Consider the following 56775-nt stretch of genomic DNA (forward strand, 5'->3'; position numbering starts at 1 on the left):
GCCGCGTAACGCGCTTCTTTCCCAGATACTCGGCACTAGCAAAACTGATTTGTTGCATCGGCGTAGCTCGCTGGTCGTCCTTAGTCTATCAACGCTTCACAGCTGCTCAACGTCGACACTCTCGTCGATTAAATCAGCCTTTCCCTAGACGGATCCCGATAACGTAGTGGGAGGACCGGAAATGGCCGCCACGAAACCCACCCGCAGGCCGGCAAAGGGGCGCGGCAAGACGCGGCGCTGGTCGCAGCAGGTGACCGGGCACAGCGATGCGCTGGACCTCGAAGCACATGTCTTCACCTCGGACAATCCCGAGGAGATTGCCGCGTCGCTCAAGCGTTCCGCCGTGAACAGCCGGCGCCGCAAGGGCACGGCGTTCCAGTCGGCGATGTCGATGCTCAACTTCTACATCAATCGCGCTGGCCGTCATCTGCCCAAGGCGCGTCGCGCCACGCTGGAAAAGGCCAAGGGCAAGCTGCGCGAAGCGTTCGGGCGGCCACCTTAAGCAGGCACTACGCGCCCTGCCTTGCTTGCGCGACGGCATTTTCGCGCCAATGCTTGTTCCTATGTCACCTGCACGGAGCCGGATCATGGACAGAAAAAGCGAACTGCAAGCCACCGTGGACGCCCTGGCACAAGCGGGCAAAGGGTTGCTGGCAGCTGACGAGAGCGGGCCCACCATCGCCAAGCGGTTCGAACGCATCGGGGTGGAGTCGAGCGAGGAAAACCGCCGCGCGTGGCGCAGCCTGCTCTTGTCGGCACCGGGTCTTGGCGAGTTCATCAGCGGCGTGATCCTGTACGAGGAAACGCTGGGCCAGCGCGCCGACGATGGCACGCCGCTGCCGGAACTGGCCGCGCGCCAGGGCATCGTGCCCGGCATCAAGGTGGACAAGGGCAAGATTGCGCTCGCCCTGGCATCCGGGGACGAGATCACCGAGGGTCTCGACGGGCTGGCCAAGCGGCTTGCCGGCTATCGCCAGCAGGGCGCGCGCTTTGCCAAGTGGCGTGCGGTCTACAACGTGTCGGACAAACTGCCGGGCTGGGCTGCCGTCCAGGCCAATGCGGAAGCGCTGGCGCGCTATGCCGCGATCTGCCAGGAAGCGGGCGTGGTACCCATCGTCGAGCCCGAGGTGCTGATGGATGGCGCGCACTCCATGGCGCGTTGCGCCGAGGTCACCGAGGCCGTGCTGCATGCAGTCTTTCATGCCTTGCACCGGCATGCGGTGGTGCTGGAACACATGCTGCTGAAGCCCAGCATGGTGCTGCCCGGCAAGGACGCCGGGCACGCGGCGCCGGCCGAGGTCGCCATGCAGACTGTGCAGGTGCTCAAGCGCACGGTGCCCGCGGCGGTGCCGGGCATCTTCTTCCTGTCCGGCGGCCAGACGCCCACCGAGGCCACGGTCAATCTGGACGCCATGAACCGGCTTGCCCCGCTGCCCTGGCGATTGTCCTTCTCCTACGGGCGCGCCTTGCAGGAGCCGCCCCTGCTGGCCTGGCGCGGCGAGTCCGCCAATGCGGCGCAAGCGCAACGGGCGCTGCTGCAGCGCTCACGGCTGAATGGCATGGCCTGCCTGGGGCAATATGACGCGGCGCAGGAGAACGCTGCGGGCTGATCCTGCCGATACGCCTACGCCCCTTCGGCGTAGGCGCGCAGCCCCGCAGCCAGCGCGGCAAACGTCACCGCGCAGCGCGCGCTCTCGCGCAGGTCCTCGTGCATCACGACCCAGGTATCCATGATCACCGAGAACTGGCTGGGCAGGACCCTGACCAGCCGCGGGTCCCGCGCCGCCAGCGCCGCCTGGCACACGCCGATGCCAAATCCCGCGCGTATCGCGCCCAGCTGGGCCAAGTCGCTATTGGCACGGAAAGCCAGGGCGTCGCGCGAGAAGGCCTTGAACCTGGCCTGCAAGCGGCGGATAAAGGCGTTCTCCTGATCGAAGCCGATCACCGCAAAACGGGACAGATCCACCAGCGACTTTGGCACGCCACGGGATGCCAGATAACTTACGTGGGCATGCAGGCCCAGTTCGATCCCGCCGACGCGCGTGGCCACCAGCGCTGCCTGCTCCGGCCGGAACATCCGGACCGCAATATCCGCCTCGCGGCGCAACAGGTCGTCTGCCTGGTTCGACAGCACCAGTTCGATTTCCAGTTCCGGATGCTCGTTGTGCAGCGCCGCCAGTATCGGCGGCAACACTTCAACGCCGATGACTTCGCTTGCCGACAAGCGCACCGTGCCACGCACACCCGCGCCGTGGCCGCTGGCGACCCGCCGCATCGCCGCAGCCGTCGCGGCAATGCCGGCGGCATAGGGCTTCAGCTCATGCGCCGCGTCGGTCGGCGCGAATCCGTCGAATGAGCGGGTGAACAGCTTCAGCCCAAGGGCAGCTTCGAGACTGTCGATGTGCCGGCCGACGGTCGGCTGCGTCAGGCCCATTGCCCGCCCGGCTGCCGACAGCGAGCCGGTCTCCAGCACATGGAGGAAGGCCCGGTACCACTCCCAGTCTGGTTCGCGCTTGGGCATGGCTATGCATTTATTTATAGGAACCAGCCGATTATAGGCAATTTCCTTTTAGCCACAGAGCTTGCAGACTGAAGCTGTTTTCAGCACTGGTGCCAACTCAAAAGGAGATTAGCCATGTCCAAAGTCGCTCTCTTCGGCGCGGCCGGCGCGATCGGGCAAAGCGTGGCCGCCGCGCTGCGCGGCAAGGGCCGGCCCTATCGCGTGGTCGGCCGCAGCGCGGGCAGCCTGCGCACAGCCTTCGGAACGGACCCGCTCGCCGAAGTCGTCACCTGGAATCCCGATTCACCCGAGTCGGTGCAAGCCGCCGCCAGCGGCATCGAGACGCTGATCTATATGGTCGGCGTCGACTACTGGCAGTTCCAGCTGCACCCCGAACTGATGCGCAAGACCCTGGATGGCGCCGTGGCCGCTGGCGTCAAGCACTTCATCCTGATCGGCACCGTCTATCCCTACGGCCGGGTACAGACCGGCAACCCGGTCCGCGAAAACCATCCGCGCGAGCCGCACACGTTCAAGGGCCGCATGCGCAAGGCCCAGGAGGATCTGCTGATGCAGGCCGATGCCAGCGGGCGGATCCGCGCCACGGTGCTGCGGCTGCCTGACTTCTATGGCCCGGGCGTGCAAGCCAGCCTGCTGCACCGCGCGGCGCAGGCGGCGGTGAATGGCGGCACGGCTGACATGATCGGGCCCCTCGACCCGCCGCACGAATTCGTCTACGTGCCCGACGTGGGGCCCGTGGTGGCACGGCTGATCGACACGCCGGCGGCCTTCGGCAAGATCTGGCACCTGGCTGGAGCCGGTGTCACGACGCAGCGTGCGCTGGTCGCGGAAATGGAACGGCAGACCGGGCGCACGCTGAAGCTGCGCGTCGCCGGCAAGACGATGCTGCGCCTGCTGGGCCTGTTCAACCCGTTCATGCGCGAGCTGGTCGAGATGCATTACCTGATGACAGACCCGCTGGTCATGGACGACTCGGCGCTGCAGCGGCTGATCGGGCCGATTCGCAAGACACCGTATGTCGAGGGTATCCGCCAGACGCTGGCCGCGGTACGGGAGACCCAGCCCACGGCTATCGCTACCGCCTGACAGGCCATCATGGCTGGCGAGAGCGCGGAGGCCGCCGCACCTGTCCGGTCGCCAATCGAAGCCCCGTCCACGATGCACACCTTGCTGTATGTGGAAGACAACCCTGCCAACCTTAAGCTCATGGAGCAACTCCTCGCCCGCCGGGCAGACGTGCATTTGTTGTCCGCGGCCACCGGGACTCTCGGAGTCGAGCTCGCGCGCACTCCCCTGCCCGATGCGATCGTGATGGATATCCATCTGCCGGACATCAATGGCATCGAAGCACTGGGACGCCTGCGCGAAGACCCGATGACAATGCATTAAGCCCATGCCGACTGTACCGTCGACTGGCTGCGTCCTTCCACCATCTGATCGTCGCTCGTGATGCCACCAATATAGGCGGATCGAACCCTTGGTGAAGCAAGCTCACGCCCGATGACGCTCGGCTTGATAAGCCTCAATCTTTGGGAGTATCGCCAGACGCCGCTCCAGACTCTCCGCTGACCAGTACCGCTCACGATCGTAGTACTCCGCAACAGATGGCACGGTATCTGGGATGATGACCCAAGGTTGCTTCGATGATGTGTAGATATGAATATCTGGGGGGAGCAAGTCTGGATTGTCTAGAGTACCAACACGCATAAAGCGCAGTATCGGCCCCGAACCTGCATAGCTGCTCCACACAGCCACATGGCACTTGGGACATCTGGCAATCTCTTGCCCCTGGCCACTTGCCGATGGGGTGTCGACAACCTCCGGCTCTCCAGACAAGAGCGAGACCCGGTCGGCTTCAATCATTGCATTGAGGGCAAATGATGCCCCGGTCTCTCTCTGGCACCAGCGGCAGTGGCAGCAGTGCACAAACAGAGGCGCTGTTTCAATGCGATATCGGACGGCTTGGCAAGCACAACCACCTTCTGCGGGGAAAATCTTGCTTTTTGTCACTTTCCTTATTCCTCTACTTGAGGTTTATATGGACATCGGGATTTGCATAATAATTGGTATTATTGACAGCCATTACCGTATCCCTGCATGTACCGTTGACCGCAAGCTGTGTAGCGGCTCGCCAGCGATTACGAGATAGCCATGTCCCGATACGTAGCCTTTCTTCGCGGCGTCAGCCCGATGAACGCCCGAATGCCCGAACTCAAGCGCTGCTTCGAGGCCGCGGGCTTCTCCGAAGTGAAAACCTTGCTCTCCAGCGGCAATGTCGTGTTCAACGCGCCATCGTCGTCACTGGCCAGCCTGGAGCGACGCGCCGAGAAGGCGATGCAGTCTGAACTGGGCCACAGCTTCGACACCTTCGTCCGGCCGGCCCGCTATCTCCAGAACCTCATCGACTCGGACCCCTTCGCCGAGTTCAGCCTTGCGCCTTCGGCCAAGCGGGTTGTCACCTTTCTCCGCCGCCCAGTGTCGCCAGACGTGAAGCTGCCCATAGAGCGCGACGGCGCAAGCATTGTCAAGGCCAATGCCACGGAAGTCTTCAGCGCCTACGTGCCCGCCCCGAAGAAAGGCCCGGTGTTCATGAGCCTGCTCGAACGCTCGTTCGGGAAGGACATCACCACTCGCACGCTCGATACGGTCATCAAGTGTGCCAGGGCATAGGCTTCATGCGTAAGGCGATCGCCCGGACACTTGCACCCAATGGCCGAAATGGGTCCGAAAGACCTCACCCATCCACGCTGCACGGGTGTTGTTTCGAGGCTACACCAGGGGCGGTTCATTCCGTACCACCAGTTCCATGAACCCTGAGCTCAGGTCGTACTCCCGGGTGAAACGATGTTCGGGAAGCAGCGCCAGCAATATCTCCGCGGTTGTACGGACCGTGCAACCGCGTGCCACATGACCACCGAACACTCGACCACGCGAGTCCGCAATCGACATGTGCAGGTGCGCTCCATCCGATGACAGGGATCCGGCCAGGGTCAGGATTTCCAGATTGTCACGCAGTTCGGTAGGGTCTTCGGCCCCGGCAAATCGCAATTGGGCAACGCTAAGGCTCCCGATGCCCTGGATGACGAAGGCCGCATGCAGCTTGAGCTGACTCAGCACGTCTTCGAGTGCGACACGCAGATCGTCGCCGGGAGAGAGGCGTAAGGGATGTGCTTGCATCGCGCGGTTCCAGGTTGGGGCTCCGTGACAGGTTAAGGCGAATTGAAACCGATCGCAATTGAGCACCAGCTTTCGCACATTGGCGTCTTGCTCTGCGCGGCACAAGGTTTCGGCAGTCTCCAGCCTCCGGCCTGGGTCGGTCGCGGAACACGTTACGTTACACGTAACACCTCCCCGCGGCTGCCAGCCGTCCGCACAGGCCGGCAGGTCTGCTTCAACCTCCCGGAAACCCGCAGCAGGCCTGCCTCCCGCGCTTGCGCGCGATGGCACGAGGCTGCCTTGCCAGAGCTGGCATTGCCCTTGCTGGTTCTGGTGCAAGGCGCAGGCCACGAAGCCAACGCCGGCAAACCGGAGGAGACAAGGATGAGCTGGACGAACCGTGGAGCGGCCGCCTGGGAGCCAGTCCTGGGGCGCAGCCGCGAGGCACATGCCGTGGTGATCGACGACATGCCGGTGTACCGGCACGGAGTCATGCACCTGCTCGGAGAAATGCCGGGCATTGGCCGGGTGGAACTCATGGAAACGGACGCCCTGGCGGCACGCAACGTGCGCCTGCCGGTTCCGGCATTGCTCGTGTTCGGCATGCCGCCGGATCTTGCCGACGGCTGGCACCTGCTGCGCCAGGCCAGCCTGGTGCTAAAGCCCAGGCGCCTGCTGCTGGTATCGGACAATATGTGGTCGCGTCTGCCGCCAGGCCTCGACAGCCGGTTTGCCCGCTCCCTGTCCCGGTCCGCTTCGCTCGCAACGATCGAACGGGACGTGCGCGCGCTGCTGGACCTTCCGCCCTGTGCGGAAGCCCCGCCAGGGCAAGACGCCGGGTCGGTAGCGTTCCAACGCCCGTTCCACGTGCTCGCGTAAGTCGTTCACGCGGCTCCGGATACCGGCAACCGCCGCACACTTATAGAGCCGTAGCTTCGAACGCGAGGCGCAAAGCGCATCAACAGCCAAGGGCCCGAGTCGCGTAAGGTGGCTTCGCCAGGATTCCGGGCGAAGCCATTCGCGCAGGCTCAGTTGTCCTCATCTGCACACCAGAGCGAGCGCATTCCCTGTCACGTCGGACGTTCATGCGATGTATCGACCAGCATTTCCAGCAAAGCGCGCTTCAGTACTTTCCCGCTTGATGTCATGGGCAAGGCATCCACTTTCATAATGCGTCCCGGACGCTTGTAGGGTGCGAGGTGGCTTCTCAAATGGAGTGCCAGAGATTGATTGTCGAGCGGCAGGTTCCCCATAGTTTCAACAAAGGCCAGAATTTCTTCATTGCCATCAGGCTGCCTGTGCCCGATAACGGCCGCATTGCGAACAGAAGGATGCCGCAGCATTACCGTCTCGATTTCCCCCGGATAGACATTGAATCCGGAACGGATAATCATTTCCTTTTGTCTGCCGACGACAAACAAGGCCCCATCCGGCGTCTGCATGCCGATGTCACCGCTGGCATACCAGCCACCTGGCCGCATGACCTCGGCCGTCGCCTGCGCATCGCGGAAGTAGCCGGGCATCAAGCCCACGCCCCGCAGCCAGATCTCACCTTGCTCCCCTTGCCCGGCATCATTTCCATCCGGACCAACCAGGCGTAATTCCGCGCCCTCAAGCAGATTGCCCGACGAACTATCGTCGCGAGGCTGTCCATACCGCACCATGGTCGCCCCGCCGGCATACTCCGACATGCCATACCCGTGATAGACGGGCTGGCCAAGCCGAGCCTCGATGACGCGCTTCAGCGTCAAGTCCAGCGGCGCGGCACCGGAGTACACGTACCGCAGGTCTGGGCAGGCGGGATGCCGGAGTCCCTGCTCGTCGAGCCACGACATCAACCGACTGAACATCGCCGGCGGCCCCTGCAGGATGGAAATGCCATGATGTGCCAGAGCATCGAACACATCCGCCGGATCGAACCGGCTGCGCATGACCAGACTGCTTCCTGCGTAGAGCGACGCCATCAGCATGGCCCCCAGCCCGAAGATATGCGTCATCGGAAGATAGGCATGGGAACGATCCGCCGGCGTCATGTGGCGACACTCCGTCGCCGCCTTCGCATAGTGAAGAAGGCCCTTGTGAGTGACCGGAACACCTTTTGGCGCGCCGGTCGTGCCGGATGTGAAGATGATTGCAGCGACCTGCTCCGCCAGTGGTGACGGCTCGGATTGCGCATCCAGGCGCACAGGGCTTCGCGACAGCCCTGGCAGAACCGACGGCTGACAGCCGTGTCTGCGCCCATGCGTTGCCGCATCGCTGGATATTCCAACGGTAAAGTATGCGACGCGTGCATCTGCCTTGCGGGCGAAAGTATCGACCTCCCCCGCAGCCATCCGCGCATTGATGCTGCAAGCCCATGCATTCACCCGGCTGCAAGCCAGGATCAGCGCCACATGCTCCGGACAATTCTCGGCCACCGCGAACACCCGGTCTCCGGGCCGGACCTCCAGCGTCCGCAGTTCGAGCTCCAGTTGATCGACCCAGGGGCCCAGGTCCGCAAACGTCAGGGCGCCGCCCAGCGTATGCAGAAAGACCCGGTCAGGCCCGGATTGCAGGCGCAGATCAAACAGCTCGTGAATGCTTGTGGCTTGCATGATTTCCACCCTATGCCTCGGCGAAACAGGAACTCGCCCGCTTCAAGTTGGCGCGGCACTCTTCGACCATGCCCTGAATCAGATCCGCGCAGCTCGGAATATCGTCAATCAGACCGACCACCAATCCCGCCGATACGGCGCCTGCGTCGACATCGCCGCTGGCCAGTGCCGCACGCCCGCGAGCGCCCGCCACCAGGTGCCGGATTTCGGAGAACTCACACCCGCCGGGTTGGCGCTCCATTGCAACCACTTCCTCCGATATGGCATTGCGCAGCACGCGTGAGGTGTTACGCATGGTCCGGAACATCAGCCGCGTGTCGCGCTCGGTAGCTTTCACCAGCGCCTGCTTGATATTTATATGCACTGGCGACTCGTGCGTCGCCAGGAAACGGGTCCCCATGTTCACCCCCTCCGCCCCGAGCGCCAGCGCGGCGGCCATGCCTCGCCCGTCGGCGATTCCCCCGGAAGCGATCACCGGAATGTCGAGCGCACGCACTGCCAGCGGAATCAGGACCAGGCCGGGTATATCGTCTTCTCCCGGGTGGCCGGCACATTCGAAGCCGTCAATACTGACAATGTCGACACCATTGCGCTGCGCCGACAGCGCATGGCGCACGGCGGTGCATTTGTGGACGATCGTGATGCCGTGCGCCTTCATCCGGTCGATGAACGCCGCGGGACTATTGCCTGCGGTCTCGACAACCTTGATCCCGGCATCGAGGATCGCCTGGAGGTAATCCGCGTAGGGCGGAGGCTCGATCGTTGGCAGGATGGTCAGGTTGACGCCAAATGGCCGGTCCGTCATGGTCCGGGTCCGCGCAATCTCCCGCGCGAGATCATCCGGGGTCGGTTGCGTCAGCGCGGTCAGGATCCCCAGGCCGCCGGCATTGGAAACGGCCGATGCCAGCTCCGCCCTGCCTACCCATTGCATGCCGCCCTGGAGAATGGGGTACTTGATGCCCAGCTTTTCCGTGACACGTGTTTTCATGGTCTCCATCCCGACTTCAGTTCGCGGCGCGCAGATTCAGGCGCCTGATCAGTTTCCGTTGACGTTCAAACTGCTCCTGGGCGTATGCCGCGTAGGCAGTGCTGTTCAGGTAGGCATTCTCCAGCTCGAGCCGCTCCAGCGCTGCCCGCCCTTCGGGCTCGTCCAGAGCCTTTTTGAAAGCATCATGCAGTCGCTGCACCGTGGCAGGATTCATGCCTTTGGGTCCGACCAGCCCGAATGGCGCCATGGAAACCATGTCGTATCCCACCTCGCGCAGCGTCGGAATGTCCGGATACCGCCTGGTGCGGTTCGCCGTCCACATCAGCAACACGCGCGCACGTCCCGATGTGGTATGCGGGGTCAGCGGGCCGCTGGCGATGCCGATGTCCACATGCCCCCCGAGAAGGGCATTCACCAGATCGGCCTCACCCTTGTAGGGAATGTGAGTCAGCTCAATGCCGGCCTTGTCCATGATTTCTTCCATGGTGAAATGCATGGTGCTGTTGAGGCCGGCCGAACCGAAGCTGATCTTCCCGGGATGCTTCCTGGCATCGGCAACCAGTTCATTCCACGTCTTCCATGGCGCATCCGCGCGCACCGCCATGCCGAACCCATAGCCAGCCAGGTGGATGATGTAAGTGAAGTCCCTGAGCGGGTCGAAGGCGGTCTTCTGCATCTGGGGGACGCGAAATGCAGCCTCCGGGATAATGCTCAGGACATAGCCATCCGGTGCCGCCTTCATCAACTGGTTAGCGCCGAGCAGGCCCGATGCACCCGGCTTGTTCTCAATGACGGCCTGTCCCAGGGTCTTGCCAAGCGAGGGCTGCATGGCGCGCAGCAGGGCGTCTGTCGCACCCCCAGCTGCATACGGCACGACAAGTGTCACCGGACGTGTCGGAAAGCCTGATGCATGCGCGCGGCTGCCGGCCGCCAGCACGGTCGCATACGCGGCAGCGGCGCCGAGAAGCTTCCTGCGTTGGATATCAATGCTCAAGGTTGTCTCCCTGATTTGAGCCGGGAAGGGCCGCAGAGGCGGCACCCAGCCCCGCGGATTGGACTATCTGTCCTTGAAATCGGCCTTGCGCTTCTCGATGAACGCTTGCATGCCCTCGTTGGCATCTGCACTCTGAAATGCCAGCGTGATCAGGTCTGCCTCGATGCGCAGCCCGTCTTCCAGGCTTGCCGACGTCCCGCGTGCAACGGACTCCAGAATCAGGCGGGACGCGGTCAGGCTGTACTGTGTAAGCGGGAGCAGGAACTCACGTCCGGCGCCAACGAGGTCGCCATGGTCGATCACGCGGCTCACGAGGCCCGCAGCCAGCGCTTCGCTGGCATCCAGGACGCCGCCCGACAGCATCAGCTCGAGCGCCCTTGCCTCGCCAATCAGGCGAGGTAGCCGCTGCGTACCGCCATAGCCGGGGATCAACCCGAGCTTTATCTCCGGCAACCCCATCTTCGCGGTCGCTGTGGCAATGCGGAAGGTACAGGCCAGCGCAATCTCCAGGCCGCCGCCGAAGGCATAGCCCTGGACAACGGCAACGGAAGGCATCTTCAGCCGCGCCAGTCGGGAGATCGTTGCCTGCCCGCGCAGCGTGTCCTGCTTCTGTGCGGCCAGCGTGCGCCCGTTCAGCTCCCTGATGTCGGCGCCGGCGCAGAACGCCTTGTTGCCGGCGCCCACCACGATAAGGCCGCGTGCGTCCGAATGCTCGATATCGTCCAGCACGCTGTCCAGTTGGGCCAGCACGGCAAAGCTGAGCGCGTTCAGCGCGTCCGGCCGGTTCAACGTCAACACTGCGAAGCCGTCTTGGTACTCTACGTTCACAAACATGGTGTTCCCGGATTGAGGTTAATCAGTGAATGCGATGCCGTGAGGCCGCTGGAAGCCAACGACCGTACGCCCTGTCGCCAGTCCTGCCAGCATCCGCCCGATGCGGTCTGGCAACTGGTCAAGCGCGACGATCTCCGCGCTCTCGCCCAGATGCGCAGGCTTCAGGTCCGTGGCAAGGCGCTGCCAGAGCGTGGCTTCCAGGTCGCCATAGAAGCTGACGTTGACGCCAATCAGCCGGATGCCGCGCAGGATGAATGGCAGCACCGACGTGACCAGCTCGTTTCCACCCGCGTTGCCTACGCTGGCAATCACCCCGCGTGGCTGTACCGTGCGCGTGAGCCAGGCGAGCTGCGTGCCGCCCACGCTATCGATCGCTCCGCTCCAGCGGGCGCGTTCCAGCGGCTTTGCGCAGTCTTCGATGCTGCCGCTGCGGATGACTTCCGCGGCTCCGAGGCGCCGCAGCATGTCGTCATGATCCACCTTGCCGGACATGGCCGACACGCGATAGCCGAGCCTGCTGAGCATATCCACGGCCATGCTCCCCACGCCGCCGGTGGCGCCATTCACAAGGACGCTGCCGGCTTCTGGTCTCATGCCGCTCTCCTGCAGCAGGTGCACCGCGAGCGCTGCGGTAAAGCCGGCCACCCCAAGCGTGGCGGCCTCCAGCAAATCCAGCCCGTCCGGAACTGGCATCACGCGTGCGGCGCGCAGCCGCACGTACTCGGAGAAGCCGCCATCTTCGTCAACGCCAAGCCCGCCGGCGTACGCCATGACGGCATCGCCTGGGCGAAAGCGGGGATCGGTGGAGTCGACCACCACGCCGGTGACATCGCTGCCGCCGACACGGGGAAAATGGCGGATCACGTTGCCATGGTCGGTGGTGGCCAGCGCATCCTTGTAGTTGAGGCCGGCGTAGGCGGAACGCAAGACGACTTCACCAGGCGTGAGCTCGTCCAGCGACACGTTGGCGATGCCGGCCCGGACGCGCTCGCCGCGACAGATCCGGAATGCCTTGAAGGACGGCGGTACCGCGGTGGCAGCGTGGTACGCGGAGTGCCCCGTTGCGCCCGCACTGGAGAACGTAATGGCTGCCATGGTCACGCTCCGATGACGTCGCGCCATTGCCCGGCCTCGGCACCGCCCAGCCAGGCCTGCAGCGCCGCCAGTGCGCCCGCCTCGCTTGGCGCCGCGGGGGGGCTCGGCAGATCAGCGCGGGTGCGCGAGAACTTCGGCGCGGGCGCCGGTTGGATGACCCCGTCGACCTCGACAAAAGTACCGCGCGCCTTGAGGTGTGGGTGCCGCGGCGCTTCGTCGAGCGTCAGCACCGGAGCGAAGCATGCATCGGTGCCCTCCAGCAGTTCGCACCACTGGTCTCTCGTCCTGGTGCGGAACCGTTCGGCGATCAGCGCCCTGGCACGCTCCCAGCCGTCGCGGTCGTCTTGCGGCGGGAACGTGTTGGGATCAAGATCAAGCCGCATCAGCAGCTCTTGGTGGAATTTGCCTTCGATGGGGGCCACAGACACCCATTTGCCATCGGCGCACGGATAGACGTCATAGAAGTAGGCGCCCGCGTCCAATACATTGGTGCCGCGTGCGCCCAGCAACCCTGCCATATGCATGCCAATGGTGGAGGCCGCCAGCGCGGCGGTGCCGTCCACGATCGCGGCGTCGACCACCTGCCCCTGCCCGGATTGCCGCGCTTCGAGAATGCCCGCCAGCATGCCGAGCGCAAGGTAGAGGCCGCCGCCGCCAAAGTCTCCCACCAGGTTCAATGGCGGCGTAGGCGGCTGGCCCTTCCGTCCAATCTTGTCGAGCACGCCGGTCAACGCGATATAGTTGAGATCATGGCCCGCAGCCTGGGCCAACGGCCCATCCTGCCCCCAGCCGGTCATGCGCCCGTACACCAGGCGTGGATTGCGCGCGAGGCACACCTCGGGCCCAAGCCCCATCCGCTCTGCCACGCCGGGACGGAAGCCTTCGATCAGGCCATCGGCTTCCTCGACCAGCCGCAGCACAAGCTCCCTGGCGTCGGCCTGTTTCAGGTCGAGCGCGATGACCTGCCGGTTGCGCAGCAGCAGGTCATACTGCAGCGGACGTTTCAAGCCGAGGCCGCTTGGCTCGCGCCGTTCGATGCGCAGCACCGTCGCGCCGAGATCCGCCAGCGCCATGGCCGCCATCGGGCCGGGGCCGATGCCGGCGAGTTCAACGATCTTGATTCCCTTCAATGGACCCATTGCGGTCTCCGGTTCGTTGGCATAACGCTCAGGCTGTGCCGTACGAGGGTTCAGTGTCAGCGGGGGCGTCCGGGCATGGCGGCTTCAGTTCGCAGGCTTCGCCCCGACGAAATACAATCCCCGGCCGCTGGCCACCATGCGTCCGGACATGTCGTACACGCGCGCCGCGGCCGTCGCCACGGTGCCGCCGATATGGACGATGCTGGCGTCTACGCGCAGATCCCCCGGCGCGGCCACGCGGTGATAGTCGACATGCAGGTCGAGCGTGGGCACCGCCCGCCCCAGGCTGGCCGCAACCGCGTAGTCGCCCGCGCCGTCAATCAGCGTTGCCAGGATGCCGCCGTGCGTGGACTGCCGCTCGGGACTCGAAACCAGTTCCTCACGCCACTTCACGGTCAGGCTGACCGAGTCGTCCCCGACCGCCTGCACTGTCATGCCGAGCCAGCGGTTCAGCGGCGACCGGTCGACGATCGCCTGCATTTCAGTCATGTTCATCGCAATCTCCGTTATGCATCGGGCCCATGCGCAAAAGTCATTCCTCCGTGTGCCGTCGTTCAGTCGACCGGTTGCTCACTCGAGCTTGACGTTGGCTTGCCTGATGAGCTTTGCCCAGCGCGCCTGTTCCGCCTTCAGGAAGCTGCCGTACTGTTCAGGCGTGGCGTACCTGACTTCCGCGCTCTGGGCGTTGAAGCCGGCTTGCAGATCTTTCTCGCCCAGTGCTTCGCGCAACGCGGCGCTCAGCTTCCGGACTATCTCGGGCGGGGTGCCCGCCGGGGCCATGATGCCGGACCAGGCACCGAGCTCGAGGCCTTTTGCCACGGTCTCGTCCAGCGTCGGCACGTCGGGCAGTGACGGCAGCCGCTTCAGGCTGCCTACCGCCAGCGGCCGCAGGCGCTTGTCGCGGACCATGGGCATGACGCCCGCCGAGGTGCCCATATAGATCTGCACCTGGCCGCCCACCAGGTCGGCCAGCGCGGGCGCTTCACCGCGATAGGGCACATGCGTGCCGTGGGCGCCGATGGCGTCCTCGAACATCAGCATCGACAGGTGCGTGATGTTGCCGTTACCGGCGGAGCCGTAATTTAGCTGACCGGGCCGGCTTTTCAGCGATGTCACCACATCGTTGACATTGCGCACCGGCGCGATCGGGTTCGAAACCAAGACAATGGGCTGGTTGGCGGCAAGCCCCACCGGCATCAGGTTCTTCTGGGGGTCATAGCCCAGCTTCGCGTATAGCGAAGGACTGAGAATGACGGAGGAGGTGTTGTAGAGCAGCGTGTAGCCGTCTGCCGGGGCCTTGGCGACCAGTTCGGCAGCGATGTTGCCGTTGGCGCCAGGCCTGTTGTCCACGATCACTGCCTTGCCCAGGTGGTCCCCCATCTTCTGGGCGATGACGCGAGCCAGCACATCCGTGCCGCCGCCCGCGGAGAAGCCCAGTACCAGGCGGATAGGCCGGTCCGGGTAGTCCGCGCGCGCCAGCGGCGAGGCAACCAGGCCCAGCGCGCTCGCGATCAGCACAAGAATTTTGCCGCCGAATGCTGTCGGCGTGCGCTTGTCGTTCGATTGCACAGCAGTCTCCTTGGTAGCGTGACCAATGGCCTCCGGTGCGGCGCAAGTCGTAAGCCGCAGCCGGTAGCCCGTAAGCCGCCCCTTTTTTGTGTAGTTGGGAGGGATTGACGGCGCTCCGTCAGCCCGCCATCGTCAGGCCGCCAGACACCGACAACACCTGCCCGGTGATGAACGCGGCATCGTCGGACGCCAGGAAGCACACCGCGCCGACGACATCATCCGGCTGCCCCAGGCGGCCGAACGGGATCGCCTTCTCCAGCGCGCCACGCAGCTTGTCGCCGCTCTCGCCGGCGCCTGCGAAGTCACGAAAGAGCGCCGTGTCCGTGGGCCCGGGGCAGACCACGTTGACATTGATCTTCTTGCGCGCCAACTCGCGCGCCAGGGTCTTGGAGAAGGCGATGACACCGCCCTTGCAGGCGGAATAGACCGACTCGCCGGACGACCCTACCCGGCCCGCATCCGAGGCAATATTGACGATCCGGCCACTGCCGCGCGCCGACATACCCTTGACCACGGCATGGTGCAAGTTCAAGGGGCCCACCAGGTTGATCGCAATGATCTTCTGCCACAGCTCCGGCGTGGTATCGACGAAGCGCGCAGCGAAGTCCCAGCCCGCGTTGTTGACCAGCACGTCGACCGGGCCGAGTTCCGCCTCCACGGCCGCCACGGCCGAGATAACGCGGGCGTTGTCGGTAATGTCGACGGCAAAGGCGCGCGCCTGCCCCCCTTGTTCGCGGATATCCCGCGCCACTTGCCCGGCAGCTTGCTCGTTCAGATCGAACACGGCGACGATGGCCTTCTCCGCGGCAAAGCGCTTGCACAGCGCCGCCCCGATGCCACCCGCACCACCCGTGACGATGACAACCTTTTCTTGTAGACCCTTCATGACTGGACTCCTTGATGCAGTGAAGTATTGAGAGGGGCCGAGGCCCACTCACACGGGAGACAAATCGCTTACCGGGCGGCGCGGCACTTGATCATGCGCAGCGGCGTATACACCAGCAACTCGGTGCCGTCCTGCTTGAGCACGCGGTTGCGCGTGCGCACCAGGCCGCGGCCCGGGCGGCTTTTTGACACGCGGGCCTCGATGACTTCGCATTCCACATGCAGCGTGTCGCCGGCGAACGCGGGATTCTTGATATCCAGCTCCATCCCCAGGAAGGCATAGCCGGTCTTCTGCATCGTGGCCTGGGCCAGCAAGCCTTCAGCGAAGCAATAGACCAGCGAGCCCGGCGCAAGGCGGCCCTTGATATCGGACTCGTGGCGCAGGAACTCCATATCGGTGAACAGCACTTCGGTCATGTGGATGACGTTGATGAAGTTGCAGATGTCGGCGTCCTGGATGGTGCGGCCGATGGTCCTGAACTTGCGGCCCACCGGAAGATCCTCGAAGCACATGCCGAGGCCGACGGTTTCAAGGGTTTCATTGCTCATGACGATTTCCTTCTTGGGTGAGAGTGACCGTGACTGGGCAGCCCGCTTACCTTGCCGGCCGGCCAAGCATGCTGTTGGAAATGATGTTGCGCTGGATCTGGTTGGTGCCCTCGATGATCTGGAGCACCTTGGCATCGCGGAAGTAGCGGTTGATGGAATACTCGGCCGACACGCCGGCGGCGCCGAACAACTGCACGGCGTCAGTTGCCACCTTCATGGCGGTGTCCGAGGCAAAGCATTTGGCCATGGCCGCCATGGGCGCCAGTTCCGCTGCACTGGCACCGGCGTCCACCATCGCCGCGGACCGGTACACCAGGTTGCGCGCGGCCTCGGTCTGCATCTGCATGTCGGCGAGCATCCAGCGGATGCCCTGGAAGTCGCTGACCTGTCGGCCAAACGCCGCGCGGTCCTTCACAAACTCGACCGCATGGTCAATGGCACCTTGAGCCAGTCCCACGCCGCGTGCGCCGATCAGCGGGCGGCTGGCGTTGAACGCTTCCATCACCGCCTTGAAGCCGCCGCCGAGCCGGTTGGCCTCCGGGATAAAGACGTCGTCGAAGAACAGCGGACACGACGGAACGCCCCGGGCGCCGATCTTGTCTTCCTTGCGGCCAACGGTGAAGCCCTTCATGCCCTTCTCGACGATGAACAGGCTGATGTTGCTCTTCGGGTCGTCGCCGTACTTGGCCGCGACCAGCACGAAGTCGGCGATGTCCGAGTTGGTGCACCAGATCTTGGCGCCGTTGAGGCGGTAGCCGCCGTCGACCTTGACCGCGTGGGTCTTGATCCCGCTGACGTCCGAGCCGCTCTGTGCCTCCGTGGTCGAGAATGCGCCGCGCAACTCGCCTGAGGCGAGGCCAGGCAGCAGCCACTGCTTCTGGGCATCGGTGCCGCCGGACAGGATGGCGCCGAACGGCACCCACTGCACCAGCAGCAGATAGGCGGTGTTGTAGCAGACGCGCGCAAACTCCTCGATGGCGATGCACGCGGACAGCAGGCTGCCTGCACCACCGTACTGTTCGGGAAACGGCAGCGTGAACAGGCCGAGTTCCTTGAGCAGCGCGAACATGTCGTGCGGGTACTCTGCGGTGCGGTCGATCTCGTCGGCGCGCTTCGCTACGCGCTCGCGCGCAACGCGGCGGATCAGATCCTGGATCTGACGATGGTCGTCATTCAGGGCGTAGGTCATCGCTATTCCTTGGCGTGGATGTGACGGAGACGGATTCGAGGTTGCAGCCGCGGGCGGAACTCAACATGGGCTGCGGGCAACGCCCTCACGGTCGGCGCTTTCGACCACGCCGGCACCACGCAACGCCGAGATCGCGGTGGCGTCCTTGCCGAGCACTGCCGACAGGATCTCGTCGGTATGCTGGCCTCGCAGCGGTGGCGCCAGGCGGTACTCGACCGGCGTGTCCGACAGCCGGATCGGATTCCTGACCATGCCGATGGTGCCGCCGCGCGCGTGCGGCATGTCTACCCGCAGCTCGCGGTGCACGACCTGAGGGTGCTCGAAAACCTGCTTGTAGTTGTTGATCGGCCCGTAAGGCACGCCCGATTCGGACAGATGCTCGAGCCAGTAGTGCGTGGTTTGTGCACGCATGGCCGGGTCGAGCTCGCGCTGCAGGGCGCGCCGGTTCACATTGCGTCCCTCCATGGTCAGGAAGCGCGGGTCCGCGGCCAGGTCATCGCGGCCGATCACGGCACAGAGGCGGCGGTACTGCCCGTCATTGCCGCAGCCGACGATGATGTGCCCGTCCGCGGTGGCAAAGGACTGGTAGGGCGTCAGGTTGGGATGCTCGTTGCCCCAGCGGCGCGGAATTTCACCCGTGGCGAAGAAGCTGGCGATCTGGTTGGCGCCGAAGTTCACCACCGTGTCGAGCAGCGAGATGTCGATGTGCTGGCCCTGGCCGGTGGCATGGCGGCTTTCGACGGCAGCCAGGATGGCGATGGCGGCGTTGAGGCCGGTCAGGACGTCGGTCACCGCGATCGACGTCTTCATCGGGCCACCGCCTGGCTTGTCGTCGGCGTCGCCGGTGATGCTCATCAGGCCACCCTCGCCCTGGAAGATGAAGTCGTAGCCGGGGCGGTCGGCATAGGGGCCGTCCTGGCCGTAACCCGTCACCGAGCAATAGATCAGGCGCGGGTTGAGCTCGCTTAGCTCGGCGTAGGAAAGCCCGTAGCGGGCGAGGTCGCCCACCTTGTAGTTCTCCACCAGGATGTCGGACTGCCCCACCAGCTCGCGCACCAGGGCCTGGCCTTGCGCGGCGGCAAGGTCGATGGCGATCGAGCGCTTGTTGCGGTTGGCGGAAGTGAAGTACGCCGAATCGCCGGTTTCCTCGCCGTCGGCATCGCGGATCCAGGGCGGGCCCCAATGGCGCGTGTCATCGCCGGCACGAGGACGCTCCACCTTGATCACGTCGGCGCCAAGATCGGCCAGCATTTGTGTGCACCACGGACCTGCCAGGACCCTGGTCAGGTCGAGTACACGAAGACGGGAAAGCGGCCCTGCCATGTCAATTCTCCGGATATGAAGCCACACCGCCCGCGCCCTGCACTGCGCAGGGCAGACTCGCCGCCTGCCGGGCTGTCCGTAACGTGCGTCCCGTTCAAATAATCGAACGGTGTTCGAATAGTACGAAACTGTGGCATCATGCGTCCAGCGTTTTTTTGCACGTTGTTCAATTATCCGAACGAGGAGGGAACCATGACTGACTACACCGATATCCGTTACGACGTGGCAAATGGCGTTGCCACGATCACCATCGATCGCCAGGACAAGTACAACGCCTTCCGTGGCAAGACCTGCGACGAACTGATCGATGCCCTGCACCGCGCCGGCTGGGACAAATCGATCGGCGTGATCGTGCTGACCGGCGCTGGCAGCAAGGCCTTCTGCACCGGCGGCGACCAGTCGGCGCACGATGGCGGCTACGATGGCCGGGGCCTGATCGGCCTGCCGGTGGAGGAGTTGCAGAGCCTGATCCGCGAGGTGCCCAAGCCGGTGATCGCGCGCGTCAATGGTTTCGCCATCGGCGGCGGCAATGTGCTGGTGACGTGCTGCGACCTCGCCATCGCCGCTGACAGCGCCATATTCGGACAGGTCGGCCCGAAGGTCGGCTCCGTCGACCCGGGCTTCGGCACGGCTTTCCTGGCCCGCGTGATCGGTGAGAAGCGCGCCCGGGAGATCTGGTTCCTGTGCCGGCGCTACAGCGCGCAGCAGGCGCTGGAGTGGGGCCTGGTCAATACAGTGGTGCCGGCCGAGCAGCTGGATGCGGAAGTGGAACGCTGGTGCCAGGAGATCCTCGCGCTGAGCCCCACCGCCATCGCCATCGCCAAGCGCTCGTTCAATGCCGATTCGGACTCGATCCGTGGCATTGGCGGGCTGGGGATGCAGGCGCTAAGCCTGTATTACGGCACCGAGGAATCGCACGAAGGGGTGCGCGCCTTCATGGAGAAGCGCAAACCCAACTTCCGTGGCCGGAAATCCGATTGACGCCCGGTGGCCCACGCCGCTCTTCGTCGGAGATGGCTGGGCCCTCTTGCCAGAAGGTCTCGTTTCGGCGTGGGTTAGAATTGTGGCGCTCGCGCACCGTGAGCGTGTAGCAATACGGAAAACAAAGCGCCACAGATGCCAAGAGTCTCCTCTAAACGCGCTGGCCTCGAAGAGGCCAGCAGCGAGCCATCCGGCCCGCGCTCCCTGACGCGTCTGCTGGGTCTGTTCGAGATCCTGTCAAAGGCGCGCAACGGCATGACGCTGGCGGAACTCAATGTCGCGCTGGAATCGCCGAAAAGCAGCCTGCTGAACCTGCTGCGTCCGCTGGTCGCCGAGGGTTACCTGGTGCACAACGAATCGAGCTATCGGCTCGGGCCCTCCATTTTCCGCCTGTCCGCAGGCGTCATGTCGGCGTGGGATTTCCCGCGCATGATCCGCCCGTTCATGGAGGAGCTGGCGGCACGCACCGAGGAGACCGTCATGCTCGGCGTGATGGTGCCGGAAGCGGAGGCCATTACGTATGTGGAGATCATCGAGAGTCCCCACCCGATCCGCTATCAGATCCCCGTTGGAACGTCGCGGCCACTCTACGCCAGTTCCGCGGGCAGACTGCTGGTTGCGTTTTCGACACCGGCATGGCGCAAGCAATATCTGGCAACTGTCGCCCTGAAAGCGAAGATGGAGATCCCCTTCACGCGTGCCTCGTTGTCCAAAGAGGTCGCCAAGATCCAGGCGGAAGGGCTTTCGTGTTCCTTCGGCAGCTACAGCAAGGGGCTTGCCTCGGTCGCCGCGCCGGTATTCGACGCAGCGGGCCGCTGCGTGGCCTCGCTGAATGTTGCCGGGCCGTCGGAGCGTTTCCAGAATGAACTCGATTTCCTGAAGGCGACCGTCAGGGAAGTGGCAACCAAGGCGTCCGGCATGATCAGCGTGATCGAGCGGCCTCTCGGCGACCAGGCCACCTGAGGCCGGCGATTGCCACGCCGTTCCGTCGGCACTCGCGACGTAGCGCTGCCCGCAGCCCCCTCAGGTCTCGAGACTGGACACGTCGCCCAGTTCAAATCCGTATCCGCAAGACTCTCCCAGCCGCAGCAGATCTGCCTGCAGCGCAGCGCGGTCTTGCTGCCGCGCCCAGAACACCGGGCCGCCTGCCCAGCGCGGGAAGCCGTAACCCTGCGCGAGTACCACATCGATATCGCTCGCGCGGCTCGCCACGCCTTCGCGCATCAATAGCGCGGCCTCATTGACCATCGCCAGCAGCGCGCGACGCTGGATCTCCTCTGCGCTCAGCGCGCGGCGCTTCAGCCCCCGCCGCGCAGACGCCCGCTCGATAATGCCCCGCACCTCCGCGTCACTGGTCTTCCCCGCCGGCTTGCCGGCCTCATGCAGGTAATAGCCCGCCCTGGTCTTGCGGCCCAGCCGTCCCCGTTCGCATAGCTGATCGAGGATGTCGACATACCTTTCGCGTGGGTCGCGCTGCGCGGCCTGCGCCTTGCGCATCCGCCAGGCGATGTCAAGGCCGGCCAGGTCCGCCACGGAGAACGGTCCCATGGCAAAGCCGAATGCCTCCAGCGCCTGATCGACCTCTTCGGGCCATGCGCCTTCCTCCAGCATGTATTCGCACTGCTTGCGGTAGGCATTGAAGACGCGGTTGCCGATGAAGCCGAAGGCGTTGCCGCACAGCACCGGCGTCTTGCGCAGCCGCCTGCCTAATGCCATGCCCGTTGCAAGGACGTCCGCCGCGGTGCGGTCCCCCCGCACCACCTCGAGAAGCTTCATCACATTGGCGGGACTGAAGAAATGCAGGCCCAGTACGTCGTGGGGCCGGCGTGTGGCGGCGCCGATGGCATCGATGTCCAGGTAGGACGTGTTCGTCGCCAGCACGGCGCCAGGCCTGGCGAACGCATCGATGGTGCGGAACACGTCCTGCTTGACAGCCAGATCTTCAAAGACGGCTTCAATAATGACATCGGCACGAGCGAGCACGTTCCAGTCCAGCGTCGCGGTCAGCCCCGCGAGCCGCGCGGCGGCATCTCGTTCCTGCACCTTGCCCTCCGCGACGCGGCCCTGGTAATGCGACCGGACGCGCTCCGCGCCACGGGCCAAAGCCTCGGCGTCCTGCTCCAGGAGCAAGACCTCCAGTCCGGCGTCAAGCGCGCTGATGGCGATGCCGCCGCCCATGGTCCCGCCACCGATGACGGCCATGGTCCGTACCGGCCTCGGCTCGACACTTACTGCGGGCGGCAGCTTGACAGCCTCCCGCTCCGCAAAGAACTGGTAGCGCAATGCGACTGCGTCGCCAGACTGCTGCAATTGATCAAAGAACGCGCGTTCGGCTGTCATGCCGGCCAGCTTGTCCGGCCCGGCGGCGTTCCGGATCGACGCGATCGCCGCCAGGACTGCGGGGCGCCGCTTTCCCGCCCGCAAGGCCGACTGCTCCGCCGCAGCTACCGCACCGTCGTCTTCCGCAGGGACCGGCTGGTCCAGCAGATCGCGCGTCTTCCCGCGCATCGCACGCGCCAGCTCGACGGCATGGTGCAGGAGATCCGCTTCCACCACCCGGTCAATCAGACCGGCCTCGCCCGCCTGTTCAGCGGTGATTCGCTCGCCTGTACAAATCATGCGCATGGCCCGTGCCAGCCCGACGCAGCGCGGCAAGCGCTGCGTCCCACCCGCGGCAGGCAGGATGCCGAGCGTCACTTCCGGCAAGCCGACCTGCGTGCCCGGCACCGCGATGCGCGCATCGCAGCCCAGCGCCAGTTCGAATCCGCCGCCGAGGGCGAAGCCATGCATGGCCGCGACCACCGGCTTGCTGCACGCACGGATGGCCTCGATCACCTGCGCCATCGATGGCCAGGTCAGCGGCTGGTTGAACTCCCGGATATCTGAGCCGGAGACGAAAGTCGATCCCGCGCCGACAATGACGCCAGCAAGCAGATCAGACCGCGCTTCCAGTATGGCGACCGCGTCCACCAGGCCCTTGCGAACCGCCCACGAGCCGGCGTTTACCGGCGGGTTGTCAATTTCTACCACCAGAACGTCGCCCCGGCACTCGGTGCGAATCGGGCTATTGATCGTTACATCCATTTGAAACCTCCTTAGAACTGGCCTGGCACATCTCGCCTCACATCGGACGATGATCAGGCTTCCATCAGCGAGCCGAAGCGTTCGAGCTGGCAGTCGCTGTCGCCGAGCAGCGGATCCAGCATGGTCAGGCGCTTGAAATAGTCACCGACTGCCAGTTCATCGGTCATGCCCATGCCGCCGTGCAGCTGCACCGCCTGCTGCCCGATAAAGCGCCCTGCCTTGGCGACCATGAACTTGGCCGCCGACAGCATGCGGCCGCGCTGTGCGGGATCGGGCTCGCTCAGGGCCTGGGCAGCCACGAAGGCCATTGATACGGCCAGTTCCTTCTGCACCAGCATGTCGGCCACGCGGTGTTGCAACGCCTGAAACGATCCCAGCGGCTTCCCGAACTGCTGGCGGGTGCGCAAGTAGTCGGCGGTAAGTTCGATCAGCCGCTCCATCGCGCCGCCCGCTTCAGCGCACAAGGCAGCGATACCATGCTCCAGCCCACTTTCCAGCGCGGCGCCACCCTCCCCCATCTGCCCGATGCAGGCCTGCGGCGGCACCATGACGTTGTTCAGCACCACGTCGCAGGCGCGCAGGCCGTCAATGGTGGGATAGCCCTCGCACCGCAGCCCCGTGGCCACGCCCGGAACCATGAACAGCGCCGGGCCCTCGCCGGCCACGCTCGCCATCACCAGCAGCGCGTCGGCCACCTCCCCGTGCCAGACCAGCGTCTTGCGGCCCGACAGGCTGTACCCTGTGCCGGTGCGGACCGCCTTGGCGCAGACTTCGCCGCGGGCATCGCGTGCGCCCTCGTCCTCCAGGTAGGCGAGCCCGACAATACGTTCACCCGCCGCCATCGCCGGCAGCCATTCCAGCCGCTGCGCCTCGCTGCCATGACGCTGCAGGACGGCGGCCGCCATCACCGCGCTGACCGTTACCGGCTCCAGGACCAGGGCCCGGCCCAGTTCGTGCTGCACCAGCAGCTGACTCGCCGCGCCCTGGCCAAAGCCGCCATACTCCGGCGCAATGGTCAGGCCCAGTACGCCCAGGTCCGCCAGTGCGCGCCATGCCTGCCGACTGAAGCTGCCGCCCCTGCGGGCGATCGAGCGGCGTTGCTCGAAGGTGTATTCGCTGTCGAGATAGCGTCGCAGGCTATCGCAGAGCATGCGCTGCTCGGCATTCGGCTTGAGATCCATGATCTATCGCCCTTAAAAGCCAAGAATCATCTTGGCGATGATGTTCTTCTGCACTTCGGTGGCCCCACCGTAGATGGAGGTCTTGCGCAGGTCGAAATAGGTAGCGGTCGCTGGCGCGGCCCAGCCGGGGGCACTGATTGCCGGTTCGTTGCCGGCCACCAGCCATTCCGGGTCGTATGGCCAGGCATTCAGCCCGGCAATCTCCATTTGCAGCATGGCCAGGTCCTGCTGGATCTCGGAGCCGCGGATCTTGAGGATGGAGGCTTGCGGACCCGGGCCACTGCCGTCATCCTGGGCGGCGACGCGCAGCAGCAGCATCTCCAACGCCATCACTTCCATCTCGATGCGCGCGATCTTGTCACGCATCCGCGGCTCCTCCAGCATGCTCCGGCCCCGGCAAGGCGTGCTGGCGGCGATTTCCTTGAGCAGCTTGAGTTCACGATGACAATGGCCGATGCCGGCGATACCGGTGCGCTCATGCCCGAGCAGGTATTTGGCGTAGGTCCAGCCCCGATTCTCTTCACCCACCAGGTTCTCAGCCGGCACCTCCACGTCTTCCAGCCAGACTTCATTGATCTCGCGTCCGCCATCCAATGTGACGATAGGGCGAACGGAGATGCCGGGAGACTTCATGTCGATCAGCAGCAGCGAGATGCCTTTCTGCGGCTTGGCCTGCGGATCGGTCCGCACCAGGCAGAACATCCAGTCCGCATGATGTCCCAGCGTGTTCCAGGTCTTTTGCCCGTTCACGACATAGCGCTCTCCATGGCGCACGGCACGCGTGCGGAGCGAGGCAAGGTCGGAGCCGGCACCGGGCTCTGAATATCCCTGACACCAGAAATCCAGCACGGGTGGAATCCGGGGCAGAAAGCGTTCCTGCATCGCGCGGCTGGAAAACTTGATCAGCACCGGCCCGATCATCGACAGGCCGAACGGCAGCAGGCGGGGAGCGCCGCCGCGAAAGCACTCGATCTCGAAGAGCATGCGCTGCAGCGGGCTCCAGCCGGTTCCACCATGCTCCACTGGCCACGCGGGCGCGCCCCAGCCCCGCTCGAACAGGATGCGGTGCCAGCGCACGTAGTCGTCACGCTCCAGCCGCTGGTGCCGCAACACCTTGTTCTTGATGTCGGCGGGCAAGGCCTCGCGGACAAAGGCGCCGACCTCCAGGCGGAACGCAAGTTCCTCCCGGCTAAAGGACAAATCCATGGGGTGCCTCCTGGTTGAAGTTACAGGGTCTCCCGGGTGCCCAGCACCACGGTCGCCTGACTGGACAATTCACCGCCATTGCCATGCGCAAGCGCCAGCCTTGCCGAGTCCACCTGACGCGCGCCGGCCCTGCCCATCAGTTGCTCGGTGGCCTCAACCATGGCGAAGAGGCCATACATGCCGGGGTGCACGCATGACAGGCCGCCGCCGTTGGTGTTCACCGGCAGCGCACCGCCGGGCGCAATACGGCCGCCCTCCACGAAGCTGGCGCCTTCCCCCTTTGCGCAAAAGCCAAGATCCTCGAGGAACAGCAAGGTGTTGATGGTGAAGGCGTCATAAAGCTGCACAACGTCGATGTCCTGCGGCCGCACGCCCGCCTGCTCGAATGCACGCCGGCCGGACAGACGCGCTGCCGTATGGGTCAGATCGGGCATGGCGGTAATGTCGCGGTGCTCGGTGGCCGCGGCGGCGCCAAGCAGGTACACCGGTGTGCGCGTGAGATCGCTGGCGCGGTCCGCACGCACCATCACCACTGCCGCCGCGCCGTCCGTCACCAGGCAACAGTCGCGCACGCCCAGCGGATCGGCAACCATGCGCGCGCCAAGGTAGTCGTCCATCGTCATCGGGTCGCGCGCGAAGGCGTCGGGGTTGAGCTGCGCCCATTGCCGCGCAGCCAGCGCGACCTCGCCGAGTTGCTCGCGCTTCAAGCCGTACGCGTGCTTGTAACGCGCCGCCGCCATCGCATACGCGCCGACGGGCCGGGGCAGCTTGTAGGGGGCCTCGAAGGCGTTCTGCCGCATCGACATGACCAGGCCGCCGGCTGCGCTGCGCTGGTTGCTGCCGTAGGCGATCAGCGCCACGTTGCACTGGCCGGTGGCCAGTGCCAGCGCCGCCCACATGGCATGGGTCATGAACGCCGAGCCGCCCGTCCGGTTGTTCTCAGTCAGCCGCGGTGAAATGCCGAGATATTCCGCCAGGCCGAGGCCGGACATGAAGTCGTCCGGCAGGGCCACGAAGAGTCCGTCGACATCGGCCGGCGTCAGCCCGACCTGATCCAGTGCCTTGAGGCTGGCGCCCACCGCCAGCTCCATGGAGCTCTGTCCTGGCGCCACCCCCATGCCATGGGTTGCCGCGGCCACGATGGCGGCTTCGCCGCGCGGGAAGCGGTCGTTCATGGCGCCACCTCCGCGACAGCATCGAACACCACCAGCGGCTTGCCTTCGGCCTGCGCGACACGCGCGCGTACCGGCATGCCGATGCGCACGGCATCCGGCTCGATGCCTTCCACCCGGCTCATCATGCGCGGCCCCTCCGCGAGCGTGATCAGGGCGACGTTGTAGCTCGGCTGCGGCGGTTTTGCGCGCACCGTGGTCGTTGCATAGACCGTGCCCTCGCCGGAAGCCGCCACCCATTCCAGGTCGCGGCTGCCGGTGCGCGGCTCGGCCACCCGGGGAAAGAATACATAGTGCCCGCTGCTGCGCGAGCGCTGCAGCATGAAACGTCCCTGCGCCAGGAAGGCGAGGTATTCCTCTACCAATCGGTTTCCACTCATGTCGATCTCACAATGGCCATTGACCCGCTGCGATTTCATGACATGTCCGGAGATCCACCAATGAAAATGATCCCGAATGCCTATAATGTGGGCAAAATTCATCGGGAGATGGAAACACGTGGCACCGTCATCATCGACGCCCGCTGGCGTCCAAAGCCTTGAGCGCGTTTTTTCCATCCTGGCGCTGCTGGCCGACCACCATGTCAACGGCATGTCGCTGCGCCAGCTCGTGGAGCTCACCGGGCTGAGCCGCGCGACAGCGCAGCGCATGATCAGCTTCCTGGTCCAACGCGATTACGCCGAACAGGATCCCAGGACGCGCAACTTCCGCCTGGGCACCGCTGCCATGTTCCTGGGGCTGCGCACCATGTCGCGCCCGCCCCTGGTTCAGGCCTACCTCCCTACCATGCTGCGCCTGGCACGGCGTAGCGGCGAGGGTGTGTTCCTGGTCATCGGCATCGGCGACTACAGCTACAACCTGCACCTGGAACAGGTCCCGCCGCAAAACCCCGATCTGACGAGCCTGGTGGGCCAGACTCGTCTCCTGGGGCTGGGCATCGGCAGCCTGTCATTGCTGTCCACCATGACCAACGCCGAGATTCGCCAGCACCATGAACGCCATGCGGCCGAATACCATAGCCATGGCCTGACCATCGCCCGCGTCCTTACCGGTGTTGAACGCAGCCGGCAACTGGGTTACACGCTTGCCGCGGGTTTCGGCGTGGCGGGCGTCGGCCACGCCTTTGCCGTCCCGTCCGGATTCGCGGCGATCAGTATGGTCTTTCCTACCCGCATGCCGCTGTCCCGCCGGCATGAGCTTGGTTCCCTGATCGTCGAAGAGGTGAATTCCCAAGCCACAAGCTGAAGCACCAAGACAATCGGCTTGCCCCGGATGGTGCCCATATTATGGGCAAAAGACGATATAGCCGTTGAAGTCGCCATCGCTTTCGCATGAAATCTCCTGGACATCAGAAGAATTCCACAGGAGACAGGCATGCCGGAACCACAGCATCGGCTTGAGGCCGTACTGAACCCGTCCTCAATCGCCATCCTCGGCGCATCAGGCAACCCTGACCGCATCGGCGGCATCGCACTCGACCATCTCGGCCGGCTCGGTTTCGCCGGTGAGGTCTTCCCGGTCAATCCCAAGTACGCAGAGCTTGGCGGGCGCCAATGCTATCCCGACGTCGAATCGTTGCCGACGGCGCCGGATGTGGCCGTGCTCGCGCTCCCGGTCGACGACGTGCTGCCCATGCTCGAACGCTGCCACGCCAGGGGCATTCCCGCCGCGGTCATCTATGCCGCCGGCTACGCGGAGGTCGGCAGCGAAGGTGCCGTGCGGCAACAGCAGCTGGTGGATTTCTCCCGGCGCACGGGCATGCGGATTGTCGGCCCCAACTGCATGGGGCTGGCCAATCTGGCAACCAGCGCGATCACGTCGTTCGTGCCCACCTTCCGGACCTTTCCGCCAGACGACCGGCCAGGCCATGTCAGCCTGGTCACGCAAAGCGGCAGCATGTGCTCCGACATCTATGTGACCGGCTGGATGATGGACATGCGCTTCCGGCACTTCATCAATACCGGCAACGAAGCCTGCCTCGATTTTTCCGATTACCTCGACTACCTGGCCGACGACGATGGCACGCAAGCCATCGCCGGCTACGTGGAGGGCCTGCGCGACGGCGAGAATTTTGTCTCGGCCGCAACGCGGCTGCGTGAGGCAGACAAGCCCCTGATCCTGCTCAAGGCCGGTGAAAGCGAACGCGGCTCGGAGGTAACCCAGTCACATACCGCCGCCCTGGCGGGAAACCGGGCCGTCTATCGCGCGGCATTCGCCCAGTTGGGCGTGATGCAAGCCCGGCATACGGTGCATCTTGCGGACCTGGCCTACCTGTCCCGTTTCCAGCGCGGCAAGCGCGTAGGATCGCGCGTCGTGGTGGCGTCGATCTCGGGCGCCATGGGCGCCGTGACCGCCGACTTGCTGAGCGCGCAGGACCTGCAGCTCCCGATGCTGTCGCAGGCATGCCAGCAAAAGCTGCTGGACAGCGTGCCCGGTATCGCGATGGTCTGCAACCCCGTCGACATGACTGGCCAGCTGTTCAGCCGCAGCCGCCTGGCCACCGAAGTGCTGCAGACGATCATGGCCGACGATGCCGCCGACATCCTGCTTGTGTTCGCCACGGGCTCCCTCTACGAACGGATCGCCCCCGAGCTGATCGAGGTGGCGGCACGTACTGACTGCCTGGTCGCCGTCATCGCCACCTCCGGGAGCGCCGATACCAGACGGCAACTCGAGGCAGCGGGCATTCCCGTATTTCCGGATGCCGCGCGCGCGACCGAGGCGCTCGGCACCGCTGTGCGCTGGGCAGAAGGTTCGGCGCGGACCACGCACTGGAGCGCGCTGCGCAAGGCGGCCGCGGCCGCCAACACCCCTGTCTCCCCGCCACCGGCGCGCGCCGACGAATATCAGGTCAAGCAGTGGCTTGCGCAGTTCGGGGTACCTGCCGGCCACGCCGAGGTGGTGCGCGACGCGGCCCAGGCCAACGCCGCCGCCCTGCGCCTGGGCGGACCGCTGGCCATGAAGATCCTGAGCCCGGACATCGCGCACAAGACCGAGGCAGGTGGCGTGCGCCTGAACCTCGGTTGCGATGAGGTGGCGCAGGCAGCCCGGCAGATGCTCGACACCGTATCAGCCGCCGCGCCGGACGCAGAGTTGCGGGGCCTCTTGCTGCAGCCGATGGAGCAAGGCGTGTGCGAGCTCATCATCGGCGTAACCCGGGATCCCGTGTTCGGCCTCACCATGACAGTCGGCCTCGGCGGCATCATGACGGAGCTGTTCCAGGATGTCTCGCACCGGCTGCTTCCCGTGGACGCGGGCATGGCGCACGAGATGCTGCAGGAGCTGCGCGCCTATCGCCTGATGCAGGGCTTCCGGGGCAAGCCGCCGGCCGACATCGACGCCGCGGCGCAGGCCATCGTTGCGGTCTCGACGGCGGCCATGGCTGCCGGCAGCGCGCTTGCCGAACTGGAAATCAACCCTCTGCTGGTCAGGCCACAGGGCCAGGGCGCCGTTGCCCTCGATGCCCTCCTGACCTTCAACGAAGCCGCCGCATCATGACTCCAATCGAATCACGTATTGACACAAGCCACCCGACGTTCGCAGAGCAGCGGCGGAGCATGCTGGCGCTGTCCGAGCGCCTGCGCGAGCTTGAGCAACGCTCGCGCGACACCTCGTACAAGGCCAAGGCCGTCTTCGACAAGCGCGGCGCCCTGCTGCCCCGCGAGCGGGTAGCCCGCCTGCTCGATCCCGGCGCACCGTTCCTGGAAATCGGCAATATGGCCGGCTACTGCACCGAAGATGCCGACCCTGATACCTCGGTACCCGGTGGCGGCCAGATCGTCGGCATCGGCTTCGTATCCGGGGTACGCTGCATGGTGGTGGCGTCGGATTCGGCCATCAATGCCGGCGCTTTCGTGGACGCTGGCAGCAGGAAGGTGCTGCGCGCCCAGGAGATCGCGCTGCAGAACCGGCTGCCGTTCATCCATCTGGTCGAGTCCGCCGGGGCCAACCTGCGCGCTTATCGCGTGGAGCGCTTCATCCGCGGTGGCGGGCTGTTCTACAACCTGGCCCGGCTGTCGGCGGCCGGGCTGCCGGTGATCACGGTAGTCCATGGTTCGTCGACGGCCGGCGGCGCTTACATGCCCGGCTTGTCGGACTACGTGGTCATGGTGCGCCAGCGCGCGCGCGCCTTCCTTGCCGGCCCGCCGCTGCTGAAGGCCGCAACGGGCGAGATCGCCACCGACGAGGAGCTGGGCGGCGCGAATATGCACGCCCAGGTCAGCGGCCTCGCCGAGTATGTCGGCGAGGATGACGCGCATGCGATCGCCATTGCCCGCGATATCGTGGCGGCACTGGACTGGCCGGACCTTGCCTCGCCGTTGCCTGGCAAGCCGCCTGCGCTGGACCCGGACGAGCTCGCGGGCGTCATGCCGCTGGACGTCAAGAAGCCGGTCGACATGCGCGAAATCATCGCCCGCATCGTCGACGAATCGGCCTGGCTCGCCTTCAAGCCCGACTACGGCGTTTCCACGCTGTGCGGCCATGCCCGGATCCAGGGCCAGGCGGTGGGCATCATTTCCAACAACGGGCCGATCGATCCGGCGGGCGCAACCAAGGCGGCCCAGTTTATCCAGCTCTGCAACCAGTCGGCGACGCCGATCGTATTCATGCAGAACACCACCGGCTTCATTGTCGGACGGATGTCCGAAGAGGCCGGAATGATCAAGCATGGATCGAAGATGATCCAGGCGCTATCCAACTCTCGTGTCCCGCATATCACGCTGTATTGCGGCGCTTCATTCGGAGCAGGCAATTACGGCATGTGCGGACAGTCGTTCCGGCCGCACTTCAGCTTCTCCTGGCCCAACGCCAAGACCGCCGTCATGGGCGGCGAGCAGGCTGCCATGACGATGGAAATCGTCGCGCGCCAGCAGGCTGAACGCAAAGGCCGCCCGGTCGACGAGGAAGCGCTGGCCAGGCAGAAGCACGAAATCATTGCCACCTTCGAGCGGCAGGCCAGCGCATTCATTACCAGCGGACTGATGCTGGACGATGGAATGATCGACCCGCGCGACACCCGCGCCGTACTGGCATTCGTGCTGGCCACCGCGCGCGAAGGCATGCGCCGCGACACCCACCCCGTGCAGTTCGGTGTTGCCCGCTTCTGATTCCCTGATTCCCCGATCAATTCCGGACAAGTCAAATGTACAAAGAAGACCACCACAGCATCATGCAGAGCATCCGCCGCTTCCTGGCCAGCGAAGTGGATCCCTTTGTCGACGAATGGGAAGCCGCCGAGATCTTCCCGGCCCATGCGCTGTTCAAGAAGATGGGTGACCTTGGCTTCCTCGGCATCAACAAGCCGACTGAGTACGGCGGCATGGGCCTCGATTTCTCCTACGCCGTCGCCGCTGGAGAAGCCATGGGCTATGTGCGCGCCCAGGGGGTCAGCATGGGTGTCGGCGTGCAAACCGACATGGCAACGCCTGCCCTGGCCGCCTTTGGTTCCGAAGAACTCAAGCGCGAATTCCTGGTTCCCGCGATTGCGGGGGACGTGGTGGTCTCCATCGGCGTCTCGGAACAGGGTGCCGGTTCCGACGTAGCGTCCCTCAAGACCCGTGCAAGGCGTGATGGCGACGACTACGTGATCTCGGGCTCCAAGATGTGGATCACCAACGGTACCCAGGCAGACTGGATCTGCCTGCTGTGCAACACCTCGGACGGCCCTTCCCACAAGAACAAGTCCCTGATCATCGTGCCGCTCAAGGAAGGCGGCAAGCGGGCCAGGGGCATCGAAGTCCAGAAGATCAAGAAGTTCGGCATGTGGTGCTCCGACACCGCGCAGATCTTCTTCGACGAGGTGCGGGTCCCGGTACGCCACCGCATCGGCGAAGAGGGCATGGGCTTCATCTACCAGATGAAGCAGTTCCAGGAAGAACGCCTCGGCGCCGCCGCGCGCCGCCTGGCCGCGATCCAGCTCATCGACGAGACCGCGAACTACCTGCGCCAGCGCACGGCGTTCGGCAAGCCGCTGCTGGATAACCAGTTCATCCAGTTCAAGCTGGCCGAGCTCAAGACCGAACTGGAAGCGCTGCGCGGCCTGGTCTATATGGCCACGCAGACCTACATCAATGGTGGCGATGTGGTCGAGCTTGCTTCCATGGCCAAGCTCAAGGCGGGCCGCCTGTCCCGCGAGATCGCCGAATGGTGCATGCAGTTCCAGGGCGGCATGGGGTACACCTGGGACAACCCGGTCTCGCGCGCCTACCGCGACTTCCGGCTCGGCTCGATCGGCGGCGGGGCCGACGAAGTCATGATGCAGGTGATCGCCAAGCAAATGGGCCTCATGGGTTCGCGCTGAGAACGGATGCTGACGACCATGGAAACCCTGAGCCAGTTCCGTTACCTCGTCGTGCGCCGTCTGCACGGCGTGCTTTTTATCACCCTCAACCAACCGGAAAGCCGCAATGCGCTGAGCCCTGAACTGCTGGCCGAGATCACGCAGGTCCTGGATATGGCTGAACAAGACAGCCATGCGCGCGCGCTGGTGCTGCGCGGAGCGGGCGCGATGTTCTGCGCGGGCGGCAATATCGGTGGCTTCCGCGAGAGCCTGGCGGCGGCGGCAGGCTCCGAGGATCCCATTGCCACCCGCAACCGTCAGTTCGGCCACCTCATGAAGCGTCTCGCCTCGCTGCCGGTGCCGGTGCTTGCGGTGGTGGAAGGCGCTGCCATGGGCGGCGGTGTCGGGCTGGTCTGCGCAGCGGACTTGGTACTCGCCACGCACGCCGCGCGGTTCGCGTTGTCGGAAACGACCCTTGGCGTCATTGCCGCGCAGATCGCCCCCTTCGTCGTGGCGCGGATCGGTGCGGCCGCGACGCGGCGCCTGGGCCTGAGCGGCGAACGCATCAGCGGCACCGCGGCGGTGGCCATTGGCCTGGCCGACGCGCTGGCGGGGGACAGTGAAGGACTCGACGCGCTCGAAGCAGAATGGCTGACCCGTATCGGACGCTGTGCCCCAGGCGCCAACCGCGCCTTCAAGTCGCTCGTCGCGCGCTGCACGAGCGAGCCCGCGGCGCCCCTGTTGGACGATGCCGCGAGGCTGTTTGCCCAATGCCTGCGCCACGAAGGCGCGGAAGGCACGTCGGCGTTCCGGGAACGCCGCGACGCACACTGGTGCGTCCGGTTCGATGCCGACATGGTCCGCGGCGCCCACGCTGTCCCCGCGGCATCGTCACCAGCCGCTGACCCTGCCAAAGACAGCGCATCGCAAGCCGCGCCACGCAGCGACGCATCCGATCGAGTGCGCACCCTGGAGGTAGACCGATGAGTGCCCAAGCCAGACCTTTCCATACCTTGCTGGTCGCGAACCGCGGTGAAATCGCGATTCGTGTCATGCGCACGGCGCGCCGCCTCGGCCTGCGCACCGTGGCCATCTATTCGGACGCCGATCGCGCCAGCCCCCATGTCTTCGAAGCCGACACGGCTGTCTGTGTTGGTCCCGCCGCCCCCAGGGAGTCCTATCTCAACATCGAGGCCATCCTTCAGGCCGCGCAGTCCGCCGGGGCAGACGCGGTGCACCCGGGCTACGGCTTCCTTGCCGAGAATGAGCACTTCGCGGATGCGGTCACCCGTGCGGGACTGGTGTTTGTCGGTCCCTCCGCAGAAGCCATTCGCGCGATGGGGAACAAGGCGGAAGCCAAGCGCCTGATGCTGGCCGCGGGCATGCCCTGCGTCCCTGGCTATCAGGGCGAGGACCAGAGCGATGCCACCCTCCTGGCGGCCGCCGGCGAGATCGGGTTTCCCATCATGGTCAAGGCCACGGCCGGCGGCGGCGGGCGCGGCATGCGGCTGGTGCACGCCGCCGCGGACCTGCCTGCCGCCCTGGCCAGCGCACGCTCCGAGGCCCTCACCGCGTTTGGCTCCGGTGAGCTGATCCTGGAGCGCGCGGTACTGGAACCCCGCCACATCGAGATCCAGGTTCTCGCCGACCATCGCGGTCACGCCATCCACCTGGGCGAACGCGATTGTTCCGTGCAGCGCCGGCACCAGAAGCTGATCGAAGAGGCGCCTTCCCCCGCGGTCAGCCCGGAGCTGCGCGAAAGCATGGGCGCCGCGGCAGTCAGGGCCGCCCGCAAGATCGGCTACGTGGGCGCCGGCACCATGGAGTTCCTGCTGGACCGTTCGGGCAATTTCTATTTCATGGAGATGAACACCCGGCTCCAGGTCGAGCATGCGGTGACCGAAGCCATCACCGGCCTGGACCTGGTGGAATGGCAGCTGCGTGTCGCCAGCGGCGAGCCGCTGCCCTTCAGCCAATCCTCCATCGCGCTTGACGGCCATGCGATCGAAGTGCGCCTGACTGCCGAGGACGTGGCCGCAGGCTTCCTGCCACAGGGCGGAGCGGTGCTGCGCTGGCGGCCCCCAGGCGACAGGCATGACGTGCGCGTCGATCACGGACTCCGCGAAGGCGGTATGGTACCGCCTCACTATGACTCGATGGTGGCCAAGCTTGTGGCGCACGGCCGCACGCGCGAGGAAGCGCGCCGAAAGCTGCTCAGCGCCGTACAAGACTGCGTGCTGCTGGGTGTCGAAAGCAACCAGCGCTTCCTGGCCGATTGCCTGGCTCATCCCGTGTTTGCCCGTGGCGAGGTTCACACCGGCTTCATTGCCCAGCATATGGGCGAGGCACTGGCGCCGCGGTGCCCCGATGTCGAGACGATTGCCATCGCGGCACTATGCGCGGCCGGACTGCCCGAACGCGAGCCGCTTCGCCTGAGCCGCACGGTGTCGACAGTAGACCTGGAGCTTGGCAAGCATCGCTGGCGCGTCGAACTGGAACCCGCCGGCGACGGTACCGGAGCCACGGTATGGCACGAGGCGCAGCCCCATGCCATGCGCCTCGCCATCGTGCGGCCGCCGGCCGACGGCGTGTTCTGGATCGAGTGCGGCACACAGGTGCACAAGGTGGTCCTGGCCCGGGACGCCGACGGCATCCACCTCTTCGTGCGGGGACGCGCCTGGCGCTTCCGTCCGGCCGACCCGCGCCGGGCACGCGTCAAGGAGGCGGGCAGCGGCGCCGTGACCGCGCCCCTGACAGGCCGCATTGCGGCCATCCACGTCGGTGTCGGCGATGTGGTAGCAGCCGGGCAAGCGCTGGTGGTCATGGAGGCCATGAAGATGGAGCACACGCTGACCGCGCCGTTCGCGGGCCAGGTCACGGAACTGGCGGGACAGGTGGGCGCCCTGGCGCGGGCCGGCGGGAAGCTGGTCCATGTACAGGCTGTCACCGAGGAGGAGCCGGCATGAAGGCCTCACGCAGCGTACGGATAGGCGGAGCGTCCGGTTTCTGGGGCGATTCGGCTACGGCAACCCCGCAGTTGCTCGCGGTGCCGGGTCTGCAATACCTGGTCTACGACTATCTGGCCGAAACCACGATGTCCATCATGTCGCGCGCCCGGGCCAGGGATCCGGCGCTCGGGTATGCCACCGACTTCGTGCACGCGGCCATGGCGCCGCACCTGTCAGAGATCCTCCGGCGCGGCATCAAGGTAGTGGCGAACGCAGGCGGACTCAATCCCCAGGCGTGCCGTGACGCCCTGCTCGGCGTGGCGGAGCGCCAGGGCCTGCGCCCGAAGATCGCCGTGGTGGCAGGCGATGACATCATGGCCGCGATGCCCGCGTGGCAGGCGCAAGGCCTCAAGGACATGTATTCGGGGGAAGCGCCGCCGCAGCAGTTGATGTCCGCCAATGCCTATGTGGGCGCCCAGGGCATCGCCCGGGCCCTTTCCTGGGGAGCGGACATAGTCATTACCGGCCGTTGTGTCGACAGCGCCGTTGTCGTCGGGCCTCTGGTCCACGAGTTCGGGTGGTCCTGGAGCGACTGGGACCGGCTGGCAAGCGCCACCCTCGCGGGTCATGTGATCGAATGCGGCGCGCAGGCGACCGGCGGGCTGTTCACTGACTGGGAACTGGTGCACGACTGGGACCGCATGGGTTACCCGGTGATCGACTGCGCCGATGACGGCAGCTTCATCCTGTCCAAGCCAGAAGGTACCGGAGGCTTGATCCACCCGGCCGCCGTCGCCGAACAGATCCTGTATGAGATCGGCGATCCCGGCGCATACCTGATGCCGGATGTCACCTGTGACTTCCGGCAGGTCCGCACCGAGGCGCTGGACGCTGGCCAGGTGCGGGTAAGCGGCGCACGCGGGCGCGCCCCCGGCACGCATTACAAGGCCAATGGCACCTGGCTCGATGGCCACCAGATTGCCCTCGCGCTGGCGATTCGCGGCATCGACGCCCCGGCGAAGGCGCAACGGACGGCTGCGGCCTTGCTCGCGCGCACCCGCCGCATGATGGCTGAAAAGGGCTACCAGGACTATAGCGAGACCAGCGTGGAGCTGATCGGCTGCGAGGCGCTCTATGGCGCAATCGCTCGCCCGCTGCCAACGCGCGAGGTCCTGCTGCGCCTGGCGGCACGCCATCCGGAGCCAAAGGCGTTGTTGTACCTTCAACGCGAATGCGCATCATGCGGGACCTCGATGGCGGCTGGCACGCGCGCCACATTGTTCGGCCGGGCCGACGTCCAGCAGGTGGTAAAGGTCTTTTCCTTCCTCGTCCCGAAAGAGGAAGTACCCCTGACGGTCTGCATGGATGGACGTGAAGAGTGCATTGCCGTGGCAGCGCTGTCCGGCGAACACGCTTTCGCCCCCGTCTTGCCTTGCGCCGAGCCCTGGCGAAGTCCGTCGGGGCCGCAAGCCAGGGTGCCATTGATCGCATTGGCGTGGGCGCGCAGTGGTGACAAGGGCGATGACGAGAACATCGGCGTCATTGCGCGCGAACCCCGCTTCTTGCCGTTGCTCCGGGACCAGCTGACTCCTCAGGCTGTCAGGCAGTGGTTTTCGCACCTCGTCCAGGGGGATGTGAAGCGCTATGACGTACCTGGCCTCCATGCCTTGAATTTCGTACTCCATCAGGCTCTGGGCGGCGGCGGCTCTTCCAGCCTGCGATCGGACCCGCTCGGCAAGAGCTTTGCCCAGATGCTGCTTGATTTCCCGCTTACGGTGCCTTCGGATTGGGCGACCTAACGGTCGCGGTAGCCAGAACCTCGAACAACAACTACGGAGACAGCAATGCCACATCATTCAAGACGACGCGTTGTAATAGGTGCCATGATAGCCAGCGCCTTCGGGCTGGCCACGGGCGCTGCGCTTGCCGAGACCACACCGTTTCCACAGAAGCCCGTCAGGATCGTCCTGCCCTTTGCGCCCGGGGGGTCCTCAGATGTCATGGCTCGCCTGATCGCGGAACAGCTGAGCAAGATCTGGCAGCAGCCGGTGATTGTTGAGAACAAGACTGGGGCCTCCGGGATCGTAGCCGCCGAAGCCGTAGCCAAATCGGCCCCCGATGGTTATATCGCCTTGCTTACTGTCACTGCATTGGTGCAGGCACCCGCACTCTACAAGAAGGTCTCATTCGATCCGCTGAAGGACTTCGCCCCGGTCTCGCAGGTGGCGACCATGCCCCTGGCCTTTGCACTGAACCCGTCGATCCCTGCCAGGAGCCTGGCCGAGTTCATCGCCCTCGCGCGGGCCCGGCCCGGCCATTACAGCTATGGCTCCTTTGGCACCGGCTCCGCCGGACACTTGTACATGGAGCTCCTTAAGGACGCCGCAAAGATCGACATCCTTCACGTACCGTATAAGGGCGAGCGACCGGCCCTGACCGACCTGTTGGGCGGTCAGCTCTCGGCGATCATCCTTTCCGTGCCGGGCGCCAAACCGTATGCGGCCGATGGCAAGTTGAACCCGGTCGCGGTAACCGGCGCGACGAGAGCGCAGCAATTGCCCAACACGCCGACTTTCGTCGAAGCCGGCTATCGCGACATCGGCCTGGAAAGCATCGGCTGGTACGGCCTGCTCTTGCCGGCAAGGACGCCAAAAGAGATTACGCAGAAATTCTCTCGCGATCTCAATGCCGTGTTGGGTATGCCGGAAATCAAGCGGCGTATGACGGAATATGGCATCACCCTTACCGGCACCACTCCGGAGGCGTTTGACAAGATCATGAGGGAGGATTCTGCCCGGTGGACCAAGGTCATCCGGGAGAAGAACATCCAACCGGATTGATTCCGATGCGTTGGCGAGGGTGAAGCGGGATGTGAACGGAAGTACCGGATCGGGAACAGTTGCCCGGTGATGCAGTCAACCTCCGGAAGTACAGATGTCACATGCCGATTGCCTCACATAAGGGGCGATGCCAATGGATAACGCTCGAGCGCAGCCCTGCCTGTTTGGCCACTATTACAACGGCAGGCAAGAAATCCATTCTCAGGATGACGTTCCGGCATCACTGCGATCGGCAGCGCTACGCATCTGTCGAGTCCGGGGACGCCTCATCTCGCTCTCCAACGTACTATCCATTCCTTGGATCACGTTCGAGAGCCGTCGGTTCTCTCTGGAACGGGAATTGCTGAATGTCCCTGATGCCTCCCACCACGGCACACAGCCATGCAGTCGTTTCACCCGCTCTCGCCTCGTGCCGCCTTTGCCTTGGTGCGCGCCAGCGTTAGTTCGTGGCTGGATGACTATGCCCCAAGCATGGGGGCTGCGCTGGCTTACTACACAGTGTTTTCCATTGCGCCGCTCTTGCTGATCGTCATCACCGTGGCGGGCGTGGTGTTTGGGGCCGACGCCGCGCGCGGCGAGGTAGTAAGCCAACTGCAGGGACTGCTTGGCGACGAAGGGGCCAAGGCAGTTGAAGATATGCTGCTGGCGGTCAGTGAACCGGCCGCCAGTACGCTGACTGCCGTGCTTGGTGTGCTGACATTGCTGGTGGGCGCGACTACCGTCTTCGCGGAATTGCAGTCCGACCTGGACCGGATCTGGCGCGTCCCGGAGCGCCAAAAGATTTCGGGTCTGATCTCGCTTATCCGCGTTCGAATCCTCTCGTTCGGCATGATTCTTGGGATCGGCTTTCTGGTGGTCGTGTCCCTTCTGCTTAGTGCCGGCATTTCGGCAATGGGCCGCGTGTGGGGACCGCCTCTTGGCATAGGCGAGGTTATCGGACACGTACTTGACACCGTTGTGAGCCTGGTATTGATGACGGTGGTGTTCGCCATGATTTACAAAATCATGCCTCGGGCAAAGGTCCACTGGCTCGACGTCTGGCTGGGCGCCGCGGTTACCGCGCTGCTCTTCACTCTCGGGAAGTTCCTGATTGGCTTGTATATTGGTAAGAGCGGCATTGCCAACGGATATGGCGCCGCAGGTTCTCTCGTGGTCCTCCTGTTATGGGTGTACTACGCCGCCCAGATCTTCTTGCTAGGGGCCGAGCTTACGTGGCATTACGCGCAGGCGTTCGGGTCGCGGCGGGATGGCGCAGGGAGTCCCGCTCATGCACCTTCCACACGCAGCGACGAGAAAAGGAGTAGCGCGCATTCCAGCCCCGGCTTGATGGACGGCGCAAACGCGCCTTCGTCCCGAGAAGGAAAGGAGGGGATGGTGACCCCTATCGTTCATATTTATGTTGAAGAAATTATTAGTTTGGCTGCCGCCGCTGGAATTGATGGTCACACAACCGCGGCCGACATTGCAGATGTCGCGGAAAAAGCCTTCGTACATTTCAGGACCACTGCGGGGCAGGACAAACAGGTGCTTCGGGCCTTGTTGAACGAGTTCTCGCTTGCGTTAACCATGGCCGGCCAGTCCGACCAACATCTGACGGCAATGCGGGAGCTCATCCGATACGGAGTGCATTACGTGGACACCTACCGGAAAGCCCTGAATTAGGGGCCCAGCAGTTCCCCACATCTGCCGAGCTGCGCCAGAGCGTGGATTTTTTTGCGCTGGACCCGCAGTGACCTTGCTCCGGGGGGACGCCGGTATGCTGACGCGACGCATACCCAGGTTTCTGCTGCAGGAATCAGCCTTCGGCGTCGCTCCCCAACATCCCCTATGCGGCCACACATTTTCGTGCACGGCAACTGATGTGGCAGGCCGGCGTGTCCAGAGGCCCTACGGCCCAATGAGGTTCGGCGGCAGCTTGCCCCCGTTCGCAGCCAGCTCCGCCATGACCTTCTTGTGCAACCAGATGTTCAGCGCGGCGGAGTCGTTCATGTCCCCCGTATAGTTCAGCTCCTTTGCAAGTTCCTTGCGATGTTCCAGGCTGCTGTCGATGCCGAGTGCCTTCATGGTGTCGACGATCGAAGTGCGCCAGTTCAGTTGTTGGCCCGATTCGCTAACGGCCTTATCCATGACGGCCTCGACGTCGACCGTGGACAGCGGCTTCGCAGTGGTGGCTGGAGTGGCTGGGGTGGCGCCGGCGGGCGTAGTTGCACCTTGGTCAGGCGGTGTGGGGCTCGCCTCCTGGGTAGGCGGGGAACGATGTAAGAGCTTGTTCAGTATGTCTTTGAGGATGCTCATGACGGCCCTCCTGTGCAAAGGTCATTGTGACACCCGTGGCAAGCTGCGGAACGAGCAACATCCCGCAAGTTCTGTTCCCATCTGAACAGCCGGCTCCGAAGGCACCTCGCGGCACGGAGCCGGGGGACGGCGGAGCCCAAGTATCAGACGCTCGTGCGCGGGAAAGGCCCAGTGAATCGTGCGAGGTGTGTCTCACCCGCAAAATTGCGGCCGGCAGCCTGCTCACCTGTCCACCGCCTCTCCAAGGTGCAGACTTGCTGCAGGCAGGTTACGGGAAGTCTTTCCGCGCTGGCGGCATGTCGCCTGGGCTGCGTCGCCCCCTGCGCTTTAGTCGCGCCGCCTGCGCGCATCAAAGCGGCGGCGAAATCCAGTACGGATCGCGGCCGTAGTACTCGTGCAGCGACTTGCCCCACCCCGGATCGGCCATACTCGGCCAGCTGTCCTTGTTAAAGCCGGGGGCGGATTTGATACGGTCAGCTGTCACTGCGATCCGGAAGCACTTCTCGTCGGTGTCCATGACCAGGGCATTCCATGGAATGGCGTGTAGCGTATCGCCGATGCCGAGGAAGCCGCCGGTGGTCAGCACCGCATAGGCGATGCGTCCGTGCGGCACGTCCAGCATGATTTCTGAAATCTTGCCAACGTGTTCGCCATCGGATGAGTATGCTTTGGTGCCGTCCAGGCTGGATGCCGCCATGACTTCGGGGCCCGGGCCTTCGCCCACGCCTGATCCAACAATGGCCGCACCTTCACTGGTAGGAGGTTGGTTTTGCATGCTGTGCTCCTTGCTTCAAGAGGATGGGATGGGATAGCGCAATGACCATGCCTGCGCCAGTTTGCGGCGCCATACGCTGGCTCCGATGTTGCCAGGCGCCGCCGTGGTAATTTTTTCTTGCAAGCTTGCAAGAAGAAACGCGTCAGCGCAGCAGCATGGCCAGCTTGCGGATGGCGACTCGACGCGAATCGGCCCGGATCATGCTGCGGCCGAAATCCGGGCCGGTACGCACTTTTCCTGCGCGCATTGGCGACGGCGGCTATCTCCGCGCCGGACAGTATGGTGTGATGCAGGCGGCCCAGCGATGCGCTTCACGAGGACCGGTGTGCCAATACGCGTATACGAGAACGTTCAATAAATGCCAATACAAATCCGGATGGCGAAGCCAAGCCAGGCTCAGATCTGGAGCCCGCGCGGGCGAGAGGTTCAGCGCGGGCCTGCATCCAGATCCCGGCATGGCCTTTGCGTCCAGTTCGCCGGACGGGCGAGCAATACCAGGCGGTAACCGCGCAGGTATTCTCAGGACGGGAGATCTTGAAAATGAAAATCGCGCAAATCGCGCCGCTTCAGGAGTGCTGCCCACCCAGGCAGTACGGGGGGACCGAGCGCGTCGTCGCCTATCTCACCGATGAACTTGTCCGGCAGGGTCATGAGGTGACGCTATTTGCCAGCGGTGATTCATCGACGGCCGCCCGGCTCGTCAGCTGTGTCGACCGGGCCCTGCGGACCGATCCAGCCATTAGAGACCCGCTGCCCTACCATGTGATGATGCTGGATCAGGTGCGCCGGCGGGCGGACGATTTCGACGTGCTGCACTTTCATATGGACCTGCTGCATTTTCCGCTCATCCGAAGCTTCGCCCACCGCACCTTGACCACGCTGCACGGCCGGCTGGACCTGCCTGACCTGAAGCCGTTCTATACAACGTTCGCTGACGTGCCGGTCGTGTCGATCTCGCTCGAGCAACGCCGCCCCATGCCGCCGGTCCACTGGCTTGGCAATGTCTACCATGGGTTGCCGGAAGGCCTGCTTCCGTTCAGTCCGGTGCCAAAAGGCGGTTATCTGGCTTTCCTCGGCCGCATCTCGCCTGAGAAGCGCCCCGACCGCGCCATCGAGATTGCCGTGCGCGCGGGCATGGCACTGAAGATTGCCGCCAAGGTGGACCGCGTCGACCAGGCATACTGGGACACAACCATCGCACCCATGATCGAACGCCATCCTAACGTCGACTACATCGGCGAGATTGGCGAGCGCGAGAAGATGCGCTTCCTTGGCAACGCGCGCGCCCTGCTGTTCCCGATCGACTGGCCGGAGCCATTCGGACTTGCCATGATCGAATCCATGGCATGCGGCACGCCTGTCATTGCCTTCCGGTGCGGTTCGGTGCCAGAAGTCGTGGATGACGGCGTCACCGGCTTCATCGTCGATACGGTGGAGGAAGCGGTGGCCGCGGTCCGGCGCATCGGCGCGATCGACCGCGCCGGCGTGCGCCGTACCTTCAGCCAGCGTTTCAGCGCCGAGCGCATGGCCTACGATTACCTTGCGCTCTACCGGCGCAGATGCGAGCCGGAGCCTGCCACTCACCTGGCGCTCCCGGATCAGTCGGCAAATACGGGGCCGGACTTGCACGTCGCGGCCTGATGCTGAAAGGAGGGACGATGCTGGATACTCCGGAAAACGGGGGTGGCCAGACGCCGGATGCAGCGCCGGGCGCACCCATCATCGTTGCCGCCTCGCGCTCGCTGCGCGAAAGCCGTCCCCGTACGCTCAAGCACGGCGATATCTTTGCGGTGTTCGACCAGCGCGGCGACGCGATCTCTGGCCCAGGTGGTTCGGATGGCCTGTACTACTGCGATACCCGCCACCTGTCGCAATTCCACCTGACCTTCGGAGGCTGGTGTCCGATCCTGCTCAGTTCCGTGATGCGTGACGACAACGCCGCGCTCACCTGTGACCTGACCAACCCCGACATCTTCGATGCCGAGGGGCGGCTGGTGATGGCACATGATCTGGTTCACCTGCGGCGCTCACGCTTCCTGTGGGACGGTACCTGCTACGAACGCCTGGCCGTCAGGAACTATGATGACAGCCCCCGCCGCGTCAGCCTGGAACTGGCGTTTGCCGCCGATTTTGCCGACTTGTTCGAGGTGCGTGGCGCCCGCCGCCTGAACCGCGGCATACATCACCCGGCGGCGTTGTGCATGAGCGGGGTCACGCTGTCGTACGCCGGCCTGGATGGCTGCGAGCGCACCACGCAGCTTTGCTTCGATCCGCCGCCCACGCGGCTGACCGCCGACCAGGCGGTGTTCGAACTGGAGTTAGTCCCGCAGAAGACGCTGCTGCTGTATGTCGAAGTCTGCTGCACCGGCCCGCGGCCGGATGGGCGCTCGCCACGTCGGGCGTTTCCCACGGCACTGCGCGCTGCGCGCCGCTCCCTGCAGGCCCTGGCCGCGGGTGCGGCATCGGTGGCCACGTCCAACGAGATCTTTAATGAAGCCGCGGGCCGCAGCATGTCGGACCTCTACATGCTGAGCACCCAGACGCCATACGGCCCCTATCCCTATGCCGGCATTCCGTGGTTCAGCACATTCTTTGGCCGCGATGCGCTGATCACCGCGCTCGAAACGCTGTGGCTGGACCCGGGCATCGCACGGGGCGTCCTGTGCTATCTCGCCGCCAACCAGGCCACGGCGCTGGATGGCACCGCGGACGCCGAGCCGGGGAAGATCCTGCATGAAACCCGCAAGGGCGAAATGGCCAACCTGGGCGAAGTCCCGTTCCGGTGCTACTACGGCAGCGTAGATTCCACGCCGTTATTCATCATGCTGGCTGGCGCCTATCTGGACCGCACCCATGACATCGCCACGATGCGCTGGTTGTGGCCCCATCTCGAGGCGGCACTGCGGTGGATCGACCAGTACGGGGACCGGGACGGCGATGGCTTCGTCGAGTACGGACGGCATACTGCGGAAGGGCTGCTCAATCAAGGCTGGAAGGACAGTCGCGATTCCATCTTCCACGCAGACGGCACGCTTGCGCACGGCCCCATCGCGCTGGTGGAAGTGCAGGCCTATGTGTACGGAGCATGGACGGCGGGCGCCCGCATTGCGCGGCGTCTGGGTCACGTCGCGCAGGCCGCCGCACTGGAACACAAGGCGCAGGATCTGCGCGCGCGCTTCGACGAGGTCTTCTTTGATCCCGGGCTCGGCACTTATGTCCTGGCCGTCGACGGCGACAAGCGGCCCTGCCGCGTGCGCGCGTCCAATGCCGGCCATGCGCTCTACACCGGCATCGCATTGCCAGAACGCGCGGGGCCCGTGGCGGCCACCCTCATGGCAAGCGCGTCCTTTTCCGGTTGGGGGGTGCGCACGCTAGCCTCGACGGAGGCGCGCTACAACCCCATGAGCTACCACAATGGCTCGGTGTGGCCGCACGATAATGCCATCATTGCAGCGGGGCTGGCGCGCTATGGACTGCGTGAGGCGGCGCTGTGCATCTTCGATGGCCTCTTTGCCGCCGCCACCCATATCGACTTGCGCCGGCTGCCGGAACTGTTTTGCGGCTTCGGGCGCCGGCGCAACCGCGGGCCGACTCTCTATCCCGTGGCCTGCAGCCCGCAAGCCTGGGCGGCGGCTACGCCGCTATCGCTGCTGCAGTCCTGTGTGAGCCTGGACTTCGACTTTGACGCGTCCCAAGTCATCTTCCGTCACCCGTGCCTGCCAGCGTTCATGGATGAGGTGGCGCTGCATGGGCTGACGCTCGGCGAGGCCTCGGTCGATGTTCTGCTGCGGCGCGCCGGCGGCAGCGTAGTGGTAAGTGTGCTGGAACGGCGCGGGAACGTGTTAGTCACCACCACGAATTAGGGGGAGCGCGAACTCCTGATAGCGAGTTGCCAGCCTCCTTGGTTACGTGTGCGTGCGGCCCTGATAGCAGCGGCCGAACGCTTTCGGCGGGGCTCGCCTTAGGTAAGGTGGATACTCGCGGTCGTTTGTTCGTCCCTCATATTGTTTCCCCACACACCTGACATCGCCGCCGCACCCACCTTACAGATACTTAAACAAATTCATCCCCTGAATCTGCATAAACGACTGCTGCGCCCCCTGCAGCGCCGTCTGCCGCTGGTAGTACTCAGTAATCGCCTTCGCATAATCCAGATCCTGCAGCCCCGACAGCGTCTGCGCATAGGTCAGGTCGCGATTGGACCCCACATCATCCAGCGCATCCAGCTCGTTTATGCGCGAGCCCACCGATGCGCGCACGGTCAGCACGTTGTCGAGCGAGTTGGAGAACTGGCGCGTGGCGGTGGAGAGGACGTTGCCGAGATGGGCCCGATCGCTGCTGCCGGGGGTGGGCTGGCGCAGCGTGTCGATCACGGTCTGCAGGTTGGCGAACATGTCGGTGCCGGCCTCGCTGGCGGGATCCATGGTCATGGTGTCGCCGTCCTTGGGGTCGCCGGTCACGTTGAAGCTGACGCCGCCGACGTCGATATGGGCCGGCGACGTGTAGGCAACGGGGCCCTTCACGACTGGTGCGGGGGTCGTGCCTGCCGACAGGTTGGTGATGGTGTACTCCATCTGGCCGCTGGCATTGGTCGCAAACTTGACCTCCATCGAAAGCCCATAGCCGGGATCGCTCGGGTTCGTGGTCGACACCGTGCCGAAGGTGGCGCTGCCGGTGTTGTTGGCATTGCCCTTGACCACATAGCCGGCGCCGCCGGTCACGCTCATGAACACTTCCCGCCCGGTGTTGCCGGCGGGCATCTGGCGCGCCACATCGACCTGCAGCAATTGCTGGCCGTTGTCGCCGATGTAAGTGCCGGGGCCCGTGCTCTGCGTGAATGGCGCGCTGCCGGAGCGGGTGCCGCCGAACAGGTACTGGCCGTTGCCGTCGTCGGAGTTGGCCAGGCCCGCCAACTGGTTGTACAGGCCTTCCAGTGCCGTGGCCAGCGAGCCGCGGTCGGCATCGCTCATGGTGCCGTTGCCGGCCTGCACCAGCAGCGTCTGGATGTTCTGCGTGACGGTGGTCACCGACTGCAGCGCGTTCTCTTCCGCGGCCAGCGCGATATTGGCCTGCTTGCGCGAGGTGGCGTACTGGCCGTTGACGGCCTGCGCCTGGCTCACGCCCAGCGCGCGGGTGGCGCCGACGGGATCGTCGGATGGCGTCAGGATGCTGCGGCCGGTGCCGAGCTGCTGCTGGATATGCAGCAGCGAGCCCTGCTGGTAGTTCATCGAAGCCAGGCCTTGCTGGTACAGGGTGGAGCTTGCAACGCGCATATTGGTTACCTCTTCTGACTCTGCTGACGCTGGTGGGTGCCGCCGCTTACCTGCCGATGCCGATGATGGTGTCGAACAGCGTTCCGGCCGTCTGGATCACCCGGGCATTGGCCTGGTACAGCTGCTGGAAGCGCAGCATCGACACGGTTTCCTCGTCCATGTTGACGCCGGACACCGATTGCTGCGCGGTCTTGATCTGCGTCGTGATGCTGTCCTGCGAGGCCGAGGCGATCTTGACCGACTTGGCACGCGTGCCGACGTCGTTGACCAGCTGGGCGTAGGCCTCGCTGAAGCTGGACACGCCGCCGATGGTCTTGGCGTTCTGCAGCTTGGCCAGCGCCAGCATGTTGCCGTTGTCCTTGACCGCGCCGGCGTTGCTGACCAGCGCAAAGATGTCGCCAGCCTTGGGCGTGCCGCCGAAGCTGAAGGTCAGGCCGTTGAGGGTGAAGTCGGTATTGCTGCCGTTGGCCACGCCCACCGGCTGGGGCGCCATCGCGGTGCCGCCAACCTTGAAGACGTAGTTGGTGCCGTCGAACTCGGCAGTGATATTGCCGGCCGGCAGCGTAAAGCCGGGCGCGACCTTGCTCAGGCTGGCCGTGCCGCTGCCCTTGTTCAGGGTCCCCGCCTCAACGTGCGCCGGCGATGCCGCGGCGATCCTGGCCGGGTCGCTGATCGCCATGTCGAAGCCGGTGGCGGCATTGCGCGTGGGCTGGATCGTGAACGAATCGTTGGTGCCCATCGCCGCGTTGATCTCGACGGTAAAGCCGTCGGCGCTGAACTGCAGCGGGTAGCTGGCGCCGCCGGCGGGCACCGGCGTGACTACCTGCTGGTTATCGGAAAGGCGCGTCAGCGTGTAGTTGGTGCCGTCGAACTGCAGCTTGTAGTCGCTGGTGGTCAGGGCCGAGGCATTGTCGATCCTGGGCGTTGCAACCGTGGTCTTCACGGTGTTGTTGGCGTTGGGGATTGCGGTGGCCCCACCCAGTTCAAACATGTCGGTGCCAATGGCGCCGTTCAGGTCGATGCCCAGCTTGTGCTGCGCATTGAAGCTCTGGCCGATCGCCAGCGACAGCCGGCCGATGGCACCCTGCGCCGCGTCCAGGGACTCGGTGCGGAACTGCAGCAGGCCGCCCAGCGAACCGCCGGTGATCGCGCCCGGCTCGCTCTCGAACACGTTGCCGTTGGGCAGGGTGTAGGCCACCACGGTGCGGTTGGGATCGGCCGCCGAGGCAACCGCCTTCAGCTCGTACGCGTCATTGCCCATCACCAGCGGCTGGCCGTTGCCGACGAAGACGTTGTAGGTGCCGCTGTCCTGCACCACCACCTTGGCGCCGACCAGCTTGGTCAGCTCGGCCACGGCCTGGTCGCGCTGGTCCAGCAGATCGTTGGGCGGCTGGCCGCCGGAGGCAGCCTTCAGGCGGGTGATTTCCTGGTTCAGGCTGGCAATCTGCCTGGTGTACGCGTTGACCTGCGTGACAGCGGTGCCGACCTGCTCATTGACGCCCGATTGCAGCTGCTTGAAGTAGTTGCTGGCCGAGCGCACCTGCCCCACCAGTGCCTGGCCCGCCGACAGCATGCCCTGGCGCGCCGCCGGATCGGCGGGGGTGTCGGCCACGGCCTGCACCGCCGCGAAGAACTTCTGCATCAGCGGCGCCAGGCCGCCCTTCTGGTCGGCAAGCAGGTTGTCGATCTGGGCGATCTGGTCCGAGTACGCCGCCAGCGATGCGCTGGCCGAGGTGGCGCCGCGCAGCTGGCCGGTCAGGAACTCGTCATAGACGCGGATCACCGTGGTGGTGTTGGAGCCGAAGCCATAGAAACCCTGGCTGGTGTACTGGCCGCCGGCCGAAGCCACGATGGTGTTCTGGCGCGAATAGCCTTCGGTCGCCGAGTTGGCAAAGTTGTGGCCAGTCGTCGTCAGCGCGTTCTGCGCGGTGTTCAGGCCGGAAAGACCAATACTGAAGAGAGACATTGTGCTCTGACCCCGGATTGATGGGACTGCCGCGGCGTGGGCCGGCGGTGGTGGATGTGGAAGTTATCGGCTGGTGGGGGCGGGACTTTAGGTGTGGAAGTGATCTTCACCGGATCCGCTGGTTTGCTCCCCTCTCCCGCTTGCGGGAGAGGGGCCGGGGGAGAGGGCAGGCCTGTGCCTGCCGGTATCCTTTGTCGCAAGGGACGCTCCTGCCCTCTCTCCCACCCCTCTCCCGCACGCGGGAGAGGGGACCCGCGCTCTGGCGGCGTAGGCTACGGCTTGCCCTGCGGCTTCCCCTTAAGCCGCCACCTTCTTCATGATCTTCACCAGCTTGTGCCCGTACGCCGGATCGGTGGCATAGCCCGCGCGCTGCAGGCCATGCGCCGCCTCTTCAGCAGACGCCGCGCTGACCACGCCCGCGTAGCGCGGGTTGTTCGTCAGCAGGCGGGCATAGTCGGCACAGGCCTCGTCATACGAGCCATAGGCACGGAACTTCGCCCGCACCTTCTGCGGCTGCCCGTCGACATATTCCGTGGTGGTGATCTCCGCCACGCGCCCCCTCCAGCTGGCGCCGGCCTTAATGCCGAAGACGTTGAAGGTGGTGGAGCCGTCGGCGTGCGTGATCTCGCGCTGGCCCCAGCCGGACTCCAGCGCGGCCTGGCCTACGATCAGCCGCGCCGGCACGCCGCTGGCGCGCGCGGCGGCTTCCGCAGGACCGGCCATGCGGGCGACAAAAGCGCTGACATGGGCCGGCGCGTCGTCCGGCAGCCGTCCCAGCCTGTCCTCGCCCTGGCCACGGTCCGCGTACCATTGCGGCTGGTACTGGCGCAGGCCGGCGGTGGGATTCCAGTTCTGCCCCGGCACGATGGTGCCGATCGCGGGCAGGTCGGCCTGCTCGCCGGGGTCGGCCGGGATCGCCCCGGCGCCGCGGCCGTCGAGCAGTCTTGCCATCTCGGCATCGGCCGCCTTGCCTGACTCGGCCGGGCTCATGGCGCTCATGCCGGCCGGCATCGGCGTGCCCGTGGCGCGCGCCAGCTGGCGCACCATCACATCGGCCAGGCCGATTCCGCGCGACGACATCTGCTGCGCAAGCTGCTGGTCCATCATCGACATATAGAGCTTGCTCTGCTCGTTGTCGAAGAGGCCATCCTGCGGGGTGGCATCGCGCATGCTCTTGAGCACCATCTGCGTGAACACCGCCTCGAACTGCTTGGCGACGGCTTGCAGCGTATTGGCGTCGGCGCCGCCATGCGCACTGTGCTTGAGCGCCTCGAAGCCCTGCGTATCCAGCGCGAAGCGCTGCGTCAGCTCCGCCGCCTGCGGGGGTCGCGCCGTGTTCATATTCAGATGACTTCCAGCTCGGCGCGCAGCGCCCCGGCCGCGCGCATGGCTTCCAGGATGGTCTGCAGGTCGGCCGGGGTTGCACCCAGCGCGTTCAGCCCCTTGACCACGGCGGCCAGAGAGGCGCCCGCCTTGACGACCTGCAACGAGCCGCCCTGCTGCTTCATGTCGATCTGCGACACCGGCGCCACCACGGTCTGGCCGCCGCTGAACGGTGCGGGCTGGCTGATCACGGGTTGCGTGTTGATCACCACCGACAGGTTGCCGTGCGCCACCGCGCAGTCTTCCACGGTCACGGCCTGGTTCATCACGATGGAACCGGTGCGGGCGTTCAGGATCACCTTGGCCGCGGCCTTGGCCGGGGTCACGTCGATATTCTCGATGCGGGCCAGGAAACCTACGCGCGCGGCCGCCGAGACCGGCGCACGCACCTGCACCACGCGGCCATCCAGCGCCGCGGCAACGCCGCCGCCCATGGAGCGGTTGATGGCCTCCACCACGCGCTCGGCGGTGCCGAAATCGGTGTCCTTCAGTTCCAGGTTGAGCACGCCGCCATCCGGCTGGAACGGGGCCACCGCGCGCTCCACGATCGCGCCGTTGGCGATGCGCCCCACCGCCAGCTGGTTGACCTGCACCTTGCTGCCGTTGGCCGACGCGCCCGCGCCGCCCACCAGCATATTGCCCTGCGCGATGGCATAGACCTGGCCATCGGCGCCCTTGAGCGGGGTCATCAGCAGCGTGCCGCCGCGCAGGCTCTTGGCATTGCCCATCGACGACACCACGATGTCCAGCTGGCTGCCGGGCTGCGCGAACGCGGGCAGCGAGGCGGTCACCATCACCGCCGCCACGTTCTTGAGCTGCATGTTCTTGCCGGCCGGCAGCGTGATCCCCAGCTGCGAGAGCATATTGGTCAGGCTCTGCGTGGTGAACGGCGTCTGCATGGTCTGGTCGCCAGTATTGTCCAGGCCAACCACCAGGCCGTAGCCCACCAGCGGGTTCTCGCGCACGCCCTGGAACGTGGCCAGGTTCTTCAGGCGCTCGGCCTTGGCGACGCTGGCAAAGGCGCCAAAGGCCACGCCAAGCGCCAGGCTGATCACGCTCAGGCGCAGCAGGCGGGACAGGAAACGGGCGAGCATCGGAGCAGACATGGCGCGGTCAGAACGGAGAAACATTGAGGAAGAAGCGCTGCAGCCAGCCCATGTTCTGCGCTTCGTCGATCACGCCCTTGGCGGTGTATTCGATGCGCGCATCGGCCACCTGGGTTGAGGGCACGGCGTTGTCGCCGGTGATCGTGCGCGGGTTGACCACGCCGGAGAAACGGATGAATTCGGCCCCCTGGTTGATGGCCATCTGTTTTTCACCGGAGACCACCAGGTTGCCGTTGGCCAGCACCTCAAGCACGGTCACGGTGATGGTGCCGTTGAAGGTGTTGGCCGCGCTGGCGCCGCCGCTGGCCTTGAGCGTGTTGGCGCCGTTGATGCTGGCGTTCGAGCTGCTGCTGAACAGCCCGGCCAGCGCCTTGGGCACGGCATCAAATGCCAGCGACGTATTGCCGTTGCGGCTGGCGTTGGTGCCCGAGTTCTTGCTGGCGTTGACGTTCTCGGTGATGACGATCGTCAGGATGTCGCCTACATTGCGCGGACGGCGATCCTCGAACAGCGGGTTGCCGGCATACGAGGACGCGAAGATCGAGCCGGTGGCCGGCCCCATCGGCCGCGGCTCGGCGCGCGCGGTGGTGGGCAGTTGCACCAGCGGCTCGCGCGGCATCAGCGCACAGCCGCCGCTGGCCAGCATTGCCACGCCGGCCAGGCAAACCAGCGCATGCGCGCCCAGGCGGGAAAGCAAGGTGGCCATGTTCATACCAGTCAACCCAGTTGCGACAGGCGCTGCAGCATCTGGTCGGATGCCTGCACGGCCTTGCTGTTGATCTCATACGCGCGCTGCGTCTGGATCATGCTGACCAGCTCTTCCACCACGTTCACGTTGGACGCTTCCACGTAGTTCTGCTGCACCGCGCCAGCGCCGTTCAGGCCCGGCACGGTGGTGTTGGGCGCGCCCGAGGCATCGGTCTGCACGTACAGGTTCTCGCCCATGCTTTCCAGGCCGGCCGGGTTCATGAAGGTGGCCAGCTGCAGCTGCCCCACCTGCACGTTGGCGCTGGAGCCCGGCTGCGTCACCGACACGGTGCCGTCGCGCGCAATGGTCATCGACAGCGTGTTGGCGGGAATCGTGATGGCAGGCTGGATCACGAAGCCGCTGGAGGTCACCAGCTGGCCGTTCTGGTCCACCTGGAACGAGCCGTCGCGCGTGTACGCGGTGGTGCCGTCGGGCAGTGCCACCTGGAAGAAGCCCTGGCCCAGGATGGCCACGTCCTTGGCATTGCCGGTCTGCTGCGGGTTGCCCTGGGTGTGGATGCGCTCGGTGGCGACCGGGCGCACGCCGGTGCCCAGCTGCATGCCCGAAGGCAGCGTGGTCTGGTCCGATGACAGCGCGCCGGGCTGGCGGATGGTCTGGTACATCAGTTCCTCGAACACCGCGCGGCCGCGCTTGAAGCCGTTGGTCGAGACGTTGGCCAGGTTGTTCGAGATCACGTCCATCTGCGTCTGCTGCGCATCGAGGCCGGTCTTGGCAATCCAGAGAGAGCGGATCATGGTGGTCCTTGCGTTGGTGCTGGGGTCAGGCGGGGCACGGCGCGCCGTGCCGGCCAGTCATTCAGGTCAGTTGGTCGAGAGCAGCTGGTTGGCGCGCTGCTCGTTGCCGTCGGCGCCCTGGATCATCTTCATCTGCATCTCGAAGCGGCGGGCATTGGCGATCATCTCGACCATGGCTTCGGTCGGGTTGACGTTGCTGCCTTCCAGCGCGCCCGAGATCACGCGCACGGTGGTATCGGCCTCCAGCGGCTGCGCGCCTGGGCGCAGGCGGAACAGGCCGTCATCGCCGCGGGCGATGGCGTCGTTGGGCGGATTGACCACGCGCAGCCGGCCCACCTGGGCCAGGCCGGCAGAGGCTTCGCCGGGACCGCGCGCGGTGATGGTGCCGTCGGTGCCGATGGTCACCTGCGAGCCGGGCGGCACCGCCAGCGGACCGCCGTCGCCCATCACCGGCAAGCCGGAGATGGTCTGCACCTGGCCGTCCTGCGCCACCTGCAACGCGCCGGCACGGGTGTAGGCCTCAGTGCCGTCCGGTGCCTGCACCACCAGCCAGCCATTGCCCTGCAGCGCCACGTCCAGCGTGCGGCCGGTGTGGGTCAGCGGGCCGGCGCGCATGTCGGCGCCGGGGGTCGAGGCCAGCGCAAAGGCGCGCGTGCCCGCCTCCGGCCCCACCACCGGCACCGCGCGGTACAGGTTGACCTGCGCGCGGAAGGCCGGCGTGGAGACGTTGGCCAGGTTGTTCGATACCGCCGCTTGCTGGTCGAGTATCTGCTTGGCGCCCGACAGGGCGGTGTAGATCATGCGGTCCATGGCGGCGGCTCAGCTCAGCGTGGCGGTCACAGGTTGACCAGGGTCTGCATGACCGTGTCCTGCGCCTTGATGGTCTGCGCATTGGCCTGGTAGTTGCGCTGCGCAACGATCAGGTTGACCAGCTGGCCGGACAGGTCCACGTTGGAAGCTTCCACCGCATTGGAGCGCAGCGTGCCCATGCTGCCGCCGGCCGCGCCGATCAGCGCCTGGCCGGAGGCACCGGTGGCCGACCACACGTTGTCGCCTTCCGGCTTCAGGCCTTCGACGTTGCCGAACGCGGCCATCACAATCTGGCCGAGCGGCTTGGTCTGCTCGTTGGAATAATTGCCGGTGATGGTGCCGTCGCCATTGACCGAGAAGCCCAGCAGGCTGCCCGAGGTGTAGCCGTTCTGGCTGAGCTGCTTGACGTCGTTGTCGGCGCCGAACTGCGTGGTGCCGCTCAAGTCGAGCTTCATCGCCATGGCCTGCGCGCCGTTGACGGCCGGCTGGGTCAGCGTCACGGCGCCGGCCGCGGGCGATTGCAGCGCGCCCGCGTTGTCGAAAGCCAGCGTGACCGGCGCACCGCCGACCGCAACGCCGTTGACGTCGGTCACGTACATCTGCCAGTCGGTGCCGCCGGCCACGGTCGGATGAACCGGCGCCACGGCCGAATCCGCCGCCTTGGCGAAGTACGCCATCAGCTGCTGCTTGTTGCCCAGCGAGTCATAGACATTGATCGCCGTGCTGTAGTTGAACATGTTGCTGGTCGGCGGCGAGCCGGCCGAGCTGGCGAAGGCCTGCGCCGGCACGGTGGCGCGCGAGTCCAGCTGGAACTTGGCGGTGATGCTGCTGGTGGCGCGCGGCTCCATCTGCGCGTTGCTGATCACCAGCGGCTGCGGCTGCACGCCCGCGCCGCCGGCCACGCCCGCGGGATAGCCCGTGACCTGCAGGCCCTGCATATTGGTGATGCGGCCGTCTTCCTGGCGCTGGAACTGGCCGTTGCGCGAGTAGTAGACCGCGCCTTCCGGGCTGGTCAGGCGGAAGAAGCCGTTGCCGTTGGTGATGGCCACGTCCAGTGCACGCCCGGAGGCTTCAATATTGCCCTGGTTGAAGGACTGCACCACCGAGTTCACGCGCACGCCCAGGCCGATCTTGGTGCCTGCGTAGATGTCGGCAAACTGCGCGGCCGATTGCTTGTAGCCAACCGTGTTGGCGTTGGCGATGTTGTTGCCAATCACGTCCAGATTGGACGCGGCGGCGTTCAGGCCGCTTACCCCTTGACCGAAACCCATGATTGCTTCCTTTTGACTAGACTGTCGTTGAAGCCGGCCGGCGCCTTTGCGCTGCCGGCACCTGCGTTTTAGAGAATGCGGCGCACGTCGCCGACGTTCGCGGTCTGTCCGTCGCCCAGGTCCACCAGCACGCCGCTGGCGTCGCCGCTGATGCTCTGGACCTTGCCGTAGACCAGCGCCACCGGCTGCACCGAGGTGCCGTTGGCGGTGGCGGTCACCTTGAAGGTGTAGTCGCCGTCGGCCACGGCCGCGCCGGCATTGTTCTTGCCGTCCCATGCGACGTTGTGCACGCCCGCGGTCTGCCCCTTCATGTCGATGGTGCGCACCACGTTGCCGTCCTTGTCGAGCACGTCGACAGTGACCGCATCCGCGGTCGATGGCAGGTCCAGGCCAAACTTGCCCGGCACGCCGCCCGCCACCGACACCTGCTTGCCCGGCACCATCACGGTATGGCCGATCAGCGCCGCGGAGTCCATGGCGCGGCTGGCGCTGACCTGCGACAGCAACTGCGACAGCGTGGCGTTCATGGTCTGCATGCCGCTGACCGTGCTGATCTGCGCCAGCTGCGAGGTCAGCTGCGCGTTGTCCATCGGGTTGAGCGGGTCCTGGTTGTTCATCTGCGTGACGAGCATGGTCAGGAAGTTGTTCTGCAGCTCGGACGCGCTGGCGCTGCCGCTCTTGAGGGCGTCGTTGATGCCCTGAGTGTTGCTGCCTACCGCGGAGGTGGTTGTCATGTCTGTTGGTTGTCTGCGTGCGGGTGGAGGCGTTGCCGATACATGCCGGGGCTTGTCACTGGCCGATCGTCAGCGTCTTCAGCATCATGTTCTTGGCGGTGTTGAGCACTTCCACGTTGGCCTGGTAGGAGCGCGAGGCCGAGATCATGTTGACCATCTCTTCCACCGGGTTGACGTTGGGCATGACCACGTAGCCCTGGGCATTGGCCATGGGGTGCGTGGGGTTGTGCACCATGCGCGGCGGCGACGGGTCTTCCGACACGCCTCGCACCTGCACGCCGCCGATGTCCGTCTGCCCCGGCGTGGGCGCCATGCCGAATACGACCTGCTTGGCGCGATAGGCCTGGCCGTCTGGGCTGACCACGCTGTCGGCATTGGCCAGGTTGGAAGCGGTCACGTTCATGCGCTGTGACTGCGCAGCCATGGCCGAGCCCGCGACGTCGAAGATGTTCATTGCCGGCATGCGCTCTCTCCCTTACTGCTCGATTTACTGCTGGATGGCGGCCAGCATGGTCTTGATCCTGGAATTCATCACCGTCAGGCCGGACTCGAAGTGCACGGCGTTGTCGGCGAAAGCCACGCGCTCGGCATCCATTTCCACGGTGTTGCCGTCGACGCTGGACTGCAGCGGGATGCGGTAGGCAAGGTCGAATTCCTCGCGCCCCGGGGCCTGCGCGGGCAGATGGCGCACCGAGGTGGTGGACAGCGACATGCCTTCATTGCGATGGCCGCGTTCGACGCTCTGCGCCAGCGTGCTGGAGAAATCAAAATCGCGCGCCTTGTAGCCGGGCGTGTCCGCGTGCGCGATGTTGGAGGCAATCACCGACTGCCGCTGGTTGCGCAGGCTCAGCGCTTCCTGCTGGAAACGTAGTGCCGCATCGAGTCTGTCAATCATCTGGCATCTCCCTGCTCACGTGAACGGAGCGAACGACCTTCTTCAGGGTTGCCATCTTAGGCGGCGACCTGTCACGCCAATCGGATGAATAAGGACGGGAAATCCGTGCATTTCGGCCCGCCCTCGCGCGAGGGCCTGCCTACAATGGGACCCCGATGACAGATGTATGCGGGGCGCGCAGCCAGTCACGGGGCGGTGCGCCAGGCATGCCGTGCATGCCGTGCCGTCCTTGCCGG

The 56775-nt window shown here is 65.2% G+C and carries 51 protein-coding genes and 1 pseudogene; 19 read left to right on the forward strand and 33 right to left on the reverse strand.

Annotated elements, in window-relative coordinates; genetic code table 11:
* Window positions 1-181 precede the first annotated feature (181 nt).
* Window positions 182-502 (forward strand): DUF3175 domain-containing protein, encoded by a 321-nt coding sequence (locus A3A5_RS0119250; protein ID WP_018312164.1) that lies wholly within the window; start codon window positions 182-184, stop codon window positions 500-502.
* An 85-nt stretch (window positions 503-587) separates the two neighbouring features.
* Complete coding sequence (locus tag A3A5_RS0119255; RefSeq protein ID WP_018312165.1) at window positions 588-1610, forward strand: class I fructose-bisphosphate aldolase; 1023 nt, start codon at window positions 588-590, stop codon at window positions 1608-1610.
* A gap of 14 nt (window positions 1611-1624) precedes the next feature.
* Here the strand turns inward: A3A5_RS0119255 and A3A5_RS0119260 are convergent, their stop codons facing one another.
* Window positions 1625-2521 carry a LysR family transcriptional regulator gene (locus A3A5_RS0119260; RefSeq protein WP_018312166.1) on the reverse strand — a complete coding sequence of 299 codons (897 nt, stop codon included), beginning with the start codon at window positions 2519-2521 and terminating at the stop codon, window positions 1625-1627.
* A gap of 114 nt (window positions 2522-2635) precedes the next feature.
* Between A3A5_RS0119260 and A3A5_RS0119265 the strand changes: the two genes are divergently transcribed.
* Complete coding sequence (locus A3A5_RS0119265; protein WP_018312167.1) at window positions 2636-3607, forward strand: NAD-dependent epimerase/dehydratase family protein; 972 nt, start codon at window positions 2636-2638, stop codon at window positions 3605-3607.
* A 9-nt stretch (window positions 3608-3616) separates the two neighbouring features.
* Window positions 3617-3910: a response regulator gene (locus tag A3A5_RS0119270; protein WP_018312168.1), complete on the forward strand. Its 294-nt coding sequence runs from the start codon at window positions 3617-3619 to the stop codon at window positions 3908-3910.
* A 102-nt stretch (window positions 3911-4012) separates the two neighbouring features.
* On the opposite strand, the gene A3A5_RS41895 is transcribed toward A3A5_RS0119270, so the two are convergent.
* Window positions 4013-4531: a GFA family protein gene (locus A3A5_RS41895; RefSeq protein ID WP_081623950.1), complete on the reverse strand. Its 519-nt coding sequence runs from the start codon at window positions 4529-4531 to the stop codon at window positions 4013-4015.
* Window positions 4532-4672: 141 nt separating this feature from the next.
* Between A3A5_RS41895 and A3A5_RS0119275 the strand changes: the two genes are divergently transcribed.
* Window positions 4673-5191 carry a DUF1697 domain-containing protein gene (locus A3A5_RS0119275; RefSeq protein WP_081623951.1) on the forward strand — a complete coding sequence of 173 codons (519 nt, stop codon included), beginning with the start codon at window positions 4673-4675 and terminating at the stop codon, window positions 5189-5191.
* A 99-nt stretch (window positions 5192-5290) separates the two neighbouring features.
* Here the strand turns inward: A3A5_RS0119275 and A3A5_RS0119280 are convergent, their stop codons facing one another.
* Complete coding sequence (locus A3A5_RS0119280; RefSeq protein ID WP_018312170.1) at window positions 5291-5698, reverse strand: PPC domain-containing DNA-binding protein; 408 nt, start codon at window positions 5696-5698, stop codon at window positions 5291-5293.
* 279 nt (window positions 5699-5977) lie between these two features.
* Between A3A5_RS0119280 and A3A5_RS0119285 the strand changes: the two genes are divergently transcribed.
* Window positions 5978-6556: a DNA-binding response regulator gene (locus A3A5_RS0119285; protein ID WP_232431393.1), complete on the forward strand. Its 579-nt coding sequence runs from the start codon at window positions 5978-5980 to the stop codon at window positions 6554-6556.
* Window positions 6557-6747: 191 nt separating this feature from the next.
* Here A3A5_RS0119285 and A3A5_RS0119290 read toward each other — a convergent pair whose 3' ends face one another.
* The 12 genes from A3A5_RS0119290 to A3A5_RS38970 form a co-directional block, all read right to left on the reverse strand.
* Window positions 6748-8271 carry a class I adenylate-forming enzyme family protein gene (locus tag A3A5_RS0119290; RefSeq protein ID WP_018312172.1) on the reverse strand — a complete coding sequence of 508 codons (1524 nt, stop codon included), beginning with the start codon at window positions 8269-8271 and terminating at the stop codon, window positions 6748-6750.
* Between the two features lie 10 nt (window positions 8272-8281).
* Window positions 8282-9259 carry a nitronate monooxygenase family protein gene (locus tag A3A5_RS0119295; protein ID WP_035813077.1) on the reverse strand — a complete coding sequence of 326 codons (978 nt, stop codon included), beginning with the start codon at window positions 9257-9259 and terminating at the stop codon, window positions 8282-8284.
* A 16-nt stretch (window positions 9260-9275) separates the two neighbouring features.
* On the reverse strand, window positions 9276-10253 hold the full coding sequence (locus A3A5_RS0119300; protein ID WP_018312174.1) for a tripartite tricarboxylate transporter substrate binding protein: 978 nt from the start codon (window positions 10251-10253) through the stop codon (window positions 9276-9278).
* A 63-nt stretch (window positions 10254-10316) separates the two neighbouring features.
* The gene (locus tag A3A5_RS0119305) at window positions 10317-11087 is read right to left on the reverse strand and encodes an enoyl-CoA hydratase/isomerase family protein (protein WP_018312175.1); all 771 of its coding nucleotides are present in this window, start codon (window positions 11085-11087) and stop codon (window positions 10317-10319) included.
* Between the two features lie 18 nt (window positions 11088-11105).
* Window positions 11106-12182, reverse strand: coding sequence for an acryloyl-CoA reductase (locus tag A3A5_RS0119310; RefSeq protein ID WP_018312176.1), 1077 nt, complete (start codon window positions 12180-12182; stop codon window positions 11106-11108).
* 2 nt (window positions 12183-12184) lie between these two features.
* A complete protein-coding gene (locus A3A5_RS0119315) occupies window positions 12185-13321 on the reverse strand; it encodes a CaiB/BaiF CoA-transferase family protein (RefSeq protein ID WP_018312177.1) in 1137 nt (378 codons plus the stop codon).
* Between the two features lie 84 nt (window positions 13322-13405).
* Window positions 13406-13816: a PaaI family thioesterase gene (locus tag A3A5_RS0119320; protein ID WP_018312178.1), complete on the reverse strand. Its 411-nt coding sequence runs from the start codon at window positions 13814-13816 to the stop codon at window positions 13406-13408.
* Window positions 13817-13891: 75 nt separating this feature from the next.
* The gene (locus A3A5_RS0119325; RefSeq protein ID WP_018312179.1) at window positions 13892-14890 is read right to left on the reverse strand and encodes a tripartite tricarboxylate transporter substrate binding protein; all 999 of its coding nucleotides are present in this window, start codon (window positions 14888-14890) and stop codon (window positions 13892-13894) included.
* Window positions 14891-15008: 118 nt separating this feature from the next.
* Entirely contained in the window at window positions 15009-15776 is a 768-nt protein-coding gene (locus A3A5_RS0119330) for a glucose 1-dehydrogenase (RefSeq protein ID WP_018312180.1), read from the reverse strand.
* A gap of 68 nt (window positions 15777-15844) precedes the next feature.
* The gene (locus A3A5_RS0119335) at window positions 15845-16324 is read right to left on the reverse strand and encodes a MaoC family dehydratase N-terminal domain-containing protein (protein ID WP_018312181.1); all 480 of its coding nucleotides are present in this window, start codon (window positions 16322-16324) and stop codon (window positions 15845-15847) included.
* 46 nt (window positions 16325-16370) lie between these two features.
* A complete protein-coding gene (locus tag A3A5_RS0119340) occupies window positions 16371-17513 on the reverse strand; it encodes an acyl-CoA dehydrogenase family protein (protein ID WP_018312182.1) in 1143 nt (380 codons plus the stop codon).
* 60 nt (window positions 17514-17573) lie between these two features.
* On the reverse strand, window positions 17574-18836 hold the full coding sequence (locus tag A3A5_RS38970; RefSeq protein WP_035813069.1) for a CaiB/BaiF CoA-transferase family protein: 1263 nt from the start codon (window positions 18834-18836) through the stop codon (window positions 17574-17576).
* Between the two features lie 192 nt (window positions 18837-19028).
* Here A3A5_RS38970 and A3A5_RS0119350 point away from each other — a divergent pair, with 192 nt between their 5' ends.
* Together A3A5_RS0119350 and A3A5_RS38975 are read left to right on the forward strand one after the other, a co-directional pair.
* On the forward strand, window positions 19029-19817 hold the full coding sequence (locus A3A5_RS0119350) for an enoyl-CoA hydratase-related protein (RefSeq protein ID WP_018312184.1): 789 nt from the start codon (window positions 19029-19031) through the stop codon (window positions 19815-19817).
* 135 nt (window positions 19818-19952) lie between these two features.
* Window positions 19953-20780 (forward strand): IclR family transcriptional regulator, encoded by an 828-nt coding sequence (locus tag A3A5_RS38975; protein WP_035813071.1) that lies wholly within the window; start codon window positions 19953-19955, stop codon window positions 20778-20780.
* A 60-nt stretch (window positions 20781-20840) separates the two neighbouring features.
* On the opposite strand, the gene A3A5_RS0119360 is transcribed toward A3A5_RS38975, so the two are convergent.
* From A3A5_RS0119360 to A3A5_RS0119380, 5 genes are read right to left on the reverse strand one after another with little or no spacing between them, the layout of a single operon-like run.
* The gene (locus A3A5_RS0119360) at window positions 20841-22901 is read right to left on the reverse strand and encodes a 3-hydroxyacyl-CoA dehydrogenase NAD-binding domain-containing protein (RefSeq protein ID WP_018312186.1); all 2061 of its coding nucleotides are present in this window, start codon (window positions 22899-22901) and stop codon (window positions 20841-20843) included.
* 53 nt (window positions 22902-22954) lie between these two features.
* Window positions 22955-24082 (reverse strand): acyl-CoA dehydrogenase family protein, encoded by a 1128-nt coding sequence (locus A3A5_RS0119365; protein ID WP_018312187.1) that lies wholly within the window; start codon window positions 24080-24082, stop codon window positions 22955-22957.
* Between the two features lie 12 nt (window positions 24083-24094).
* Complete coding sequence (locus tag A3A5_RS0119370; protein WP_018312188.1) at window positions 24095-25288, reverse strand: acyl-CoA dehydrogenase family protein; 1194 nt, start codon at window positions 25286-25288, stop codon at window positions 24095-24097.
* A gap of 20 nt (window positions 25289-25308) precedes the next feature.
* Window positions 25309-26463: a thiolase gene (locus A3A5_RS0119375; protein ID WP_018312189.1), complete on the reverse strand. Its 1155-nt coding sequence runs from the start codon at window positions 26461-26463 to the stop codon at window positions 25309-25311.
* Window positions 26460-26840, reverse strand: coding sequence for a Zn-ribbon domain-containing OB-fold protein (locus A3A5_RS0119380; RefSeq protein WP_026200920.1), 381 nt, complete (start codon window positions 26838-26840; stop codon window positions 26460-26462). Before A3A5_RS0119380 ends, A3A5_RS0119375 begins: the two co-directional genes overlap by 4 nt.
* Before the next feature lie 211 nt (window positions 26841-27051).
* Between A3A5_RS0119380 and A3A5_RS0119385 the strand changes: the two genes are divergently transcribed.
* The 9 genes and pseudogenes from A3A5_RS0119385 to A3A5_RS0119425 form a co-directional block, all read left to right on the forward strand.
* A complete protein-coding gene (locus tag A3A5_RS0119385) occupies window positions 27052-27705 on the forward strand; it encodes an IclR family transcriptional regulator (RefSeq protein ID WP_232431394.1) in 654 nt (217 codons plus the stop codon).
* A 129-nt stretch (window positions 27706-27834) separates the two neighbouring features.
* Window positions 27835-29958: an acetate--CoA ligase family protein gene (locus A3A5_RS0119390; RefSeq protein WP_018312192.1), complete on the forward strand. Its 2124-nt coding sequence runs from the start codon at window positions 27835-27837 to the stop codon at window positions 29956-29958.
* Entirely contained in the window at window positions 29955-31568 is a 1614-nt protein-coding gene (locus tag A3A5_RS0119395; RefSeq protein WP_026200921.1) for an acyl-CoA carboxylase subunit beta, read from the forward strand. Before A3A5_RS0119390 ends, A3A5_RS0119395 begins: the two co-directional genes overlap by 4 nt.
* Window positions 31569-31603: 35 nt before the next feature.
* Window positions 31604-32761, forward strand: a complete 1158-nt coding sequence (locus A3A5_RS0119400) for an acyl-CoA dehydrogenase family protein (RefSeq protein ID WP_018312194.1) — start codon at window positions 31604-31606, stop codon at window positions 32759-32761.
* Window positions 32762-32767: 6 nt separating this feature from the next.
* Window positions 32768-33727: an enoyl-CoA hydratase/isomerase family protein gene (locus A3A5_RS0119405; RefSeq protein ID WP_018312195.1), complete on the forward strand. Its 960-nt coding sequence runs from the start codon at window positions 32768-32770 to the stop codon at window positions 33725-33727.
* Window positions 33724-35706 (forward strand): acetyl-CoA carboxylase biotin carboxylase subunit, encoded by a 1983-nt coding sequence (locus tag A3A5_RS0119410; RefSeq protein ID WP_026200922.1) that lies wholly within the window; start codon window positions 33724-33726, stop codon window positions 35704-35706. The genes A3A5_RS0119405 and A3A5_RS0119410 overlap by 4 nt, the downstream gene beginning before the upstream one ends.
* Window positions 35703-37487 (forward strand): acyclic terpene utilization AtuA family protein, encoded by a 1785-nt coding sequence (locus A3A5_RS0119415; protein WP_018312197.1) that lies wholly within the window; start codon window positions 35703-35705, stop codon window positions 37485-37487. Before A3A5_RS0119410 ends, A3A5_RS0119415 begins: the two co-directional genes overlap by 4 nt.
* Before the next feature lie 201 nt (window positions 37488-37688).
* Window positions 37689-38528 (forward strand): tripartite tricarboxylate transporter substrate binding protein, encoded by an 840-nt coding sequence (locus A3A5_RS0119420; protein WP_232431395.1) that lies wholly within the window; start codon window positions 37689-37691, stop codon window positions 38526-38528.
* 381 nt (window positions 38529-38909) lie between these two features.
* Window positions 38910-39783, forward strand: a pseudogene (locus tag A3A5_RS0119425) (YihY/virulence factor BrkB family protein); the annotation flags it as partial.
* Window positions 39784-40415: 632 nt separating this feature from the next.
* On the opposite strand, the gene A3A5_RS0119430 reads toward A3A5_RS0119425, so the two are convergent.
* Window positions 40416-40823 (reverse strand): DUF3597 domain-containing protein, encoded by a 408-nt coding sequence (locus A3A5_RS0119430; RefSeq protein WP_026200923.1) that lies wholly within the window; start codon window positions 40821-40823, stop codon window positions 40416-40418.
* 349 nt (window positions 40824-41172) lie between these two features.
* Entirely contained in the window at window positions 41173-41598 is a 426-nt protein-coding gene (locus A3A5_RS0119435) for a PRC-barrel domain-containing protein (RefSeq protein WP_026200924.1), read from the reverse strand.
* Between the two features lie 540 nt (window positions 41599-42138).
* Here A3A5_RS0119435 and A3A5_RS38980 point away from each other — a divergent pair.
* On the forward strand, window positions 42139-43239 hold the full coding sequence (locus A3A5_RS38980; protein WP_035813076.1) for a glycosyltransferase family 4 protein: 1101 nt from the start codon (window positions 42139-42141) through the stop codon (window positions 43237-43239).
* 17 nt (window positions 43240-43256) lie between these two features.
* Entirely contained in the window at window positions 43257-45461 is a 2205-nt protein-coding gene (locus A3A5_RS0119450) for an amylo-alpha-1,6-glucosidase (RefSeq protein ID WP_018312205.1), read from the forward strand.
* A 180-nt stretch (window positions 45462-45641) separates the two neighbouring features.
* Here the strand turns inward: A3A5_RS0119450 and flgL are convergent, their stop codons facing one another.
* The 11 genes from flgL to flgB form a co-directional block, all read right to left on the reverse strand.
* Complete coding sequence (gene flgL, locus A3A5_RS0119455) at window positions 45642-46871, reverse strand: flagellar hook-associated protein FlgL (RefSeq protein ID WP_018312206.1); 1230 nt, start codon at window positions 46869-46871, stop codon at window positions 45642-45644.
* Between the two features lie 46 nt (window positions 46872-46917).
* A complete protein-coding gene (gene flgK, locus A3A5_RS0119460; protein ID WP_018312207.1) occupies window positions 46918-48837 on the reverse strand; it encodes a flagellar hook-associated protein FlgK in 1920 nt (639 codons plus the stop codon).
* Window positions 48838-49134: 297 nt separating this feature from the next.
* Window positions 49135-50178 (reverse strand): flagellar assembly peptidoglycan hydrolase FlgJ, encoded by a 1044-nt coding sequence (gene flgJ, locus A3A5_RS0119465; protein ID WP_018312208.1) that lies wholly within the window; start codon window positions 50176-50178, stop codon window positions 49135-49137.
* 2 nt (window positions 50179-50180) lie between these two features.
* Complete coding sequence (locus A3A5_RS0119470) at window positions 50181-51350, reverse strand: flagellar basal body P-ring protein FlgI (RefSeq protein ID WP_026200925.1); 1170 nt, start codon at window positions 51348-51350, stop codon at window positions 50181-50183.
* Complete coding sequence (gene flgH / locus A3A5_RS0119475) at window positions 51334-52038, reverse strand: flagellar basal body L-ring protein FlgH (RefSeq protein ID WP_018312210.1); 705 nt, start codon at window positions 52036-52038, stop codon at window positions 51334-51336. The genes A3A5_RS0119470 and flgH overlap by 17 nt, the downstream gene beginning before the upstream one ends.
* Before the next feature lie 5 nt (window positions 52039-52043).
* Entirely contained in the window at window positions 52044-52829 is a 786-nt protein-coding gene (gene flgG / locus A3A5_RS0119480) for a flagellar basal-body rod protein FlgG (protein ID WP_018312211.1), read from the reverse strand.
* A 66-nt stretch (window positions 52830-52895) separates the two neighbouring features.
* Window positions 52896-53639 carry a flagellar basal-body rod protein FlgF gene (gene flgF / locus A3A5_RS0119485; protein ID WP_018312212.1) on the reverse strand — a complete coding sequence of 248 codons (744 nt, stop codon included), beginning with the start codon at window positions 53637-53639 and terminating at the stop codon, window positions 52896-52898.
* A gap of 26 nt (window positions 53640-53665) precedes the next feature.
* On the reverse strand, window positions 53666-54910 hold the full coding sequence (gene flgE / locus A3A5_RS0119490; RefSeq protein ID WP_018312213.1) for a flagellar hook protein FlgE: 1245 nt from the start codon (window positions 54908-54910) through the stop codon (window positions 53666-53668).
* Window positions 54911-54978: 68 nt separating this feature from the next.
* The gene (gene flgD, locus A3A5_RS0119495) at window positions 54979-55644 is read right to left on the reverse strand and encodes a flagellar hook assembly protein FlgD (RefSeq protein ID WP_018312214.1); all 666 of its coding nucleotides are present in this window, start codon (window positions 55642-55644) and stop codon (window positions 54979-54981) included.
* Window positions 55645-55699: 55 nt separating this feature from the next.
* Window positions 55700-56107, reverse strand: a complete 408-nt coding sequence (gene flgC / locus A3A5_RS0119500) for a flagellar basal body rod protein FlgC (RefSeq protein WP_010812667.1) — start codon at window positions 56105-56107, stop codon at window positions 55700-55702.
* Window positions 56108-56131: 24 nt separating this feature from the next.
* Window positions 56132-56539, reverse strand: coding sequence for a flagellar basal body rod protein FlgB (gene flgB / locus A3A5_RS0119505; RefSeq protein ID WP_018312216.1), 408 nt, complete (start codon window positions 56537-56539; stop codon window positions 56132-56134).
* Window positions 56540-56775 lie beyond the last annotated feature (236 nt).

It is taken from the genome of Cupriavidus sp. UYPR2.512, from assembly GCF_000379565.1.
Taxonomy (GTDB): Bacteria; Pseudomonadota; Gammaproteobacteria; order Burkholderiales; family Burkholderiaceae; genus Cupriavidus.

Coding starts and splice junctions, on each gene's coding strand:
- A3A5_RS38980 (WP_035813076.1), top strand. CDS start 42,139: ATGAAAATCGCGCAAATCGCGCCGCTTCAGGAGTGCTGCCCACCCAGG.
- A3A5_RS0119265 (WP_018312167.1), top strand. CDS start 2,636: ATGTCCAAAGTCGCTCTCTTCGGCGCGGCCGGCGCGATCGGGCAAAGC.
- A3A5_RS0119310 (WP_018312176.1), bottom strand. CDS start 12,182: ATGGCAGCCATTACGTTCTCCAGTGCGGGCGCAACGGGGCACTCCGCG.
- flgG (WP_018312211.1), bottom strand. CDS start 52,829: ATGATCCGCTCTCTCTGGATTGCCAAGACCGGCCTCGATGCGCAGCAG.
- A3A5_RS0119350 (WP_018312184.1), top strand. CDS start 19,029: ATGACTGACTACACCGATATCCGTTACGACGTGGCAAATGGCGTTGCC.
- A3A5_RS38975 (WP_035813071.1), top strand. CDS start 19,953: ATGCCAAGAGTCTCCTCTAAACGCGCTGGCCTCGAAGAGGCCAGCAGC.
- A3A5_RS0119375 (WP_018312189.1), bottom strand. CDS start 26,463: ATGAACGACCGCTTCCCGCGCGGCGAAGCCGCCATCGTGGCCGCGGCA.
- A3A5_RS0119295 (WP_035813077.1), bottom strand. CDS start 9,259: ATGAAAACACGTGTCACGGAAAAGCTGGGCATCAAGTACCCCATTCTC.
- A3A5_RS0119415 (WP_018312197.1), top strand. CDS start 35,703: ATGAAGGCCTCACGCAGCGTACGGATAGGCGGAGCGTCCGGTTTCTGG.
- flgB (WP_018312216.1), bottom strand. CDS start 56,539: ATGATTGACAGACTCGATGCGGCACTACGTTTCCAGCAGGAAGCGCTG.
- A3A5_RS0119435 (WP_026200924.1), bottom strand. CDS start 41,598: ATGCAAAACCAACCTCCTACCAGTGAAGGTGCGGCCATTGTTGGATCA.
- A3A5_RS0119360 (WP_018312186.1), bottom strand. CDS start 22,901: ATGGATGTAACGATCAATAGCCCGATTCGCACCGAGTGCCGGGGCGAC.
- A3A5_RS0119305 (WP_018312175.1), bottom strand. CDS start 11,087: ATGTTTGTGAACGTAGAGTACCAAGACGGCTTCGCAGTGTTGACGTTG.
- flgK (WP_018312207.1), bottom strand. CDS start 48,837: ATGTCTCTCTTCAGTATTGGTCTTTCCGGCCTGAACACCGCGCAGAAC.
- flgH (WP_018312210.1), bottom strand. CDS start 52,038: ATGAACATGGCCACCTTGCTTTCCCGCCTGGGCGCGCATGCGCTGGTT.
- flgE (WP_018312213.1), bottom strand. CDS start 54,910: ATGGGTTTCGGTCAAGGGGTAAGCGGCCTGAACGCCGCCGCGTCCAAT.
- A3A5_RS0119340 (WP_018312182.1), bottom strand. CDS start 17,513: ATGACCTACGCCCTGAATGACGACCATCGTCAGATCCAGGATCTGATC.
- A3A5_RS0119420 (WP_232431395.1), top strand. CDS start 37,689: ATGGCTCGCCTGATCGCGGAACAGCTGAGCAAGATCTGGCAGCAGCCG.
- A3A5_RS0119365 (WP_018312187.1), bottom strand. CDS start 24,082: ATGGATCTCAAGCCGAATGCCGAGCAGCGCATGCTCTGCGATAGCCTG.
- A3A5_RS0119320 (WP_018312178.1), bottom strand. CDS start 13,816: ATGAACATGACTGAAATGCAGGCGATCGTCGACCGGTCGCCGCTGAAC.
- A3A5_RS0119330 (WP_018312180.1), bottom strand. CDS start 15,776: ATGAAGGGTCTACAAGAAAAGGTTGTCATCGTCACGGGTGGTGCGGGT.
- flgD (WP_018312214.1), bottom strand. CDS start 55,644: ATGACAACCACCTCCGCGGTAGGCAGCAACACTCAGGGCATCAACGAC.
- A3A5_RS0119270 (WP_018312168.1), top strand. CDS start 3,617: ATGGCTGGCGAGAGCGCGGAGGCCGCCGCACCTGTCCGGTCGCCAATC.
- A3A5_RS0119395 (WP_026200921.1), top strand. CDS start 29,955: ATGACTCCAATCGAATCACGTATTGACACAAGCCACCCGACGTTCGCA.
- A3A5_RS0119250 (WP_018312164.1), top strand. CDS start 182: ATGGCCGCCACGAAACCCACCCGCAGGCCGGCAAAGGGGCGCGGCAAG.
- flgF (WP_018312212.1), bottom strand. CDS start 53,639: ATGGACCGCATGATCTACACCGCCCTGTCGGGCGCCAAGCAGATACTC.
- A3A5_RS0119260 (WP_018312166.1), bottom strand. CDS start 2,521: ATGCCCAAGCGCGAACCAGACTGGGAGTGGTACCGGGCCTTCCTCCAT.
- A3A5_RS0119255 (WP_018312165.1), top strand. CDS start 588: ATGGACAGAAAAAGCGAACTGCAAGCCACCGTGGACGCCCTGGCACAA.
- A3A5_RS0119315 (WP_018312177.1), bottom strand. CDS start 13,321: ATGGGTCCATTGAAGGGAATCAAGATCGTTGAACTCGCCGGCATCGGC.
- A3A5_RS0119430 (WP_026200923.1), bottom strand. CDS start 40,823: ATGAGCATCCTCAAAGACATACTGAACAAGCTCTTACATCGTTCCCCG.
- A3A5_RS0119335 (WP_018312181.1), bottom strand. CDS start 16,324: ATGAGCAATGAAACCCTTGAAACCGTCGGCCTCGGCATGTGCTTCGAG.
- flgC (WP_010812667.1), bottom strand. CDS start 56,107: ATGCCGGCAATGAACATCTTCGACGTCGCGGGCTCGGCCATGGCTGCG.
- A3A5_RS0119470 (WP_026200925.1), bottom strand. CDS start 51,350: ATGTTTCTCCGTTCTGACCGCGCCATGTCTGCTCCGATGCTCGCCCGT.
- A3A5_RS38970 (WP_035813069.1), bottom strand. CDS start 18,836: ATGGCAGGGCCGCTTTCCCGTCTTCGTGTACTCGACCTGACCAGGGTC.
- A3A5_RS0119450 (WP_018312205.1), top strand. CDS start 43,257: ATGCTGGATACTCCGGAAAACGGGGGTGGCCAGACGCCGGATGCAGCG.
- A3A5_RS0119390 (WP_018312192.1), top strand. CDS start 27,835: ATGCCGGAACCACAGCATCGGCTTGAGGCCGTACTGAACCCGTCCTCA.
- A3A5_RS0119380 (WP_026200920.1), bottom strand. CDS start 26,840: ATGAGTGGAAACCGATTGGTAGAGGAATACCTCGCCTTCCTGGCGCAG.
- A3A5_RS0119410 (WP_026200922.1), top strand. CDS start 33,724: ATGAGTGCCCAAGCCAGACCTTTCCATACCTTGCTGGTCGCGAACCGC.
- A3A5_RS0119290 (WP_018312172.1), bottom strand. CDS start 8,271: ATGCAAGCCACAAGCATTCACGAGCTGTTTGATCTGCGCCTGCAATCC.
- flgL (WP_018312206.1), bottom strand. CDS start 46,871: ATGCGCGTTGCAAGCTCCACCCTGTACCAGCAAGGCCTGGCTTCGATG.
- A3A5_RS0119400 (WP_018312194.1), top strand. CDS start 31,604: ATGTACAAAGAAGACCACCACAGCATCATGCAGAGCATCCGCCGCTTC.
- A3A5_RS0119385 (WP_232431394.1), top strand. CDS start 27,052: ATGTCGCTGCGCCAGCTCGTGGAGCTCACCGGGCTGAGCCGCGCGACA.
- flgJ (WP_018312208.1), bottom strand. CDS start 50,178: ATGAACACGGCGCGACCCCCGCAGGCGGCGGAGCTGACGCAGCGCTTC.
- A3A5_RS0119280 (WP_018312170.1), bottom strand. CDS start 5,698: ATGCAAGCACATCCCTTACGCCTCTCTCCCGGCGACGATCTGCGTGTC.
- A3A5_RS0119275 (WP_081623951.1), top strand. CDS start 4,673: ATGTCCCGATACGTAGCCTTTCTTCGCGGCGTCAGCCCGATGAACGCC.
- A3A5_RS0119405 (WP_018312195.1), top strand. CDS start 32,768: ATGCTGACGACCATGGAAACCCTGAGCCAGTTCCGTTACCTCGTCGTG.
- A3A5_RS0119370 (WP_018312188.1), bottom strand. CDS start 25,288: ATGGATTTGTCCTTTAGCCGGGAGGAACTTGCGTTCCGCCTGGAGGTC.